The organism is Acinetobacter portensis (assembly GCF_009372215.1).
GTDB classification, from domain to species: Bacteria; Pseudomonadota; Gammaproteobacteria; order Pseudomonadales; family Moraxellaceae; genus Acinetobacter; species Acinetobacter portensis.
In genome coordinates this window covers 1-57,671 of record NZ_LWRV01000091.1, presented here as the reverse complement: position 1 = coordinate 57,671, position 57,671 = coordinate 1, and the positions used below count along the sequence as shown (strand labels likewise).

Below are 57,671 nucleotides of genomic sequence, written 5' to 3'. Positions count from 1 at the left end.
CCTTCACCTTTAATCACTGCGCTATTTTTATAGCCTAATTGAAATGCAGCTTGTTGATGTGAACTTCTATAAGCAGGATGAAAAATTGCTTGCATAGTCGCTTTTGCATTAAATGGATTAATTAAGCGTGCAAGCGTATGAATAGGTGAGCGAAGTCCCATTACATTTCTCAGGTTAATTAAATCACTTAAAATAGGCGAAATAACCTCGAGTGGTAAATAAGCAAAGTTTTTTTCTTGAAGTTGTGTTTCAACATCATCGGAATTCTGGCAAATAGGAAATTCTAAGAATTCTAAAACTTGTTCTGTATATAAACGATTTATTGTGTGCCCAGAAGCACCATGCATCACTACTTTATAGCCCTGTTTTGCAAGTGTGAGTGCTGCAAGTAAAAACCAAGGGTAGTGCTTACGTTTACCTGCATAAGATGACCAATCTAAATCGACATCCAAAGGTTTGAAGTTAAGCTGATCTTTAGTGGCTTGCACAAAGCCTGTAAGTTCATCGACAGATTCTTCTTTTACCCGAAGCAACATTAAAAATGCGCCAAGTTGAACATCTAAAACTTCATCTTTTAGAATCATTGAGAAAGCTTGATAGGCTTCATCATAAGTCAGCGAACGTGCACCATTTTTACCTTTACCAATAATACGAACAAATTGTGCAAATGGATGTTCAAAGTCTTTGTAAAGATTGCGTTTGGTATTCATGTCACTCACTATCATTCAAAAAAGCATGCTCAATATGCCATATTTTAGAAATAAAAAAAGGAAGCATGTGCTTCCTTTTTAAGAAAACTGAAAATTAGTCTAATTTTACAGATTCAGGATTTCTCATTGTTGCATCGAACGTTTCTTTATCGAGGGCATGATCCCAACGTGCAACAACAACAGCTGCACATGCATTGCCAATAAAGTTGGTTAATGCACGACATTCAGACATAAAGCGGTCGATACCTAAAATAAGTGCTAAACCAGCAACTGGAATGGTTGGAATTACAGTTAATGTTGCTGCTAATGTAATGAAGCCTGCGCCTGTTACACCTGCAGCACCTTTAGAGCTAATCATTGCAACGAGTAATAATGTAATTTGTTCACCAATTGAAAGATCAATGTTACATGCTTGGGCAATGAATAATGCAGCCATAGTCATATAAATATTTGTACCATCTAAATTAAATGAATAACCTGTAGGAATGACCATGCCTACCACCGATTTTTCACAACCTGCTTTTTCCATTTTTTGCATAAGAGACGGTAATGCTGCTTCTGATGAAGAGGTACCAAGAACTAACCATAATTCATCTTTGATATAACGAATAAGTGCAAAAATTGAAAAGCCGTTGTATTTAGCAACCAAACCTAAAACAACTACAATAAATAGAAGTGATGTGATATAGAAAGTAGAAATAAGAAGTAATAAGTTTCCAATTGTTCCAATACCATATTTACCAATGGTGAATGCCATTGCACCGAATGCACCAATCGGTGCAAATTTCATAAACATGCCAACAAGTTTAAACACAGGTACTGTAAGATTGTTTAAAAAATCAACAATAGGTTGACCTTTTTCACCTGTAGCTGCAAGTGCAAGACCAAAGCTTACGGCAACAAAGAGCACCTGTAAAATTTCGCCACTTGCAAGCGGACTGACTAATGTGGTTGGTAAGATATTCATGAGAAAATCGACGATGCCGTAACTATGTGCCTTTTCTGCAAATTCAGCGACTTTTTCGTTACCTGTGAGTGTTGTGGGATCAATATTTAAGCCAGCACCAGGTTTTACTAAATTGGCAACTATCATGCCAATAAATAGAGCGAGTGTTGAAAATGTAAGGAAATATACAAGAGATTTAATAGCAACACGACCGACTGAGACCATGTCTTTCATACCAGAAATACCAGTTACTACTGTTAGAAAAATAACAGGTGCAATGATCATTTTGACAAGCTTAATAAATGCATCACCTAAAGGTTTAAGGTCTGCTCCAACGGATGGATAAAAGTGCCCAAGTAGAATACCCAATAAAATGGCAACAATTACTTGTACGTAAAGCATTTGATAAATTTTTTGTTTTTTAGGAGGGTGTAAGCTCGATTCTGCATCAATTTGCATAAGAATTCCTTTTGATCGTTTTATTAAAGTTTTAATGATTTGATGTTTTAATTATTGTCATTTGAGTATTCATTAAATTTTTAAATGATATTCTTAAATTACAACCTATTGATTTTAAAATAAAATAATATATTTTTGTAATATGTATTTTGAATAAGTCTTAATCAAAGTAATATTCATATAATTATTTTATTCACTATTTATTCTTAATTTTTATCAATTATTTTTTTTAACTTAATGAAAAAAAAGGAATTATTTGAAAGGTGTTGTTAAGTGAAAATTATAGTCATTTTTTTAATGTGAATTAATTATCATAAATTGAATAGAATGTGATTTTATTATATTAAAAATATATTATTCAGCTTTGATCTTGATGATGATTTGTGTATCCACTATCACTTTTATACGTGGAATTAAAGTTAAGTATTTGGTCAATCATACAAGCTAAATTAGATGCGGAAACTGCAACAGTATTAAAAAGTTTTGCAACTGATATGCAAATGAAAGTTGGAGATAACTTACTTCAATTTTTTGCTGAATATAGTTATATGGCGGAATATCCGATTTCACGTTTTTTTGTAGATGCCCGTATTCAGGGTGTTTATGGTGGAACCAATGAAATTATGAAAGAAATTGTTGCGCGAAGTTTGGTTGGTCGTTAAATATTCATATTTTGTATTTCAATAAAAAGAGCTTTCGCTCTTTTTATTTTATAGACGAAGTACATTTAGGCTTTCTTTAATGAATGCATTCAAGTCGGCTTGTGAGCGAGAGGTAATATATAAATTATTGTCATTCACGACAGCTTGATCTAAATAAACTGCACCTGCCTCAATCACCTCAGATGAAATCTGTTCATGTGTGGTGAGTCTGCGACCTTTAATGACATTGGCATCTATAAGTAAAAGTGGTCCATGACAAATACAAAAAATGGGCTTATATAAATTAGCAAAATGACGAACGAAATTAATAAATCTTTCATCTAAACGAAGGTGTGATGGTGATTGCCCACCAGGAATCAGTAATGCATCAAAATCGTGTGCAGAAACATCATCAATACTTTTATCTATCGTCATACTATGTTTGTATTTTTTCCCATAAATCACATGACCTGCGTGCGTATTAATATTGGTAATAGTGTGATGTGCCGCTCTAAATGCTTCTACAGGCTCAGAATATTCATCATCTGCAAATTGATGGCTGACTAAAACAGCGATTCTTTTTGACATTATTATTCCTCGAATTGCTTAGTGCTAAACACGTTGAATCTATTTTTAGCAAAAAATGGGAATGCTTTTGTAGTAAATACGTGATTAAAGTTTTTAATGTAAAAATTATAATTATTTTTCAATAAATTAATTTTTATAAGTTGGCTTAAATCTAAGTTTTAGTCAATATGTTGAATATATTTTTTATCACATGAAATCGTCATAATTTAGATAGAGTTATCACTTAAACTTCTAATATTCATAAAACCTTTTCAATATACAAACAGCTTGATTTAATGAATGATATTGAGAGCTAAAAAGGCAATAATTGGTGAAAACTTCAACTGTGTAAATTTAAGGCTGAATAAAGCAAAGTCTTATTGCACAACAATTGAAAGCTAACTATTGTTATACTGTCGAAAACTTGTTTTTAAGGGCATCATAACAATGATCAACGACGATCAAAACACAACTACTTCTCTTGATTTAGGCAAAATTCGTGAGGATATTGATTCTGTAGACCAACAGCTTCAACAACTCATTAATCGTCGTGCAAAATTAGCTGAAGCCGTTGCTAAAGCAAAATTTGCATCTGAAGAGAAACCTTTGTTTTACCGTCCTGAACGTGAAGCGCAAGTTTTGCGTAATGTTATGGAGCGTAATGAAGGACCTTTATCTGATGCGACAATGGCGCGTTTATTCCGCGAAATTATGTCTGCATGTTTGGCTTTAGAAGCACCGCAAAGCATTGCATTTTTAGGACCTGTAGGAACTTATACGCATTCAGCGGTTCTTAAACATTTTGGTCAAGATGCTGTGGTTCGTCCATTACCAACAATTGATGAAGTATTCCGTGAAGTAGAAGCGGGAAGCGCTCATTATGGTTTAGTACCTGTAGAAAACTCATCTGAAGGTGTGGTCAACCATACTTTAGATTGTTTCAAATCTTCTCATTTAAATGTGATTGGTGAAGTTGAACTTCGTATTCATCATCAATTTTTAGTGTCTGAAAATACACGTAAAGACAGCATCAAACAAATTTATGCACATCAACAAACTTTGGCGCAATGTCGTGGTTGGTTAGATGCGCATTACCCTGGTGTTGAACGTGTTGCTTTAAGTTCGAATGCAGAGGCTGCGCGCCGTATTCGTAACGAATGGCATTCGGCTGCAATTGCATCTGAAATTGCTGCAAATATTTATAATTTAGAAACTTTGCATGGAAATATTGAAGATAACCCAGAAAATACAACACGTTTCTTGGTGATTGGTCGTGAAAAAGTGCCACAAAGTGGTAATGATAAAACATCATTATTGGTTTCGGCTCATGACCGTGCAGGTGCTTTACTTGAAATTCTTGCACCATTTGCGAAGCATAATCTTAGCTTAACCAGTATTGAAACACGTCCTGCACTCCCTGAAAAATGGGCTTATGTATTCTTTATTGACTTAGAAGGTCATATTGAACAAGACAATGTAAAAGCCGCAATTGAAGAAATTCGTCCATTGGTGAAAGAAGTGCGTGTTTTAGGTTCTTATCCAATTGCAGTTTTATAAGATTACATCTGTGGTTAATGTCTAGGGGAGATTAGCCACAACCATCACCTGAAATATTTGGAAGTGTAAAATGACGTTTGTTCCAGCCAATGAAGGCATTGCAAAGTTAAATCCGTATCAACCAGGTAAGCCAATTAGCGAGCTTGAACGTGAGTTGGGTTTAACAGATATTGTCAAATTAGCGTCAAATGAAAACCCTTTAGGTTGTTCTGATAAAGTGAAAGAAGCTGTTGCTGCTGAATTGTCGGAAATTGGACGTTATCCAGATGGTGGTGGTTTTATTTTAAAAGACCAAGTTCAAAAGCAATTTGGTGTTGCGCATAACCAAATTACTTTGGGCAATGGTTCAAACGATTTACTTGAAATTTTTGCACGTGCATTTGTATCTTCAGAAGATTCTGTTGTGTATAGCCAACATGCATTTGCTGTGTATGGTTTAGTGACTCAAGCCATTAATGCAGAAGCCATTGAAGTGCCTGCAAAAGGTTTTTCACATGACTTAGATGCAATGGCTGCAGCAATTAAAACCAATACAAAATTGATCTTTATTGCAAATCCAAACAATCCAACAGGAACTTGGTTTGAAGAAGCAGAATTTGAAGCATTCATGCAAAAAGTTCCTGCAAATGTCATTGTTGTGCTAGATGAAGCTTATGTGGAATATTTTCCTGAAAACTTCAATAGCTTAAAATTCTTAGCGAAATATCCAAACTTAATAGTTAGCCGTACCATGTCTAAATGTTTTGGTTTGGCAGCACTTCGTGTTGGTTTTGCTTTGGCTTCTGTAGAAGTGACAGATTTCTTAAACCGTATTCGTCAGCCATTTAACGTGAATCATCTTGCAATGGTTGCTGCAGTTGCTGCACTAAAAGATGAAGATTTCATTGAAAAATCACGTGTAGTGAACAAAGCAGGTATGGCGCAACTTGAAGCAGGCTTTAAAGCTTTAGGTTTAAGTTATGTGCCATCACGTGCCAACTTTATTTTAGTTGATGTTCAGGCAGATCCTGCACAAACGTTTAATGCCTTATTAAAACAAGGTGTCATTGTTCGCCCTGTTGGAATTGCAAATCATCTTCGTGTATCTATTGGTACAGAAGCTGAAAATGCAAAATTCTTAACAGCATTGGCGAAAGTACTCAGTTTAGAGGCTACAGCGTAAAATATGTCTTTGCCACTGTTTGAAAAAGTTGCGTTTATTGGACTTGGGTTAATTGGCTCAAGTCTTGCTCGTGTGATTGTTGCTGAAAAATTAGCGAATCAAATTGTTGCGTCTACACGTTCGCAAAAAACCTTAGATGATGCAAAAGCCCTTGGTTTAATTCAAGAGGGCTATACCAACCCAATTGATGCCGTTCAAGGTGCAGATTTAGTCGTTTTAGCTTTGCCTGTACGTGCAACACAAAAAGTGCTTGAAATTATTCAGCCGTATTTGTCTGCAAAAACCATTATTACCGATGTCGGTAGTACCAAGGCAAATGTGGTTGAAGCTGCAAAAGCAGTTTATGGTGATGAATTGCCTGAAGGTTTTGTTCCGGGGCATCCTATTGCAGGTTCGGAACATACAGGTGTACATGCAGGTAAAGTCGATTTATTTGCCAACCATAAAGTCATTTTAACGCCTTTACCAAGCAGCGCAAATTGGGCAATTGATAAACTTGTAACGCTGTGGCAAGCCTCAAAAGCAGAAGTGATTTGCATGGATGTTGAAAAGCACGATGAAGTGCTTGCGCATACCAGTCATCTTCCGCATTTGATGGCATTTAACTTAGTAGAACAGCTTGCTAATAGAGAAGATAACCTAGATATTTTCCGTTATGCCGCAGGTGGATTCCGTGATTTTTCTCGAATTGCGGCAAGTGATCCACAAATGTGGCATGACATATTTTTTGCCAATAAAAAAGCCATTTTAAATGCAGTAGATGGCTTTGAAAAACAATTGGCAACTATACGTAAACTTATTGAAGATGAAGACTCGCAAGCACTGATGGGCTTGTTAGGGCATGCGCAGGCCGCGCGACAGCATTTTAATCATATGCTCGCAAATAGACCATTGATGGAGAAAAAGAAAGTGACGACACAGCAATTTACAATATTACCAGGCAAGAAAAATTTCCAAGGTAAATTTAGCGTGCCAGGCGACAAATCTGTGTCACATCGTTCTATCATGTTTGGTGCTATTGCAGAAGGCACAACGCATGTCACAGGTTTTCTTGAAGGTGAAGATGCACTTGCAACACTTCAAGCATTCCGTGCGATGGGTGTGAGTATCGAAGGTCCTAAAAATGGTGAAGTGACCATTCATGGTGTGGGCATGCAAGGCTTAAAAGCTCCTGTAGGCGCACTGTATATGGGTAACTCAGGCACATCTATGCGTTTACTTTCAGGGATGTTGTCTGCACAAAAATTTGATTCTGTAATGACAGGTGATGCATCACTGACTAAACGCCCAATGGAGCGTATTGCAAAACCATTACGTGAGATGGGTGCTTTATTACAAACCACGGGTGATCGTGGGACACCGCCTGTTTCAATTACAGGTGGTCAGCAGTTAAAAGGGATTCACTACGATTTACCGATGGCTTCTGCGCAAGTGAAATCAGGTATTTTGTTGGCAGGTTTATGGGCTGAGGGTGAAACTGTTGTCACAGAGCCAGAGCCAACACGTGACCATTCAGAACGTATGCTTCGTGCATTTGGTTACGATGTCAAAACTGAAGGCAACCGTATTTCACTGCAAGGTGGTGGCAAGTTAACGGCAACTGAAATTCAAGTTCCATCAGATATTTCATCTGCTGCATTCTTTATGGTTGGCGCTGCAATTACAGAAGGTTCAGATGTAACACTTGAAGCGGTGGGCATTAACCCAACACGTACAGGTATCATCGAAATTCTGAAACAAATGGGTGCAGATATTTCAGTTGAAAATGAACGTATTGCAGGTGGTGAGCCAATTGCAGACATTCGTATTAAAGGTTCTCGTACGTTAAAAGGCATTCATATGCCTGAAGATCAAGTGCCTTTAGCGATTGATGAATTTCCTGCATTATTTGTTGCTGCTGCATGCGCAGAAGGTCAAACAGTACTGACTGGTGCTGCTGAACTTCGCGTAAAAGAATCTGACCGTATTCAAGTGATGGCAGATGGCTTGAAAATTATGGGTATTGATTGCACACCTACCGATGACGGTATCATCGTTGAAGGTAAAGGTAAGTCAGGTGAATGGGATGCTATTTTCACAGGTGGTGAAATTGAATCGCATCATGACCACCGTATTGCGATGAGCTTCTCTATGGCAGGTTTGCGTACTTCAGGTGAAATTAAAATTGTAGGTACAGAAACGGTTGCAACAAGTTTCCCTACATTTACTGAGCTTGCTACCCAAGCAGGACTTGCAATTCAAGTCACTGAATAAAACATCATCGTAAAAAACATTCAATTTGAAACAAAACAGCCAAGCTAATGCTTGGCTGTTTTGCATTTATTGCTTATGCTAAAACCATACAACAATAAAGCCTTTGGATAATGTGATGCGTAAACTAAAATTTGTGGCTAATCGTGAAATCAAAAATCAATTAAAAGATTTTAGCGAAGTTCAAACCTATGTTGCCGATTTACTTGCACATGAATTGGTGAATCATGGGTTTGAGACATTGTCACAAAGTGGGGCACAAGTGGCTGTAAGTGTAGATGATCATGCTTTACCGCTTTCAGTGAGCTGTGAATCACGTAGTGAAGATGGTCATTTGGTTTGTGAAATTTCATCTTATCCTGATGAAAATCAAGATTGGTTAGACCGTATTACAGAACAAAGTTTATTAAACCAATTGGCACAAGCAGTAGAAAGTACATTGAAAGATCACGAATCTTTGAGTGAATTTGAATGGAAAAATACGTAATTCTTTAAAGCAATATAAACGTGAGTACTAAACGGAATGTATCTGCCGAAAGTTTTTGAAGAAACAAGGACTGAAATTCTAACGAATTTAATTCAAAAACATGCTTTAGGATGTTTGGTTTTATATGCAGATGGTGAATTAGATGCAAACCATCTTCCTTTTGAATACGATGAAAAGTCACATTCATTATTTGCCCATATAGCAAAAGAAAATCCATTGTATGTCCAATTAAAACAGTCTCAGAATGTATTGGTTGTTTTTAGTATAGATCATGCTTATGTATCGCCAAATTGGTATGCTGGAAAATTAGAACATCATCGAGCTGTTCCTACATGGAATTATGTAGTGATACATGTCAAAGGGATAGCAGAAGTTATTGAGGATGAAAAAACATTAAGAGGTATTTTGGCAAGGTTAACTCGGGAACATGAAAGTAATCAGCCGAAACCTTGGAAAATGTCAGATGCACCGAAAGATTACATTCAAGATCAATTAAGCAAAATTGCTGCTATACGTGTTGAAATCTCAAGTTTAGTGGGTAAGTTTAAACTCAGCCAAAACAGAGGTGTAATTGATCGATTGAATGTCGCAGAGGCATATAAGCAAAAGAATAAAGATGATTTAGCAGGGTTTATTTTGAATAAATGAATCCATAAAAAAACCTCGCAATAAGCGAGGTTTTTTTAATTAAACTTGATTAGCCCAAAGCTAAAAAACGTGACATCGCAATACGCAATTGCTTTAAATATCCTGTAAAGAAATGATTAGCACCTGGTAACACAGTCACTAAATGACGTTGAGGCTTTGCCCATTCAACCATGTCTGCAAGCAACGTGACATCATCTGCCTCACCATGAATAAATAAGATGTCACCTTTAATTGCAGGGGTTACATAGTGGCGTACACCTGCAACTGTTGAAGTAGGTAAACCACATAAAATCATCTGTTTTGCTTGTAATTCAACAGGTAAAGTAGCATAAGCTTTTGCCATAACATGCGCGCCAAAGCTAAAACCACCCGCATAAAATGGTTTACCTACATGTTTTAAGCGCGCATATTGAATGACGTATAATGTATCTTCAGTTTCACCATGACCTTCATCATGATTACCTTCACTTAAACCAGAATCACGGAAACTAGGACGATAGACCACACAACCGCGTTCAAGATACATTTGTGCTAAAAGAGCAGGAACTTTATGGTGTGGCGTTCCACCTTGTAATGGGTGCGGGTGACAAACAACTGCGAATCCTTTCACTTCACCTTGGGGATAATCAACAAAAACTTCGATTTTACCCACAGAACCTTGAATGAAAATTTGTTCGGACATAGGATAGGGAGTGTATAGCAGAAGAAAGGCGACATTTTACCGATTATGTTTATAAAAAACACAAATTGGCATTAAAATAAACCGACTGTTATAGTCTGATTAGTTACTTTTTGACCAGGTCTTTTATGCTAGCCTTAATATCACCCGCAAAAACATTAGATTACGAAACAACCTTGCCAACAGATCAATATACAATTCCAAGGCTTTTAGATCATTCAGAATTATTAATTCAAGATTGTCAAAAATTATCTGCAACCGATATTGCAAGCTTAATGAGTGTGAGTGAAAAAATTGCAAAATTAAATGTTGATCGTTTTCAAGATTGGCAATCTGATTTTAATTTTTCAAATGCTCGCCAAGCAATTTTTGCCTTTAAAGGTGATGTATATACAGGTTTAGATGCCTATCAATTAACGGATCAGAATATTGAATTTGCACAAAATCATTTGCGAATGTTATCTGGTTTGTATGGTTTATTACGCCCGCTTGATTTAATGATGCCATATCGCTTAGAAATGGGAACGAAGCTTGCAAATGCGCGTGGTCATAACCTGTATGAATTTTGGGGACAGACCATCACCAATTTAATTAATGACGATTTAGCGAAAACTGAATCTGAAATTTTGGTGAATATCGCATCCGATGAATATTATAAATCGGTGAAAGAAAGCAAAATTAATGCAGAAATTATTAAACCTGTTTTCCTAGATCAAAAAAATGGAAAATATAAGGTAATTAGTTTCTATGCCAAAAAAGCACGTGGCTTAATGGCGCGCTATATTATTGAAAATAAAATTGAAAAAGCTGAAGATTTAAAATCATTTAATACGGATGGTTATTATTTTGATGCGGATAGTTCATTAAAAGGTGAACTTGTATTTAAACGTGATGAGCAAGTTGCCTGATTTTATATGTGTAGGAATGTTTTCATGATTGATCAGCTTCATCAATTTCAGTTGTATTGGGATGATTTTGCACATCGTTTTAACATAGAAAAAGACAGAAGCTGTACAATTTATGAATATCTTCTAAATGCGTATACGGAACCACATCGTCATTACCATACGGTACAGCATATTATTGAATGCTTAGACCATTTTCAGGAAATAAAGGCTAATTTAAATAGCCCTTTGTTGGTTGAACTTGCTATTTGGTTTCATGATGTTGTTTATGATCCTTTAGCTAAAGATAATGAATTACAAAGTGCAGAAAAAATGAAAGCATTTTTTTCTAATTTTCTTCCTGAGTGTGCAATTGATCAAATTTTTAAATGGATTCTTGCAAGCCAAAAGCATGAATCTTCTAAAGATTCAGATTTAAGTTATTTTCTAGATATTGATCTTGCTATTTTAGGATCGAATGAAAAGCGTTTTTTGGAATATGAAAAGCAGATTGGGGATGAATATATAGCTGTTAAAAAAGAAGTCTATATATTGAAAAGGGCTAAAGTTTTAGAGCATTTTTATTCCATGGAAATGATTTATAAAACACCTTTTTTTCAAGAAAAATTTGAAACCAATGCTAAATTAAATTTAGTAAGTTTACTGTGATAAGAAATGCTCAATTCATTAATCAAAGAAAACAAAAAAAGGCAAAGTGAAAACTTTGCCTTTTTTTATTCAATGACAACTTAGTGGTGGTGACCGCCAACGCCATGAACGTGACCGTGTTCTAATTCTTCAGCAGAAGCTTCACGGATTTCAACGATTTCAACTTCGAAAGTTAAATCTTGACCAGCAAGTGGGAAGTTAGCATCAACAATGATGTTGTCGCCTTCAACAGATTTAACAGTAACGATTTGAACACCGTCATCAGTTTGAGCTTGGAACTGCATGCCCGCTTGGATGTTATCAACACCTTGGAACATTTGAGCAGGAACTTCTTGAACTAGGTCTGGGTTGTATTCGCCATAACCTTCAGCAGCAGGAACGTTTACAGTGAATTTTTCACCAACAGTTTTGCCTAAAAGAGCATTTTCAAGACCAGGAATGATGTTACCTGCACCGTGCAAATAGGCAAGTGGCTCACCTTGAGATTGGTCCAGAGTTTCACCCTCTGCGTTAGTCAATGTGTAGTGGAAAGAAACCACAAGATTGTTTGCAATAGCAGTCATGTTATTGATCCAGTCAAATTTTAAGGGTACATCATAAAGCGAAAAGCTAATTATGTAGAATAGAATTGAGCAAAATTCTACATTTTTGTGATGTTTTGATATTTATATGGGCAGTTTAAACAAATTCAATGTCATTTCAATGAATAACTGACAAATTACTGTGATCTTTTACTTTAAGTGAAGAATAATCTAGCTTATTGTTTGGTTATAACACGATTAATATCAGGCACTCATCATGAAAATGTATCAAGTCGATGCTTTTACCACAGAGCTTTTTAAAGGAAATCCTGCTGCTGTTTTAGTTTTAGATTCTTGGTTAGATGAAGCTCTTATGCAAAATATTGCCTTAGAGAATAATTTGGCAGAAACAGCATTTGTAAAAGTAATTGATGATGAAAATTATGAAATTCGTTGGTTTACACCGACCACAGAAGTCGATTTTTGTGGGCATGCCACTTTAGCAAGTAGCTTTGTTTTATTTAAAGATTACACATTAAAAAAGCAAATAAAGTTCCATGTTAAACATTTAGGTATTTTTATTGTTACACAGGCGGATGACGGGAAAATCATGATGAACTTTCCTATTAGACGTGCAGAAAAGCTAGAAAAGTATCCTGAATTACTAGATCAGGCATTTTCGAAGCCATTTAAAAATGTTTATTTAAATGCGCAAGCCTACATAATTGAATATGAAAATGTACAAGACATATTAAATGAAAAGCCAAACTTAGAATTATTAAAAAATCTTGGAAAATTAAGAACAGCAATCACAGCAGATGCATCTGATTTAGATGTTGCAATCACCGCAAATTCAAGCAAATACGATTGTGTCTCACGTTATTTTGCACCTGCAAATGGCATAGATGAAGATCCTGTTACAGGCTCAATTCATACGGGAATTGCACCTATTTGGGCTGAGAAACTAGGTAAAAGTAAAATTTTGGCATATCAAGCTTCAAAAAGAGGTGGCGAGCTTTATTGCGAAATACTCGAAAATGATCGTATAGAAATTTCGGGATATGGAACATTATTTATGAAAGCGGACATTTATATTTAATTTTAGAATTCTTCAGTTAACCACCTTAAAGGTGGTTTTTTTTGCAAAACTTAACAGAGTTTATTTGACTGAAAGATATATTCTGAAGCCTGATAAAAATAAAACATCATTTTTTAAATAGGTTATTCCATGCAATTAAAACTCAAAACATTAACGGTTTCTTTATTGGCTCTAGGTTTAAGTACGGCAATATTTGCAAAACCTGTTTTACAGCAATCATATAAACAAATTGAAGAATATAAACTTGATAATGGTCTTAAAGTTATACTGTTTGAAAATAATAAAGAAAGTAAAGTCTTTATAAACATGATTTACCAAACAGGTTCTCTAAATGATCCGAATGGTAAGGGAGGCATGGCGCACTTATTAGAACATTTAGCTTTTAAAGGTACGCAGAATATTAAAGGTGACGATTTTCAAAAACGACTTGATCAATACACGTTGTCTAATAATGCTAGTACAGATTATTACGTGACTCAATATACCAACGAGGTTCGGGCAGACCAAAAAGCCATTGATGAAGTGATTTATTTAGAAGCTGAAAGAATGGATAAGCTTGTACTTCAACAAAAATTTGTGCCTTCTGAAATTGAGATTGTTAAACGTGAGCGTGAGTTGACCTCGGATCAACCATTTTCTTTGCTAATCGATAAAGTATTTAAAGCAATTTATGGCAATAAAGATTTAGGACGTGAACCTATAGGTGATTTAGGTGAATTACAATCAATTAATATGACGGAGTTAAATCAATTTTATCGGAAATGGTATGCACCAAATAATGCGGTAATGGTGATTACAGGTAATTTTGATAAAACATCTTTACTAAATGTTTTAGATCAAAAGTTTAGTACTATTCCTGCTAGAAAAATTCCAGACCAAACAGTAGTTCCAGTGGTTGATCTGACAAAGATAAAAGATCAGTATTTTAGTGTTCAAAAAGGTAGTAGCTACCAGAAAATGAATATCTATATCACACCTAGAAAACCTGAAATTGAACCTATTTTGAGCATTACACCATTATTGTTCAACATTGAGCCTAGTGGGCAATTATATAAAAATATGGTGGATACAGGGATTGTGGATGATGCTACGATGTCTGCATGGATGACACCTGATTTTAATTTGATGATTGTAAGTGCTGATTATGCACCATCACAAAATGTGAAAAAAATTGATAAATCATTAATTACAAGTGTAGAGCAATTTCAATTATTTAATGATGTAGATTTGAGCCGTGTTAAAACTGTTTTCAAAAATAGTGCAGATGCTGATTTTAAAGATGCAACAAAAATAGGTGAATTACTAAGTGATAGTGTGGCTTTGAATAAGGGAAATTGGATTCAGTATTTTCAAGATAGAGAAGTAACACAAAAATTAGATGTAAATACGATTAATCAACAATTAAGAGTTTATTTCAAGCCTGATCACCGTATTAGCTCAGAAATCACCCCAACTTCAAAATCCGAAAAAAAAGTAATGCAAGCAGATGCACATACAGTATCAGATACATTAATGAATGATGCTGATGAAAAACCTCAACCATTGAAAAATGTGACAGTTTATAAAAAAGAAAGTGCTCATTATTTACAAGACGTTATTGAACATTCCAAAGAGGCAGAATCGGAGATTGTACGAGGGAAGTTAAATAATGGTTTGCAATATGCACTTTATTCAACAAGTACATTAGATGATCAGAGCTATGCAAATTTGGTCGTAAATTTTGGTACGGCTGAAAGTTTATTCAATAAAGGTGAAGTGATTGATTTAACCGCATATTTAATGATGCGTGGTTCTGATCGTTATTCATTACAAGACATTACGGATAAATCTATTGAAGCCGATGGGGAGGTTCTAGTTGTACCCAATGGTAATTCTATCGAGTTTAGAGTTTCGGCTGATAAAGCACATTTTTCTGATTATTTAAAATTTGTTCTAGAGCTAATTAAAACTCCAACATTCGATAAATCACAATTTAATCAGATTAAAACTAAATCATTAAATCGATTAGATCGTTCTTATACAGAGCCTGAAACTGTCGCTACATTTGCTATGAGTAAATTGGTAAATCAATATCCTGAAGGCGATTTACGTGGCTTTTCTAGCCCAGAATTTAGTAAAAAATCTATTAATAAAGTCACAAATGAACAAATAAAAAGTTTCTATAAGAAATATTTTAATATGCATCATGCTCAAATTGCAGTAACAGGTGAAATTAATCCTCAACAAATTAAAGCCTTGTTAGAAACAGAGCTTTCAAGCTGGAATGGACAAGAAGACTATTATGCCCCAATTGGTGCAATATATCAGCCAGTAAAGGCACAAAAACATCATTTACTTGCAGAGCAACGAGAGTTTGGTCATTACAAAGCAAATCTAGCTATAGCGATGGGGGCTGATAGTCCTGACACACAGGCAATGTATGTATTGAGCTATATTTTGGGAGAATCACAATTATCTTCACGTTTAGGTCAAGAGTTGCGTGAAAAAAATACCTTGGTGTATGGGTTTAATGAATCTGTGACTGTTAGTGATTATGAAGACTCGGGTTATCTTGAAATTTCAGCGAATTATACTGCTGGTAAATCTGAATTGGTTTCACGTGCCGTTTATAAAGTTCTCAATGATTTGTTGAAGAATGGTGTCACCGAACAAGAAGTTGAAGCAGCAAAAGCCGATTTATTAAAACAAAGTGCTACGGGTTTAGAAAATGCATCGAATATTCATGAATTATTAGCACCTCAACTCAAGCACAATCGTAATATGTCTTATTTGCAAAGCAAGTATCAACATATTGCTAAAGTGACTAAAGCGGATGTTGATGCTGTTATTCAAAAATACATTAAGCTTGATCAGTTAGTCGAGGTTATGGCAGATCAATATGGTAAAGATGTGAAATAAAAAGAATAAATTTCATGTTTTTATTGGTTGTTAAACTGTGAAAAATAAAGATTGTTAACTGAGAATTGTTTACAATTAAAATATTGGTCAGATTGGAATTAGGTCTCTATTTTCGATTCTGACCATTTTTACAGTTTAAATTTGATTATTGATTTAAATTATTGTTTTTTTAATAAAATAAAAAAGATTGCATTTTAATTGTGTCTTGAATGACGTATTTAAAAAGAGATTAATCTTTTGGAGTGATTATGCTTTTTCGCTTTAACCAATGTGTTGTTTCATTTTTTCTTTTGGGAATAGGTTCATCTGTTTTTGCTCAACCTGTATTGTTTAAAGCAGAACAGAAAATTGAAGAATACACCTTAGATAATGGTTTTCGTGTCATCCTTGCACAAAATGATAAAGAAAATAAAGTGTATATGAACACGATTTATCGCACTGGTTCTTTGAATGATCCTAAAGGTAAAGGTGGTTTAGCACATTTATTAGAGCATTTAGCTTTTAAAGGCACGCAAAATATAAAAGGCGAAGAATTTCAACGTCGTTTAAATCAGTACACTTTATCGAATAATGCAAGTACAGATTATTATGCAACTCAATATATCAATATTATTCGTCCAGAACAAAAAGCAATAAACGAAATTATTCATCTTGAAGCTGAGCGCATGGATAAACTTGTTCTACAAGAAAAGTTTGTCCCTTCAGAAATTGCGATTGTAAAACGTGAACGTGAAGTGCGTTTAGATCAACCATTTTCTGTTTTACTAGATCAAGTGTTTAAAACTGCTTATGGAAATCAACATTTAGGGCGTTTACCTATTGGTGATTTAAATGAATTACAGTCGATTAAAATGAGCGAGTTGAATACTTTTTATAGAAATTGGTATGCGCCAAATAATGCCATTATGGTCATTTCAGGTAAATTTGATAAAGCTGAAGTTTTAAAGCAAATTGATCAAAGTTTTAGTTCAATTCAAACTCGAAAAATTCCAAAACAAGCGACCGTGCCAGCATTAGACAGCACAAAAATTCAAAATAAAGTATTTAAGGTTCAAAAAGGCAGTGACCTTGCAAAATTTAATATTTATTTAACAGGAGCAAATGAAAATGTGAAAACAGCATTGGCAATGTCTCCAACTTTATATACTTTACAACCAAGTGGGCATTTATATCAGAGTATTGTAGAAACTGGCATTGCGACAGCTGCGCAATCTACAACATGGTTAGATAAAGATTTTAATATGGTGTTTATGGGGGCAGTTTATGCACCTAACCATAATGAAAAAACAGTTCAAAACTCATTAAATACAGGTGTTGAACAGAATAAGCCATTTACAGAGGCTGAGTTAAATCGTATTAAAAAAATGACGATTAACCAAGCAGAGAGCGTTAAAAATAACGCATCTGCATTAGGTTCACGTTTAGGTGATTATGCCATTGCTTATGATGGTGATTGGACTCGATATTTTAAAGATTTGACAGATGTTCAAAACTTAAAAGTAAATGATGTTAATCAGGTGTATAAAGGATTCTTGTCACCTAAAAATCGAATTATTGGTGATATTCAACCGACACCAGAAGATCAGAAAAAAGCACTCACTTTAGATGTAAATGAAACAGATACAAAAACTTTAGATGCTTCTAACGAAAAGCCAGAACCATTAAAAGATATATCAACCTATAAAAAAGAAGTAAGTGCTTTTGTTGATTCATCTAAAAAACATATTGAAAGTACAGAAAAGAAAATTGAGCGTGGTGAGTTTAAAAATGGTGTGAAATATGCACTTTATTCTACATCTACTCGTGACGATAAAACTTATGCCAGCATTAATGTAGATTTTGGTACGGCAGAATCTTTATTTAATAAAGGTCAAGTTATCGATTTAATGGCATATCTCATGCTACGAGGATCGGATAAATATAGCTTACAAGATATTGCTGATAAATCGATTGAAGCAGGTGGTGGTGTTTCAGCATCGGGGAGTGGTAATGGTGTAAACATTCAAATTGTTGCGAAGAAAGAGAAATTTGAAGAGTTCTTTAAATTTGCAATTGAATTGATGAAAGCTCCTAAGTTTGAACAAACCCAATTCGATTTAATTAAATCGCAATCGCTTTCAAGTTTAGACCGTCCATATACAGAACCTGATATGGTTTCTGCTTTAACAATCACAAGAATTGTAGAGAAGAACCAACCCGGTGATTTACGTTATCATTTCGAACCTGAGTTTGCTAAAAAGCAATTACAAGAAGCGAGCAATGAGCAAGTAAAAGCATTGTATCAACAGTTTTTTGCGATGAATCATTCACAAATTGCAATTACTGGTGATTTTGATGCGAAGAAAATCAAGAAATTATTAAAGTCTGAATTTTCTAAGTGGAATGGTAAAGAAGCTTATGAAAAATTGCAGAGTCCGTATTCCACCTATCCTGCACAAAAACATCATATGCTTGCAGAGCAACGTAAATTTGGCAGTTATGTCAGCGTAATGCCATTTCCAGTAGGCGCTGATAATCCTGATCGACCTGCGCTTGTTGTGTTTGGAAATATTTTAGGTGTATCGCAATTATCTTCTCGTTTAGCTCAAGAATTACGTGAAAAAAATGCACTTGTTTATGGTTTTGGCAGCACTTTGAACTTCAGTGACCAAATTGAAAGTGGTGCATTAGGCATCAGTGCAAATTACACAGCAGGAAAGGCGACACAAGTTTCACAAGCTGTTCATAAAGTTCTCAATGATTTATTGAAAAATGGTGTAACGGAACAAGAGGTTGAAGCAGCAAAAGCAGATATCTTTAAAAAACGTGTTACAGCGTTGGAAGATGAACGTCGTATTCATGGCATGCTTACTTCACAATTAGAGCGTGGACGCGATTTATATGCGCGTGAAAAGCAAGATCAAGGTTTTGCTCAAGTGACTAAAGCAGATGTAGATGCTGTTATTAAAAAATATATTAAGCTCGATCAATTTGTTGAAGTGATGTCCGACCAATATGGTAAAGCAGCAAAATAAATTGTTCATCGATCATTATAGAAACAAATAAAAAAAGCCCGAAAGGGCTTTTTTTATGACATAGCATTTAAATATTAATGCTTGTGATCATGTTCGTGATTGTGCTTATTGGCATGAAATTCTTCGTTATGACGGAAACGTAAGTAGTTTTCAAACTGTTCACAATATTCATCGTAGTTATCTTCCAACATCATTTGAAATTGCTGAAGAATATAAGACATCACTTGGTCTCTGGCATCGCGCATTTCGTTGCCATCTTTGAAATTGTTGGCAGCAACCCAAGTGTTAAAACGAGCTGTACCAAAAAGCATTGCAGCACTCACTTGACCGCGCTTTTCAGTTGGCTTTTCTTGAGTTCCTTTTTCTACACGGCAAAACTCATTTGCTTGTTTGATAAATTCATCAGCACGTTCAAAGAAAATAGCATTCAAAGCTTCTTCTTCAGTAACATCCGTCGCTTCGATCTTTTGAACCATGAGCTTTTCCTAGTATAAAAATCTAATGCTGCATTATAGGCAAAGGCTTGCAGAAACGGAACCTTTCGCTTAATCTAAAAATAGCCTAAGCATTATTATGGAATATTCAATGCAAGATGCCATTGCGGTTCAACGTTTAAAAAGTGATATCGCTTTATTGCGCCAAAATACTTGGCCACCTACAAATTTAGCCAATGTAGAAGGGCTGCCTATTTATTATGGAACAAAGGCAGAAGTTGATGAATATTACAATCAATGGACAGGTTTAATAGAAAGGGCACAAGACTTATTTCAGCCATTTATGGAAGATGAAGTTCTCGATGAAATTCATTTGCCTAGTCACTTAAATTTACCACTGTTTTATTTTCATGTAGATCGAATTCGCATTAATAAAACACGTGCAAAAGAGTCAAAAACTTTTCGTGGTATTGCAAGCCTTATTGAAAAGTGTGGGCAATTTGAACCAGAACAAATACAAGCAATGTCGCAATGGTTGGACAGTGATGATACTACTGCTTTGGTTGCGCATCGTGAGTTTATTGATTTAAGAACTTATGTGTTTCAGCATGGGCAAAGTGATTACACACGCACACGGTTTTATGTGAATGGAATTGTATTAAGTACGGAAGATGACTTTAAATTGGTCGATGCTCGAGAGAAACCACGTAAGCAACGTAGCGATAGTTATAACGACCCATTGGCAGATAACAATACGTGGAAAGTTTTTGGGAAATATCGTTAAGTAAAATGACATAAACTTGTGGAATATTGGTTAAATAGTAAACGTGGAGCACTAAAAATTATTTTTAAAGCCCAACTTGGTTGAGTTGGGCTCTTATAGTTGGGATAAGCTTATGATTTATATTGAATGAAAATTTAATTTAGAATTTAGCTAAACCACTTAATTCCAAATTTATTTTTCTTAGAAAATAAAAAGCCGAGTTAATAAATTAATTCAGTTTTAAATTGAATATTAGATCTCTTGCTTTGGTTGAAATTTAAACAGCGTTAAGCTATATTTTATAAAGTTTTGGCTAATGCAAAATTAGATAAAGCCATACTTTTCGCAAGAGATCTAATCTCTTTTAATTTGACCGCTAACAATTGATCTAATAACTAACCTTAGAATCATCCACCATGCATAAATACTGCCTAATGATATTGAGTCATTGTCATTTAATAAACCATGTGCAACATTATTGCGCAGGTTATAACCTAATGCTTCAGTAAAAATACTTTTTAATTCAAAACTAAGGCTTTTACCGAAAATTTGTTCTGTTTCTGGAAGATCCATTAACGTGCTCAATCCATTTTCATTTTCTATACCTTCTTTATCAATATTAGTTGTTATGCAGCCTGCTTCTTTTAATTTTGATCTCACTATGTGTTCAACTTGTGGACATAGAAGATGGATTGCAAGGCCAAAATCCTCCTCAAAACCTAACCATAGAGCATTCCCTAATAAAAAAACTCTATCTGTTGGAACAAGAGGAGATTGATTACACAAAGAAATTATTAATTCTTTAGTTACTCTATGCTCTTTAAGTAATTGTCTCAATGCAGGAAGAATTTGACTTTGTACAGTAAGATCAAGGTGAATAGAGAATTGACTTTGCATTTGTTTATATAAAACTGCTTGATTAGCTAGATCGTCTTCACCAGCATTGAGATTCATACTTGGTGTTTTTGCAATAATACGTCCATCTCCACTTAAATGACGTCCACCGAATAAACTCCCCAAAATACTATGCTTTAAAGTTTCCTTTGAATTCTTTAATAGTTGCTCATATTTAGTAGGATGAGTGACACCAGTAAAATATAACAAAGCATCTTGAGGAGTGGACTTTCCTTTTACGTGTTCTATAGATACTTCAACTAACTCAGAAACATCAACAGTTGGTGATTTCAAAGATATCATTTCATCTAAAGAAGCTTGCCCTGAAGATATTATCTTCATACGAACGGCTATTATTTTATTTTCAATATTATATCTATCTCTTTCTTTGGTAGGAATTCGACGATATGCTTGAATAGCATTCTCATAGAATCCATTTGCAACTAGATTACTATGAGTACTTCGAATATCAGCTTCATTTTCATAACACTCGGCTATGCCAATAAGCGACTCTAAATAGTTTTCTTTCTCGTTACATTGCTTATTTTTTTTTGCGGATAACTCAAAATATGAAATAGCCGAATGAAAGTCTCTATTGTTTTTTAATTTTTGTGCTTTTTCATAGAGATTCTGGGCTATTTGAGGTCTTAAATCTTCATCTATTCTTAATTTATCTAATAAATCTGCAAGCCATAATTGCATATACTTACTGTCTGAATATTCCTTAAGAAAAGCTGCAAAAAGTAAGCTTTTGATTTTTTCTAAACGTTTCCAATCCTTAATTTGTATAGCTAAACGTGCAGCACGTTCAAAGCACTTCTTAATATCTCTATGCCAAGATTGATCATCAATGTCATGCATAAGATACGTATCAATTGCTATTTTTGCATGATGGATTTTTTTAGGTCTAAGCAATAACCATAATAAATCTGCAATTCTTGCCTTTAAATATGGTTCACTTATATCATTTAAGATTTGCTCGAAAAAAAATAATTCATCTTTAGTAAAGTCTTCTGGAATTGCGGATCTTCTTGCCATTTGGAAATCTTCAAAAATAGGCTTAAATGGCTCATTTAGGCTATCTGATATAAGCATCATTGAAGAAGCTTTAGACAATAGTTCAAGAATCTTCTGACTATCAGTTTTTTCTGCATCCAACATTTTCTTTGCTGATGCTTGTAAACTCATTGTTATAACCGAATAACCCTGATGATCACCTTCAGGAATATCAAGTTCCCAATTATATTCTAAAAAATTCTCACGATTCAGATATAAATTTCCTTGCACGTTATCCATAACACTTCTCTATTTCTCAAAAAAAACCATTTTCTATTTAACCTAAAACCTCTTATGCGAAATCTAAATTTAAAAGAAAGCGAGGAATTCATCCTCGCTTTTTTATTCTAAATCAATTATTTCAAGAATTTACGGCTCACCATAAATTGTTCTGTTGCTTCTAGTAAACGCTCTGCATAAACTTCTTGCTTGGCTGTAAGCCAACCTAAAACAAACCAATCGCTTGCTTCTAATTCTGTTTGTTGAATGTATAAAGCCGAAGAAGATAAAACCAAATATTCATGTGCTGCCAGTTGAGCATCATTTAAAGCTTTGCTGTATTTTTGCAAATTTTTAACATCATAAATATTGGTTAAAATTGGAAAGCTAAATTTCAATTCACTAATATGCGTTGCAAGTAAATCTAAGCTTTCAAAATTACTAATCTCCGCCTGACTCAAACTTTCTTGCAAAATTTTATACTGATGTTGCAACGTATTTTGTGCAAAAGCTTTTAAATCTTGCTTTTGAGATACTTCACTTGTTTCTAAACTAAAGGTTAACAGCTCAAGAAAGTGATGAACATTTTGTGTCGATTTAACTAAATTATTCAGCTTTTCTTTGGCATAAAGAATATCTTTTTCCAAATTTGAAGAAGTATTTGGATTTTGTAGAAATGTGCCCAAAGTATCTTGCATATGTTGTAAATGCTGTAAATTTTCAAATTGCTGTTTAAAAGCATTCAGCTGATTTGTCCATTTATTTGAAAGAGAAGGGCTCCAATCTTTAAAAATATGCAAACTTAAATACAAATGATTTAACGCAGTTTGCGCTTGCTCAATATGTGACTTTTCCGCAAGTAATGCAGAAATAGCGGCAATGTTTGGTAGTAAATGTTGAAGTTGTTGAGAAATTAACAAGCGTAGATTTATATCAGCACTGTCTTTTTTACTGAGTTGAAATTCTTTAGCGTATTGTGCGGGGCTAACAATTTGTTGTTGTGCAAGTAAATTGCCAATTTCGGCTTTGCTTCGTACATCTAACCAAAGTTGATATTTCTTAACCCACTCAAAACTAAAAGCAAGTAAGCTTTTAATAGAACCATCTTTCAGTTCAAATTCAACTTCATGAACGGGAGATTCCCCATGTTCAGCACGAATTGTACCAATGTCCAGACTGACTTCAATATGCGTATCTTCAAATGGAATTACACGTGAAGTTCGTTCAATATCCGTTTCAAATTGCAGTTTAAGCGCATCAAAATTTTGTCCTAAAGCATTGGTTAAAATTTTTGTTGCTTCAGCATCATCTTTATAAATGTCTAAATTCAATTCAGGTGGAATCTCAGATTCGCCTAAATCATAATTATGTTCAAAGCGTTGAATATGACTTTTTCCCGCAGCTTTAAGGGTTTGAATCCAACGTGTTCCTTCTAGGCGAAGACGTAATGCTGCATGATTTTGTGCAAGTAAACGATCTTCCGTATCAAAATATTTTGCTTTTAATTGAATGATTTCTGACTTTTTAGGATCTAAAGCTTTAAGTAAAGCATTTCGTCTTGATTCATGAATTTGAAATTTTAATTCAACTTCGGTCATAAGTTTTGTCCTAGTTTTAATCTCAATGTGTGAGATGAGTCAGTTCACGTGAATATGCGTTATTAAAGTTATGTATAGCGCAAAAATAATGTTGTATATGTTCAGCCTTGATTGTATCGAAAATCTATTTTGATGTAAGACTTGACGAATCTAGATTACAAAGAAGTGGCTTTAATTTAAGCGAAAAATGGTTTAACGTGATTAAAACGTATCAGGAAGATATTAGTGAATATAAAGATGGATCAAAATTTTAATATCAATATTCAGCCAGAATTGAAATTACCCATTCGTAATTATCATGAATTTTATCGCTTCTACTTAACCGAGCATCGAAATATCATGAGTCGACGTTTACACGTTGCAGGTAGTTGCATTGGGTTGTATTTTTTTAGCAAAGCCATTCGACAGCGTCAGGCTAAATATTTTGTTTATGGTTTAGTTTCAGGTTATGCCTGCGCTTGGATTGGGCATTTTGTTTTTGAAAAAAATAAACCTGCAAGTTTTAAACAACCTATTTATAGCTTTATTTCAGACTGGAAAATGTTCTCGGATGTATTAAGAGGTAACTTAAGTTTAAGAGATAGAGCATTTGATAAAATTAAGAGTTAATGTAAATATTCGAAAAATATAGCAATAATTATATTTATTTTTATGATTAATATGAAAAAATTGAAATAAAAGCTCTAATATTTTAAAAAAATAGGGTAGAGTGGTGAAACACTAATTTATTTTTAATGTTAAATATCCAGTTTCCAAACCTAGAGCGACCTCTCTAGGTTTTTTTTATGCCAAAAGTTTATAAAGCATCAATAATTCAATAGAAAAATAATGAATTGCTACATGTTTAAATGATTTATCTCATAGGGTTGTGAGATAATTCGGCATAAGACAAATTTCGGCAGATGTGATGCGCGGTTTATATTTAATTACTAACGATGATCCAATTGAGCTTTTGTTAGCAAAGCTTGAAGGTGCAATGGCAACTTATGAAGTGGCTGTCTTACAGTATCGTCGTAAGAATGTTCAAAAAGAAGCACAAGCCTATGAAATTGGCTATATGAAGCATTTATGTGCCCAATACAAAGTACCTTTTGTCATCAATGATGATTTAGATACTGCAGTTGAATATGGCGTAGGGGTACATTTAGGGCAAGATGATGGCTCAATTGCAGAAGCAGTAGCACGTTTACCAAAAAATGTTCTGATTGGTCGTAGCTGTAATAATTCTATTGAATTGGCAGAACAAGCCATTGCCGATGGAGCAAACTATGTTGCTTTTGGTGCAATTTATGCCACTGATACAAAACCTGAAGCGGGTAATATCGGTCTTGAAACTTTAAAACAAGCAAAAGCGAAGTTGAATGTGCCTATTTGTGCAATTGGTGGTTTGACCGTTGAAAACGGTGCTGAAGTGATTGCTGCGGGTGCAGATTTATGTGCGGTGATTAGTGATGTTTTAGGTCGTTCAATGTCTACGGTTGGTCAACGTGTATATGATTGGTCAGAACTATTTGCTGAACAAGCTTAATTTTTTTATTTTTTGAGTTGAGTGATTTTCATGAGTTTATCTCCAAAGCAAGAACAATTGTTCAAACAAGCAAGCAAACATATTCCAGGTGGTGTGAATTCACCTGTACGTGCATTTAATGGTGTAGGTGGTACGCCAGTATTTATTGAAAAAGCGCAAGGCGCTTATTTGTACGATGTAGATGGCAAACGCTATGTAGATTATGTCGGTTCATGGGGTCCAATGATTTTGGGTCATGCACATCCTGAAATTATTAAAGCCGTTCAAACTGCTGCTGTAGATGGTTTAAGTTTTGGTGCGCCAACGGTACACGAAACAACTTTAGCGGACATTATTTGTGAAATTATGCCGTCTATTGAATTGGTTCGTATGACCAACTCAGGCACAGAAGCAACAATGACAGCAATTCGTCTTGCACGTGGTTATACGGGGCGTGACAAAATTGTTAAGTTTGAAGGATGCTATCACGGTCATTCAGACTCGTTACTTGTGAAAGCAGGTTCTGGTCTATTGACAAGTGGTGAGGGCGAAGCGACTTCAGCAGGTGTTCCTGCCGATTTTGCAAAACATACGCTTACGCTTCCGTACAACGATATTGCAACTTTAAAAGAATGTTTTGCTAAATTTGGTTCTGAAATTGCAGGGGTCATTGTTGAACCTGTTGCAGGCAACATGAATCTTGTAAAACCAATTGATGGTTTCTTACAAGCTATTCGCGATGTATGTGATGAACATGGTTCAGTCTTCATTATTGATGAAGTAATGACAGGTTTCCGTGTGGGGCTAGGTGGTGCGCAGGCTCATTACGGCGTAACACCTGATTTAACGACTTTAGGTAAAATCATTGGTGCAGGCTTACCTGTGGGTGCATTTGGTGGTAAACGTGAAGTGATGGAATGTATCGCGCCGCTTGGTAAAGTGTATCAAGCAGGGACATTGTCGGGTAATCCACTTGCAATGCGTGCGGGTATTGAGATGTTTAAACATCTACGTGCTGAAGGTTTCTATGAAAACTTAACCGCTAAACTTGCAACATTACTTGCAGGCTTAGAAGCAGCAGCAAAAGATGCAGGTGTACCATTTAAGACTCAACAAGTGGGTGGTATGTTTGGTATGTACTTCACCGACCAAGAAGACATCACAAGCTTTGATTCAATGTTGAAATGTGATGTTGAAGCATTCCGTCAATTCTTCCACGGGATGTTGTCACGTGGTGTAAACCTTGCCCCATCTGCCTTTGAAGCAGGCTTCTTCTCAGCAGCACATTCAGATGAAGATATTGAATATACTATTCAAATGGCGAAAGAAGTTTTTGCAGAAATAAACAACAAATAGGCTAGAAATTAGCTAAACTAAAGCCCGTAGTTGATATGCTACGGGCTTTTTTATTGAGCAAATTTTAGAATAAATTAAGGACATTTTATGAAAACTACACATTATTTAACTTTAGCAGATGCAGAATTCTTATTAGATCAAGCACAAAAATATGCTATTGAGCATTCATTTAATGTCAGTATTGCTGTTGTTGATGCGACGGGTAGTTTATTGACATTCAAACGTATGGATGGCGCAGCACCCATTAGTGCGACAGTAAGTTTAGAGAAAGCAAAGTGTTCTGCTATTAGTCATAAACCTTCAAAAGCATTTGAAGATATGATTAAAAATGGTCGTGGTGGTTTCCTTTCAATTTCAAACTTTGTGGGTTTGTTAGAAGGTGGTTTGCCAATTGTTTATGAGGGACAAGTGGTTGGCGCTGTGGGTGTTTCAGGTGTTCAAGCATTCCAAGATGCAGAAATTGCTCAACATGCCATTGAGAAATTTTTAGCTCAAGTGAATTAATTCAAAAAAGCGATAGATAGAAAAGTAGAAATTTATTATAAATTACATCTATCTATCGCTTAAATTTTATATAAAATAATAACTTAGATAATTTTTTTTGTTTTTTAATTTCTGGGGGAAATATGGGGGCGAATAATAAAAATTCATTCTTTAGTCAATTTGGTGGAATGATCATTGCTGTTGGTGTCATGGTGCTTTTATTCTATAAAGATGATTTAAAAAGAATTAAAGAAAATCATCAGCAAATTCCCAATCAACAAAGTATTGAAAATACAAATGTTAATGGTTTGAAAGAAATCGAAGATTTTAGTCAGCAACAAAAAATATTAGAAAGCCAATATGCACGACCGTTTGTACAAAACACCATGAACAACTTTCCTTTAGATGGTTCTGTAAAAGGTTCTCTCACTTTCACAACTAAAGACAAAGATGCTGTTTTTCTAGTAAGAGATAAGATGACAAATACATTACATGTTGTGGTTCAACTACCCAAATATAGTAAAGCGGAAACACTTGCTCCTTTAGGTGAGTATACAATTGAATATGCAACGGGTGATGGGGAGTGGCAGGGTTTAGATAGATTTTGGGGGTATTCAACGCAATTTTATAAAAGTAATCATCAACATGTTATTTATAGAACGGATCATGGAAATGGCTATACCACTTATAGTACGGGAATCACTTTAAATACTATGACAGGTTAGACACCTGAAAAGATTAATAAAGATCAATTTATACAGCCTTAATAAAATCATGTGATTAAATTGAGCGAAATAAATATTTTTTTGTTTGATCATATTTTTATGGTTGAAAACTACCTCAAAAAATCTTTCATTTGTATAATTCTTTAAATCACATGAAATTGCTCTTCAATGTTCTATCCACTCCCAAAGAAAATTCAACTCGACGCGAGCCAAGCCAAATGGGCATTATCATCTACAGAAAGTGTTTTACTTCTTTTGGGTTTAAATGAATTACAGCAAGAAAATGATTTTCAAAATTCAGAATTAAATCAGCATTTCAATGTGTTGATGAAAAAAGCCAAAGCTTTAGATATTCCAGTCGTATCTTTAAGCGCAAATGAAATGATGCAAGGCATGATGTTGTTGGGCGAACAACTTAGTCTAAGAAAACAGCTTATCGTGACAGGTAAAATTTCAGCGCAAGCCAAACAATTACTCGAATATCTAAATTCAGTCACTGAAAATATTTGTGTAATAGATGATGCAATTTTGCTTACGAATATTGAACAACATATTCAATGGATTGAAAGCATTTCAAAGCAAAAAATCCATCATATAAACACGTATAATTTATTGCGTTTGTGGTCATTAAGTGCGCCTAAAGAATTTATTCTGTCGAGCAAAGGTATTTTATTGGCAATTGCCGAAGCCTTAGATATAGAGCCTTTAGAAATAGATCCGAATCAATATTTAAGCAGTTATGGGTTAAACTCTGTTTCTATAGTCAGTTTGGTTGAATTGTGGCGCGTAAATGGTTCAAATATTCGTTACGAAGATTTTAAACCTGACTTAACGCTTGCAAGCCTAATGAATTATTTAGTGAATCCGCATTAAAAAAACACAAATTGAAAATTTAATTTGGCTAAATCGGAAATTTCGTCGGTTATTAACGCTTTGAACATTGTATTTTATAGTTAAGATTCTTATCATTGCTCGCTTGTTTTCGTGATCAGCTTGGAATTGAAACTTGAGTAATTTTCTAACCGAACACCTGATTCATCGTGATGAAGATTTCATGGTGATTCATAAGCCAGAAGGGATACTCACTGTTCCTGGGAAAACACCAGATTTACAAGATTGTGTGATCAATCGTTTACTTGCAGTAGAACCGAATACTTTGCTTATTCATCGTTTAGATCGAGATACTTCAGGTATTTTAGTCTTTGGTTTATCGAAATTCGGACAAAACCGCATTTCACGCCAATTTCAAGAACGTCAAACTTCAAAAATTTATCAAGCCATTGTTGCAGGTCATTTAGAAGATGAGGGAACGGTAGATGTTCCAGTCATTTATGATCCATCTAGACCGCCATTGCATATTGCAGAACCATCTCATAATAAACCTGCTTTAACACATTGGCAGGCAACTGAACATTTTCAAATTCAAGGACAAGATGTAACGCGCGTTCAACTTACGCCAATTACAGGTCGTTCTCATCAACTCCGTGTACATATGCAATATTTAGGTCATCCAATTATTGGAGATACCTTATATGCAACGCCAGAGCAACAACAGCTTTCGCCACGTTTATGTTTACATGCGGAAAAATTAAGCTTTCATCATCCTAAAACAGAACAATCTGTTGAGTTTTATTGTGCAGTCCCTTTTTAGGGTGAAAGTGTTTCAAGAGATTTAATTTAGCTCACTTTTTGGTGGGCTTTATGTCAAAATATATTGCTTAAAGGTGTTGTTTTTTGGTCAAATGCTAATCAATGGTATTGAATGAAAAACACATCCTAACTTCTTAGATAAAGGTGGAAAAAATTGCAGCAGTTTGCTATTGGTCAACGTTGGCTTTCAGACACAGAAACAGAACTTGGTTTAGGAGTTCTTATTGATGTAGATGAGCGATCGGTCAGCATTTTATTCCCCAAAAGTGATGAAACTCGTGTGTATGCACGGAGCAATGCGCCTTTATCTCGTATTATCTTTAAAGCTAAAGATGAAGTGATGGATCAAGAAGGCACAACGTGGATTGTGGATTCTCTTGAAGATCGTAATGGTGTCATTCGTTATAATGTGAATCGTACGCTTGAAGATGGAACGGAAGAACGTAAGTCTTTAAATGAAACACGTATTGGTGCAAGCATTCAGTTATCTAAGCCTTTAGAGCGCTTACTTGCAAGCCAAATCGATTATAAAGAATGGTACGACTTACGAATTGAATCTTTATTGATGCAAGCGAACATGAAATCTAGCCCATTACGCGGCATGATTGGTTCACGTGTTGGTCTTATTCCGCATCAACTTTATATTGCACATGAAGTGGGTCAGCGTTTTGCACCACGTGTTTTACTTGCAGATGAAGTAGGCTTGGGTAAAACCATTGAAGCAGGTCTAATCATTCATCAACAACTTAAAACAGGTCGTTCTGAACGTATCCTGATTTTAGTGCCAGATTCACTGCAATATCAGTGGATGATTGAAATGCGTCGTCGTTTCAATCTTCAATTTTCATTGTTCGATTTAACACGTACTGCGTCTATTAAAGAACATGACCCAGATTTAAACCCATTCTTGACAGAACAATGCATTATCGCAAGTGTCGATTTAATGATTGACCATGACGATTTGCGTGAGCAAGCAATGGAAGCAGGTTTTGACCTTCTTGTTGTCGATGAAGCACATCATTTGATGTGGAGCGAAGAAGATGGTGGTAACGATCGTTACGACTTAGTTGAAGAACTTGCTCAACAAACTGCGGGTGTATTACTTCTTACTGCAACACCTGAACAACTTGGTGTGGAATCACACTTTGCTCGTTTACGTTTACTCGATCCGCAACGTTTTAATTCTCTAGATCGCTTCTTAGATGAAGAAGAGCAATATCAACAAACAGCGAAAATTGCTGAAGTGTTGATGTCTGATCTTGCTTTAGAAGAAGCACATTTGGTTGCACTTGAAGCATTGTTGGGTCGTCGCATTGAAGATAACCCTGAACAACGTTTCCGTGCGATTCATGAATTATTAGATCGTCATGGCACAGGTCGTGTTTTATTCCGTAATACACGTGAAGCAATTCAAGGCTTCCCTGGTCGTGATTGTCAGCCAGCACCTTTACCTGCACCAGAAAAATGGTCTAAAGATGGTAAATTACGTGAACAAATGTGGCCTGAAGAAGCACAATTAGACGGTGCTTGGATGGAAACTGATCCACGTGTTTCGTGGATTATGGAAATGCTTCGTACGCAGTTAAAGCACAAAAAAGTGTTGCTTATTGCACGTAGTGGCCCAGTCGTTGAAGCTTTAGAAAATGCACTTCGTATTCATGCGGGTATTCGTACTGCAATGTTCCATGAAGGCATGAGTCTTTTAGAGCGTGACCAAGCTGCTGCATATTTCGCAGAAGACTCGTATGGCGCTCAAATTCTATTATGTTCGGAAATTGGTTCAGAAGGTCGTAACTTCCAATTTGCATCTGACTTAATTTTATTCGACTTACCTGCAAACCCAGATGTACTTGAACAACGTATTGGTCGTTTAGACCGTATTGGTCAAGAAAACCGTATTCAAATTCATGTGCCTTATTTGTTAGGTACAGCACAAGAACGTATGTTCCGTTGGTACAACGAAGCTTTAAATATCTTTGGTAATATTTCACCAACGGCGCAAACACTACAAGAAAACTTTATTGTAGATTTAAAAGATTGTTTGCTTGCAGATATGGGGCAAAAGTTTGAAGAGTTACTTGAAGCGGTTGTGGTTCAGCGTGAAGCTTTAGAAGCTGAACTTCAAAATGGTCGTGACCGTTTGCTTGAATATAACTCTTGCCGTCCAATTGTTGCACAAGAAATTGTGACTGCACTTGAAGATTATGATGACAATACAACTTTGCCGATGTTTATGAAGCGCTTTATGGCATCTACAAACATCGATTTTGATGAGCAAAGCAACGGTACGGTTATCATCAAACCAACAGACCAAATGCAAGTTCAAGGAATTACACTTGATGAAGAGGGTATGACGGCTACGTTCTACCGTGATCAAGCGCAAATTCGTGAAGATGCACAATACTTAACGCTAGAACATCCATTTACTGAAAGCGTAATGGAAATGATCAGCACACAAGGTTTTGGTAGTACAAACGTTGCTGTACTTAAATCTGCGGCTTTACCGCAAGGTTCGGTACTTATTGAAGTATGGTTCAAGGTAGATGTTGTTGCGCCAAAAGCATTGAATTTGCCATCAAGCTTACCGCAACAATTGGTACGTGTATTATTAAGTGAAAAAGGTCAGGATTTATCGCAAAAAATTGCACCTGAAATTTTAAAACCTTATTTACATCATTTAGATGGTAATAGCTGCCGTCAAGTTGTGAAAGCGCGTCATGAAATTATTGAAACACGCTATGCTCAAGCATTAGAAATTGCAAAATCAGCTTTGCCGAACTTCAAGCAACAAGCGAAAGAAGTGTATGGTAATAAATGGCAATATGAAATTGACCGTTTAACTTACTTAAAACAATTTAATCCAAGCATTCGTGAAGATGAAATTGCACGTCTACAAAAATTCCAAAAAGAAGGAATTAGCTTGTTAGATGGTTTAGCGGTAACACCAGAAGCTATTCAAGTGATGGTTGTTGTAAAACCATAAGTAAAATAAAGAGTTTAAAAAAAGCACCTTCGGGTGCTTTTTTATTGAAAAGTATAAATTATGTCCAATAACCACGAATCGGTTTTGCAGCCAAAGCTAATACAAAAACGAGGCAGATCTCAATCGATACAGCCCAGTAAATATGTCCAATAATTTCGCTCCATAATTCAGCTGAGTTTAAATTCCATAGCCAACCTTTTTCACCATTTGCATAAATAGGATTTCGAAAACCTAGAGCAGGAATAAGAAAGCCATGCATGACAACAGTAATAATAAGACCGTATAGCGCACCATAAGCCATACGAATTTTAGGCCAATAAGCTGAAATTAAAATATATATAAACACAAAGGCAAAGCTAAATAACCAATGATATAAAGTGACTGCACCAGAAATAGTATGTCCTTGATAGATATAATCTAAGCTATTTGAATGGAAACCTAAGGGACCAAGCCAAGCATCTATATGTGCAGCAGGAGGGGAAATATCACCTTGCATACGAGGGGGCATATTAACTTCGCTACCCCATTTCACCAATGAACTTATAATTCCGCCAATTAATGTGCCAAGTATTAAAATTTTAAGATTATTTTTATTTAAGATCATTGTTATATCCTTCTTATTTAATGTTATTTATTAAGGTTTTTTCATTTTATGATTGATAAAAGAGGTTTACTGTTCTTAGAATTATAGAATATGAGTGATGACACTGAGTTGTGAAAATGTAATTCAGCACATGTTTATCTGATTCATATATGTAATAAAAAACCCGCGAAGAACGCGGGTTTTTTTAAATCTGTTGTTAATCCAGATTATTTTTCAGCAGCAATTGAAGCAATCGCAGCGTCTACGCCTTCAATTGAATCAGCAGCTTTTTTGATACGAGCAAGTGCATCAACAAGAACTTCGTCAGCAGTTGCATAAGAAATACGCATGAAACCGCCTAAACCAAATGCATCGCCAGGAACTACAGCAACACCAGTTTCTTCCAATAACCATTCAGAGAATTCTGTGCAAGATTTTAAACCTTTCGCACGAATTAACGGACGGATATTTGCGTATGCATAGAATGCACCATCAGCAGGTAAGCAAGAAATACCGTTGATTGCATTTAAGCCATTTACAACTAAGTCATGACGACGTTTGAATGCTTCAATCATTGGCTCAAGAACATCTTGAGGACCATTCAATGCAGCTTCAGCAGCAACTTGCGAAATTGAAGTTGGGTTTGAAGTAGATTGAGATTGGATTTTTTTCATTGCACCAATAAGTTTTGCAGGACCCGCTGCATAGCCAATACGCCAGCCAGTCATTGCATAGGCTTTTGATACACCGTTAAGAACGATTGTACGGTCGTAAAGGTCTGGTGCAACAGTTGCGATGTTGTAGAATTCATCATCCCAACGGATTGGTTCGTACATATCATCAGAAGCGATATAAACTTCTGGGTATTTACGAAGAACTTCAGCCAAAGCTTCTAATTCAGCTTTCGTGTAGATCATACCAGTCGGGTTAGAAGGGCTGTTTAAAACAACCAAACGTGTTTTGTCAGTAATTGCAGCTTCTAATTGAGCTGGTGTGATTTTGAAGCGTTGTTCTTCACCACATTTTACAATAACAGGCACGCCTTCAGCGATGATTACCATATCTGGATAGCTTACCCAGAATGGAGCAGGAATAATAACTTCATCACCTTTGTTTAACAAAGCTAAAGCTAAGTTAAAGAATGATTGTTTACCACCACAAGAAACCAAAATTTGGTTTGCAGCATAGTCAAGGTTATTGTCACGTTTAAATTTAGCAATAATTGCTTTTTTAAGACCTGGCGTACCGTCAACAGCCGTGTATTTTGTGAAACCATTATTGATTGCTGCAATTGCTGCATCTTTGATGTGTTGCGGTGTATCGAAATCCGGTTCACCCGCACCTAAGCCAATAACATTTTTACCCGCAGCTTTTAATTCAGCAGCTTTATTGGTAACAGCTAGTGTAGGGGACGGTTTGATGGCATTTACACGATCAGAGAGACGTACGTCCACGGCAGTATTCCTTCTTATGGGGTTTAAAAAATATAAAGCATATTATCTTATCCTAAAATGAAGCCATTAGGCGTACATAATTTTTACAAAATCATAAAAAAATTAAAAATATGATGAACTTCGTTGAAGTCTAAGGAAATGATTGTGGCTTTTAGGGGGAAGGGGTCGCACAGTTTTTAAAAATTCCGTACAATATGTACAGTTATAATTGAGTGAATCTAATGAGCACCCAAAATACTCCCAAGAAAAAGCCCATGGTAAAGCTACCTTTTCCTATCAAAGAAGCGAATGACGCTAAAAATGCAGATGAAGAAGTAGAGGATTTACGTCCAAAACCGCAACCTTATGCAGATCGTACGTGGATGCCTCCGCGTGGGACACGTCGTTCAATGGGTAAACGCTAATTAAAAATAGGTGCTATAAGCACCTATTTTTATATTCAATTTTCAAACACTTTCTTTTTCATGTTTCAGAGAGAGGTAAAATGCTCTTTTCTGTAAGTACATCGCTTTGTCTGCACGTTTTAGCATATCTTCTATGCGTTCATTGTTCTGAGATGACGCTGAACCAATTGCAAAATTAATCTTTTGGGTTGAGTAAAATTGATTATCTATATGAATGAGTTCATGTAACGCATCTAGACTACTTTGTAATGCCGCTTCATCAGCACCGGGTAGAAGTACAACAAACTCATCACCACCAATACGTGATGCGCTATAAAGTGTATTGTGAATGAGTTGAGTTAAGATTGCGCCTGTACGTCTTAATAAGTCATCACCAACATCGTGTCCTTGAGTATCATTTATTTCTTTTAACCCATTCATATCAATATAAATACAAGAAACAGGTCGAAGCGTACTGCGTTCAATTCGGTTTATTTCAGAACTATAAAATGAGCGATTATAAAGTTTGGTGAGCACATCATGTTTGCCTAAATATTCTAAATAATTTTCAGCTTTTTTACGTGCAGTAATATCAGTAAGCGCAAGTTGCGCCATACTCCAATTATCTTCAAAACCTGGGAAAATGGTAAATTGCAGTAGAACGTGTCTAATACTTCCATCTAGCGCATAATTTACAGCTTCACATTGGTGGTGAATATTACCTTTCCATAATTCAATGAGTTGCCCGCGGAAGGTGTTTAATGTTTCATGACCAAATACGGTATAAATATTTTGTAGTAAATGATCTTTAGATGAAGCACCAAATAAATTAAGTGTCGCTTGGTTTACATCAATAATTGAAATATCACGTAGACATTCAATAATAAAATCATTGTGTACATCTAAAAACGTTACAAAGTCTTCTATACCAATTGCTTTTAAATGATCAAGACGGGTTTTGATACGGCTAAAATCTTCTACCCATAAAGATGTTGGCGAATAGGTGAAACGTGCTTCTGCAATCGAACGACTGTGAGCTTCTAAACGACAAGCATCCTGATAAGAGGTAATGTTTTCTGTACTCAGTAAAATCAGAGATAAATTATCTTCATGACCTGGTAAAACAGTTCCTCTTAAATGAATATCAAGGCGCTTTCCTGTTAATGAATAATTGACCGCTGTATTGGAAAAATGTGCTTGATTATTCCACAAAGCTAGTAAGTCGTGTATGTGGCTTTCTGCCATATCATTGCTAAAAATTTGACTTAAATTTTCACGAAGATGATCTACATTTTTTGCTTCAAAAAGCTCTAAAGTTTTATGATTTACTTTAAGGACTTTGATTAAATTTGCACAGTGTAAAACTCTAGACATATCTTCTCTTAAGAAGTCCTCTAAGTTTTCTACCCCATCATTTTTCCAAATATCAAATTGATTTTTGACTTCGCTAAAATCTTCAAGCCAAAAAGGAATTGGTGATAAATCAAAAATTGAAGAATCGAGAATCTCCATTTATAAATACCTAATATTTTTATACGTTTTAATAACGTGAAATATATCACTAAAAAATTAAAAAGAACAAATGAATAATGATATGGACTCTATAAAATATCTATGATTTTTATTGTCTTAATCGATTTTTAAACTGCATACCTATTATAAGGTGGTATGCAGTTTGTCTTGGTATTTTATTTTTATGTAAATTAAAAATTATTTTTTTGCTTTATGAGCTGGGCGTGGAGGTGCAATTTCGTGAATACCCGTCCAAGCATCAATAAAATCAGATTCATTGATATTATAAAGTTCAAGCGTTGCCAATACAGCGCCACCAATAATAAAACGTGCTTCTAGAGCGTCAGGGAATTGAATCGCTTTTGCCTTTAGATTATGCAAAATATCTTCAATTTCAAAGCTACGATCACGACCATTACTGTCATTTGGGTACATTTGCGTATTCACGATAATTTTCGCTAGGCTGATTTCATTGTCAGATAAATCTAACTGATCAAGCATCGAGTTATCTTCTTGTGCTGAAAAAATACGTTCTTCATTAAAAAGCGTATGTAAGAATTTTTGATTAAGCTTTGGGAGTGTTTTTTCTACAAATGGTCGAAAAGATGCAGGGAAAATTACGTTGTGGCTAATGCCTTTAAACATAGGTGCAATTTCTTCAACGGTATAGCCTGCAATACCGCATCCAATAGAAGTTAAGAAGTATTTATTTTTAGGATGATTTTTACAGTAGATTTTAAAATCATCAATATAGTGTTGAATTTGTGACAGTGGCATTTGCTGTAAATGCTCATTCATGGTTGGAATAGCAAAACTTTGTCCAGACCATCCACGACCAACGCCTTTTAGTGCGCCAAAATTTTCCAAAGCTATTTTTGCAGCGCCAGAGCTATGTTCACCTGCCATATTGCTACCGAATACAAACGTCGTATGTTCCGCTAAGTTTTTGACAATGCTTTCATCGTGATATTGGTAAGTCATGGCATGCTACTGTATCTAGATTCTTCACTTCATGTTGCCTTTGAATAGCGGAGTGGTCAAGAAAAAATTGGTGGAATGATTAGAATAAAAAACTTTAAATTTTGTGAAATGTGAATGTTATTTATCGATGTGAAAATGATGAAAAAATAAGGATTATTCAATGTTCTTGGTTTGAATCTGCTAAAATCTTTTCTTTAAAAATATATGGGTAATAGATCAAGTGAGTGACCATCAACCTTTCGAATTAGTAACCAACTATGCGCCTGCAGGTGATCAGCCGCAAGCGATTGAAAAGCTAGTCCGTGGTGTTGAGCAAGGTCTTCATGATCAATTGCTACTAGGTGTTACAGGCTCGGGTAAAACCTATACCATGGCAAATGTGATTGCTCAAACGCAACGACCGACTATTGTCATGGCGCATAACAAAACGTTAGCTGCACAACTTTATGGTGAATTTAAAGCATTTTTCCCCAATAATGCGGTTGAATATTTCGTGAGTTATTACGATTATTATCAACCTGAAGCGTATGTGCCATCTTCAGATACGTTCATTGAAAAAGATTCATCTATTAATGATCATATTGATCAAATGCGTCTTTCTGCGACACGTTCATTATTAGAACGTCGTGATGCCATTATTATTGCATCGGTTTCTGCAATTTACGGTTTGGGTGATCCGAATGCTTATATGAGTATGTTATTGCATGTAGTGCAGGGCGATTTTTTGAATCGAGATGACATTATTCGTCGTTTGGTTGAAATGCAATATTCAAGAAATGAACTTGAATTTTTACGTGGTACTTACCGTATTCGTGGGGAAATTATAGATATTTTCCCTGCGGAATCTGAACAACACGCCATTCGTATTGAACTGTTTGATGATGAGGTCGATTCAATTCGTTGGTTTGATCCAATTACAGGAAAAATGGTACGGAAAGTGCCACGCGTAACCATTTATCCAAAAAGTCATTATGTAACACCAAAAGATAACTTAGAACGTGCCATTGGAACGATTAAGACGGAACTCAAAGAGCGCTTAGTTTTTTTCCGTGAAAATGACAAGTTGCTTGAAGCACAGCGTATTGAGCAACGTACCCGTTATGATCTAGAAATGATGCAGCAATTGGGTTATACCAACGGCATTGAAAACTATTCACGTCATCTTTCAGGTCGACCATCGGGCGAAGCACCACCTACATTATTTGATTATATTCCCGATGATGCATTACTCATCATTGATGAATCTCACGTGACTGTTCCACAAATTGGTGCCATGTATAAAGGCGACCGTTCACGTAAAGAGAACTTGGTAAATTATGGCTTTCGTTTGCCAAGTGCTTTGGATAACCGTCCAATGCAATTTGAGGAATGGGAACGCATTATTCCAACGACTATTTATGTGAGTGCAACGCCTGCACGTTATGAGCTAGAAAAGTCTGAGCAAATTGTTGAACAGGTTGTGCGTCCAACAGGTTTGTTAGACCCCATAATTGAAATTAGACCTGTTTTAACCCAAGTTGATGATGTACTTTCTGAAATTAATATTCGTGCAGCTTTAAATGAACGTGTTCTTGTCACGACATTGACAAAAAGAATGGCAGAAGATTTAACATCTTATTTAAAAGAATATGGTGTAAAAGTGGCATATCTTCATTCAGATATTGATACGGTTGAACGGGTAAAAATTATTCATGATCTACGCATGGGCGTTCATGATGTACTGATTGGTATTAATCTTTTGCGTGAAGGTCTAGATATGCCTGAAGTTTCTTTAGTGGCTATTTTAGATGCAGATAAAGAAGGTTTCTTACGCTCAGAAAGATCTTTAATTCAAACCATTGGTCGTGCCGCGCGTAATTTGAAAGGTAAAGCAATTTTATATGCAGACCGTATTACCGATTCAATGCAAAAAGCCATTGATGAAACGGATCGACGTCGTGCGAAGCAAGAAGAATTTAACAAAGAACATGGAATCACACCACGGAGCGCTGTTCGCCAAGTCATTAAAGAAATTGATACAGGTGAAGTGCTTGATGATGATCAAATAGAACGTCAAATTTCAGATCAAGATAAAGCAATTTCAGCAGATGAAAGACATTTAATGTCAGATCCGAAACTTTTTGCAAAACATCTAACCAAACTTGAAAAAGAAATGATTAAAGCATCGAAAGAGTTACAGTTTGAGCAAGCTGCTCGTTTGCGTGATGAGATATTGAGGTTAAAAGCAAATATGTTGCAGGTCATGTAAATGATTGAATTTTCTATTACATTTCGCAACATTTATTGTTTAAAAAACAAGCTATCTTAATAATGATCTCATTTTGAATTTAACCAAAGGTGTATTTATGACAAAAGGAAGCGTTACAAACGCAAGTTATAAACTTGCGAAAATTGCACTTGGTGGTGCTGTTTTAATAGGTTTGGGTATGGCAACAATGGCATATGCGCAACCAAAGCCATTAAGCACTGTAGAAAAGGTTGAGTTAGATAAGTATTTAGGTGTTTGGTATGAGGTTGCTCGAAAACCTTTATCTTTCCAGAAAAAATGTGCACGTGATATTTCAGCGCGTTATACCTTAAATGAAAATGGTAATGTTGTTGTAGATAACCGTTGTTACGACAAAGAAGGTCAATTAAGTAAATCTTTAGGTGAGGCTTATGTGCAAAATGCACCTTTTAATTCGAAATTAAAAGTAAGTTTCTTACCAGAAGCAATCCGTTGGTTACCTGTAGGCCGTGGTGATTATTGGATTCTAAAATTAGATGAAGACTACAAAACTGTACTTGTTGGTGAGCCAAACCGTAAATATATGTGGGTACTTTCACGTGATACGGAAGTTAAGCCAGAAGTATTAAATGAATATTTAGATTATGCAAAATCTGTAGGTTATGATTTATCAGACTTGATTCAAACACCACATACTAAAAAAGATTAAGTCTTTATATGAAAAAGCCATGTTTTTACATGGCTTTTTTTATTGGATGTTTAAATTATTTATAGTGATGATAAAGATTTAGTCCATTGAAATGGATATACTGACTAAGAAAGGAATTTAGATCATAATATTAAGTGAATAGGGGTGTGATATGTACAAAGGTGTAGCATTGTCTGTTTTGGCATCTATTACTTTTGGCATATTGTATTTTTATACAGAATTTTTAAAACCTCTGAATAGCGAAGAAACATTCGCATGGCGCATGCTCGCAACGATCCCATTTTTAACTTTGTTAATGTGGTCGATGGGTGATTTAAAACTTATTGCAGACATTCTAAAACGTGCTTTAAAACAACCTGCATTTATTCTTTGGCTTATTTTAAGTTCCATATTATGTACCACCCAGTTATGGCTCTTTTTATGGGGACCAATTAATGGGCGAGGCTTACAGGTTTCTTTAGGTTATTTTCTTTTGCCTTTGGTGATGGTGCTTATAGGCTGTGTTTTATATAAAGAAAAACTATCAAAATGGCAGATTGCAGCAATTGTACTTGCTGTTTTAGGTGTTGGACATGAAATATGGCGTATAGGATCTATAGCTTGGGAAACAGCTTATGTTGCTCTTGCTTATCCATTATATTTCTTTTTACGCCGTGTATTTAAAACCGATAATTTAGGCGGTTTTTGGTGGGATTTAGCATTAATAATCCCAGTTTCAATTTATCTTGCATTTATTTATAGTGATACAGTTTCACTTATTGCAGTGTTTCCACATCTTATTTTGGCAGTAATTGGGTTGGGTTTTTTAAGTGCATTAGGTTTGGGGAGTTATATCCTTGCAAGTCGTTATTTACCTTTTGTTATTTTTGGATTATTGAGTTATTTGGAACCAGTTCTTCTCGCTTTTGCATCTATACTGCTAGGTGAGCGTGTGAGTGCTACGGAGTGGTTCACATATATTCCAATTTGGTGCGCTGTATTGTTACTTGTTATCGAGGGTACATTGCATTTAATGAAACAAAAGAATAAGCAAGACGAACTGAAAATAAATGCAAATAACTTAGAAAAAAGAATAGGTCGAGATGAATAGTTAAAAATGTAAGTAAATATTTTATTGCAAATAACTTAGCCTGAAAATTGCTTTAAATTAAACCGAATTAATTCTATTTAATCAGATATTTTTTATGTGAAATATAAAAAACATATCAAAAATAAGTTATTATTCATTAAAATAATATATTTAAATCAGTTGTCTACAAAATCAGGGGACTTGGTATGCAAGCGAATGCTATTCCATATCAAATACGTGCAAAACTTTTGCAATTAGAACCAAGTCTAGATGTAGATTGGCATCTTGCATTACTTGAAGTGCTTCAAGATGCAGATTTACAACTTTGTGATGATATTGATAATCAAATATTAAAACCGAAAGAAATTTATTGGAATAGGGTTGCGAATACTTTTGAGTATAAAGCCAATACGAGTTTAGCAATTTTACGTCATCGTTTAACTCATCCTAAAATGGGCGAGTTTGCTAAAACATTAAGTGAGTCTTTAGAGAGTTTAAAAGAGCTTAGCGATAGTCTGCAAATTGCGGATTATTTAGAAAATGCAATTGAGCAGATTAATCAAATACAAGTTGAAGAAGATTTTGTGCTTCAGCGTGAAAAAATACTGATTCATCGTACATTTTTACTCAATGCTGCCAAAATTATTAGAAGAATAAAAATAGATGAACCACGCGGTTTAAGAAAGCTGACAGAAGATGAAATTAAAGGTTTTATTGTTGAAGTTTATATCAAACAACAATTGCTCGATTATTGGCATAAGCCCTTATTAAAAAAAGATTCTAAGCTGAATAAACTTCCTGTTTTTAGGTATTTAATTTTACGTGAACAGAAAGTTCGACATTTTCATATTGTAAAAACATCTGAGTTGATTTACTTGGTTGCACCCGTTATGCATGCAGAGCATAACCCATACTCAATTCGACGCTTTTTAATAGAAGAGCAGGGTGCACTTCCAGATCAAATATTCTTAAATGCTATTGTGTTGGATTTATCTCAAACAGATGAAATTGAATATATAGAACATCTAAAAGATTTAATTAAGCGAATGGTGACCATTCAAAGCCAAATTAACTTAGATGTGATTGATGTAGTTCATCAATTAGAAGAAATTTACGAAGACAAACTGATTCCTTTATTAATTGAACCTGTTCAGTTTGTTGCGAAAAATGCCGATGTCGTTGCGCAAATGCACTTAAAGAAATTTGAAAATGTGCTCACAGGTGAGTTTTTTGCATTAATGCATGTGGCATCTAAAAAGCATTTATCACATATAGAAGAGTTTGATTACTTATATTTAAATGGGCATAGATTGTTGTCAGAATTGCTGGCTTATTATCGTGAATTTAAAGCGCAGCCTTCTTTGGTTTTTAACCACTATGTGCAAATGTTTGAATATAAATTATTTGCCTATGTGAAATTGCTCGAAAAACGCAAACAAGAATGTTTTGTTCCACTGAATGAAAATGATTGGAACTTTATGCATGAACGTTCTATGCAACCAATTAAAGCATTACAAGCAACTATTAGTCAGAATTTAGTCGATTATCGTGAACTTACAATGTTTATGAATAAGTTAAAACGAGAACAAGCGACAAAACAGACTTCTTTGTTAAAACGAATATTGAAGTCAGATCAGGCAGAAAATGATTTATTAGATGCACAAAAATCTGCAATAGAATTAAAACGTAAAATTTTCATGAATATTCTAGAAATCCCTCGATCATATCCAAATGCGAGTGTATTTATAGAATTTGAAAGTATGCATAATTTTACCGATAAACAACGTCATTATGCATTTCCGTGTGGCGATAATGGTTTAACGCGTTTACCTGTTTTATTGGGTGTGCCAGATACCTATACAGAATTTGATGTTGAAGAATTTAATGCCATTATTCAATACGATTTGAACTTTTCGGCATCTTCAAGAGCAGAAAAAATTAATTTAGACGATCATTCACCTATTTCATACAGCACTTGATGTTCAAAATTGAGTGTAAAATCAACATTTGAAAAATAACCTTTTTAAACCGCTAACTATCAGATTTTGCGGTTTTATTTTTGAAATCATAAAAATAATTACAACTATTTCATAATTTTATAGTGAATATACAAGAAAATAGTACAGTCTTATTCAGCTTTTGATACAAAGTTGCCTCTAATTCCATTACAATTATGGGGTTTTGAAATTTATGATTTACCATTAATTAGAGGACGTATCTGTGAGCAAAGACAGTATCATTGCCCTACATGCAGAGCACCAAGGTCGCTGGAAAAACCGTGAAGAACTTGCGGAACGTATGATTGCCCTCGTAGGTCAGTTATATCGTGAAAAAAATATCGTAGTTACAGTTTACGGTCGTTCTTTAATTAACCGTTCTGTAATCCAGATTTTAAAAGCGCATCGTCGTACTCGTGTATTAGATGTAGAGCTTTCTGCGGTTCATACTTATCCAATTCTTGAAGCTTTGGCTAAAATTGAAAATATTGGTTCAGCAGAAGTTGACTTAGGTAAACTTGCAGTTGAATTTAATGCGAAAGGTGGCGACATCAATGCATTTGTTGCAGATGCTGTTAAACCTTTAGAAGGTAATGATTCAGCTGTAGAACATAGAGATGTTGTTCTTTATGGTTTCGGTCGTATTGGTCGTATCTTAGCACGTTTAATCATCAGCCAATCTGGTTTGGGTCGTGGTTTAAACCTTAAAGCAATTGTTGTTCGTAAATCATCTGATGGTGATTTAGAAAAACGTGCTTCACTTCTTCGTCGTGACTCAATTCATGGCCCATTTGCAGGTACAATTTCTGTAGATGAAGAAAACGAAGCAATTATTGCGAACGGTAACTTCATTAAAGTGATCTATGCATCTAACCCATCTGAAGTTGATTACACGACTTATGGTATTAACAATGCATTAGTAATTGATAATACGGGTAAATGGCGTGATTCAGAAGGTCTTGCTCAACACCTTAAATGCCCAGGCGCTGCACGTGTTATTTTAACTGCACCTGGTAAAGGTGAAATGAAGAACGTTGTGTACGGTGTGAACCAAACTGACATCTTAGATGAAGATACAATCATCTCTGCTGCGAGCTGTACTACAAACGCAATTACACCAACACTTAAAGTGTTAAACGACAAATACACAGTGATTAATGGTCACGTTGAAACAGTTCACTCGTTTACAAACGATCAAAACTTAATCGACAACTACCATAAAGCTGACCGTCGTGGTCGTGCTGCAACGTTGAACATGGTTATTACTGAAACTGGTGCTGCTAAAGCTGTTGCTAAAGCGCTTCCTGTTCTTCAAGGTAAATTAACAGGTAACTCTGTACGTGTTCCTACACCAAACGTATCTTTGGCTATTCTTAACCTTACTTTAGGTCAAGATGTAGATCGTGATGAAGTGAACGAATATATTCGTCAAATTTCAATCAATTCTAAGCTACAAGGTCAAATTGGTTATACAAACTCTACAGAGGTTGTATCTTCTGACTTTATCGGTTCACGTACTGCAGGTGTATTTGATGCGCAAGCAACAATCACTTCAGGTAACCGTTTAACTGCTTATGTTTGGTACGATAACGAAGTAGGTTATAGCTGCCAAGTATTACGTATTGCTGAACAAATGGGCGGCGTAAGCTACCTTAAAGTTCCTGCTGAAACAAATGCATAATTTGTTTTAAGTTAAAAAAAGAGCCTCATTTGAGGCTCTTTTTTTTATGAAGAGTAAATAATTAAAGCAAAAATTTAATCGTATTTTCAAGTGATGTGGTTGGACGATTTAATAAAGTTTCTAAATCTTTACGGTCGCTTAGTAGTGCACCATTTACTGCTTCTACATCTGCTTCCACTACAACATTGACTAAACCTTCAGGTAAACCTGCTTGTAAAAGACCTTGTGTATAATCTTCCGCAGATAAATTGGTATAAACCACAGTTTTATTACTTAGGTCAGAAATGGTTTTTGCTAAAGTTTCTAAAGTGAACGAGGTGGAACTTGCTAATTCATAAGTTTTATTTTTATGCCCATCACTCAGTAAAACATTTACCGCTGCTTCTGCGTAATCTGTGCGTGGAGCTGCGCTAATCAAGGCATCTTGTGCTGCACCATATAAAATGCCAGTTTCAATGTTGTGAGCTAAACCTGCTAAATAGTTTTCGCTATACCAGTTGTTTCTTAAGAAGGTATAACTTAATCCACTTTCTTTAATCAATTGTTCAGTTTCACGGTGTTCTTGAGCTAGCCCTAATGGGGAGCTATCGGCACGCAGCAGGCTTGTATAAGCAATATATGGAATTTTAGCTTCAACTGCCGCATCTATAACAGCTTTGTGCTGTGGTGTACGACGACCAATTTCATTCGCTGAAATAAGTAAAATTTTATCAATACCTTGTAGAGCGGGAACAAGCGTAGTGGGTGTGTCGTAATCGAAATGACGAACTTCGATTCCTTTTGCTTTTAGATTTTCTGCCTTGTCTACATTACGGACTAGAGCAACAATATTTTCTGCTTGGGTTTTATTTAATAAATGTTGAATAACGAATTGACCGAGTTGACCCGTTGCGCCTGTAATTGCAATTTTCATTTTAATCTCGCTTTTTTCTGATGAATAAATAAACTTGATGGTTAAATCATAATCTGTTAACTTACTAAAAGAAAGTACGTACTAAAAAGTAAGTCTATTACTAAATGGAAGGATTTTTATGTCAAGTTATGAAACAAGTAAAGTTTTAGGACAAGTTTTATCTACAGATTGTCCTGCTAGAGAAATATTAGAACATCTTACTAATAAGTGGTCTGTTTTAGTTTTGCGTTGTTTAAGTGGTGGTGTGCATCGTTTTAGTGAATTAAACCAGCGTATAGAAGGTATTAGTGAAAAGATGCTTTCTCAAACTTTAAAAATGTTAGAACAAGATGGTTTTATTTTACGTACGGTTTATCCTGTTGTGCCACCAAAAGTAGAATATCAGCTAACAATTTTAGGTTCAGATGCTGCAAGTAAAGTGAATTATGTGATTGATTGGATTGAGAAAAGTTTACCTGAAATTATTGAAAATAAAGCGCGTGTGAATGGCAAAAACTAAACTGACGTAAAGAGGTAATTTAAATGAAAATGTACCAAGTCGATGCGTTTAGTCATGAGCTTTTTAAGGGTAATCCTGCTGCCGTTTTATTATTAGATGAGTGGTTAGAAGATGCTTTAATGCAAAATATTGCTTTAGAGAATAATCTTTCAGAAACAAGTTTTGCTAAAAAAATAGATAATGAAAATTATGAAATTCGTTGGTTTTCACCTGTAAAAGAAGTTCAGTTTTGTGGCTATGGAACATTAGCAACAAGTTTTGTGATTTTTAATGATCACCAACAGATTAATTCAATTACATTTCACGTAAAAGACATGGGTGAGTTTTTTGTAGAGAGGTTGGTGGGTGGTCAAATTTCACTCAACCTTCCTGCTCAAATTCCCCAAAAATTAGAACAAGCACCTGATTTATTAATAAAGGCACTAAATTCAGAGATTCTAGAAGTTTATGAAAACCCGCAAGCATATATTGCCGTATATAAAGATGCAGCATCAATTTTAGCCGAAAATCCAGATTTTAATTTAATTAAAAACCTAGGCGGTAAGCGAGTAGCAATTACAGCGATCAATGATTTGGCATTAGCAGAGTTTAAAAATTACGACATTATTTCTAGGTATTTCACACCATCAATGGGAATTGATGAAGATCCTGTAACGGGTTCATTGCATACATCTTTAATGCCGTTATGGAAAGAAAAAACGGGTAAATCAGAAATTACAGCTTATCAGGCTTCTAGTCGTGGTGGGGTGTTGTATTGCCGATTATTAGGCAATGATCGAGTTGAGATCACAGGTACTTGCCGACTTTATATGGAGGCAATATTAAATCTTAATCACTTAAAATATAAATGAACCATTCAAAATGAATAATATTTAATGAATAGGTGAAAATTACTATTCGAGAAATTCTTTAAAATGTGGCAGAATATGGGGTTTTAAAGTTTTTAGAGGATTGGCAATATGCGCTTTGTTGATGAAGCAGTCATTACCGTAGAGGCTGGCGACGGTGGCAATGGCGTAGCCAGTTTTCGCCGTGAAAAGTTCGTACCATTTGGTGGTCCAGATGGTGGTGATGGTGGTCGTGGTGGCAGCATTCATATTCAAGCTGGCGACGACACAACTACCCTTGTAGATTATCGTTATACCCGTAGATACCGCGCAGAACGTGGTAAAAATGGTCGTGGCGCAAACTGTGCAGGCCGTGGTGGTGAATCAGTATTTCTAAAAGTTCCAATTGGAACAACTATTGTTGATGTAGAGTCTGGTGATATTATTGGCGATTTGGTCGAAAACGGTCAAAGCGTAATGGTTGCATTGGGCGGAGATGGTGGTTTAGGTAATACACACTTCAAATCATCAACAAACCGTTCACCACGTAAGTGTACACACGGAACAAAAGGTGAATTCCGTGAAGTGCGTTTAGAACTTAAAGTATTGGCGGATGTTGGCTTGTTGGGTATGCCTAATGCAGGTAAATCTACCTTTATTCGTGCAGTTTCTGCTGCAAAACCAAAAGTTGCAGATTATCCATTTACCACAATGGTTCCAAACCTTGGTGTGGTAGATGCTGACCGTTATCGCTCATTTGTAATGGCGGATATTCCAGGTCTAATTGAAGGTGCATCTGAAGGTGCAGGTTTAGGTATTCGTTTCCTTAAACATTTGGCACGTACTCGTATCTTGTTGCACATTGTTGATGTTCAACCAATTGATGGTTCAGACCCAGCTTATAACGCAAAAGCAATTTTGAAAGAGTTAACAAACTTCTCACCAACACTTGCAAAACTACAAGTGGTATTGGTCTTGAATAAAGTCGATCAATTGGCTGAAGAAACGCGTGAAGAGTGGTGTAATCACATTCTTGAAGAATTACAGTGGGACGGCCCTGTCTTTAAGACTTCTGGCTTAACGGCTGAAGGCACGAAAGACGTGGTTTACTACTTAATGGATCAGATTGAAGAACAACGTGAACGCGAAGTTGAAGATCCAGAATATGCAGCAGAAATGAAAGCATTCCGTGATCAGCTTGAAGCTGAAACACGTGAACAAACGCTTGCTGCTAAAGAAGCGTATCGCGAAATGCGTCGTCAACAACGTCTTGCTGGTATTTTGGGTGATGACGATGAAGATGATGAAGACGACGATAACGATGTAGAAGTGCATTACGTACGTTAAGCTCTAAAGAGTTAATGAGGACACGATGATAGAAGTGGTAGATGGGCAGCGTCAGCTTAAGGGTTGTAAAAGAATCGTTGTTAAAATCGGATCATCTTTACTCACAGCAAACGGGCAAGGTCTAGATATAAATGCAATTTCGCATTGGGCGAAACAAATTGCAGATCTACACAATGCAGGACACGAGATCATTCTTGTGTCATCGGGTGCTGTGGCTGAAGGTATGGTTCGAATGAAACTTGAGAATCGACCCACCGATCTACCCAGTCTTCAGGCGTGTGCTGCCATTGGTCAAATGGGTTTAATCCAAACTTGGTCTAGCATCCTTGCGCAATTGAATATTCAAACTGCACAAGTGCTTTTAACCCATGATGACTTGGCAGATCGTCGACGCTATTTAAATTCTTGTGATGCATTGCAACACTTAATTGATTGGCGTGTGATTCCTGTGATCAATGAAAATGACACAGTATCTACAGATGAAATTCGCTTTGGTGATAACGATACTTTGGCTGCAATGGTGGCAGGTCAGGTGCATGGTGATTTACTCATCATTTTAACTGACCAACAAGGTATGTTTGATTCAGATCCACGCTCGAATCCTAATGCTAAACTTTTTGACACAGTTCGCGCCTTAGATGAAAGTCTGTTCGATATGGCAGGTGGTGGCGGTAAGTTTGGTCGTGGTGGTATGTTGACCAAAGTTCGTGCTGCACGTTTAGCTGCAAAATCGGGTTGTCCAACACTCATTGCAAGTGGCGAAAGTGAGCGTGTGCTTTCACGGTTAATGTCTGGTGAGCTATTAGGAACATTATTTATTGCAGATAATGATCGTATGACAGCACATCAACAATGGCTTGCTGCGCACTTACAAACGGCAGGTCGTTTGGTGATTGATCATGGCGCTGTAAAAGCCATTAAAGAAAACCACCGTAGTTTGTTGCCTGTGGGTGTAAAAGCGGTGGAAGGGCACTTTGAGCGTGGTGATGTGGTTGAATGTGTAGATGTCGATGGTGGGCGCGTTGCGGTTGGTCGTGTGAATTTTAGTTCACGTTCAGCTGAAATCGTAAAAGGCTTATCTTCAGATAAAGTTCATCAGGTTTTAGGTGAAGCACGTTCTCTTGAGATGATTCATCGAAATCATATGGCAATTTATTAATTAGTTTTTTGATAGATACTGAAAGGCTTAATTCTGTAAAGAGTTAAGCCTTTTTTGTTATTGGTTAATTTTATTAAAACTACATCTCAAATTAAATCTTATAAAAATTAAATGAATATATTCTAAATAATTTCTTATGAAATGACTGTGCCACTTGGTTGTGGGATTTTAAATTCGAATCTGTATTTCGATGTTGATAATAAAACAACGAGATGTGTTTGTAATTTCTGCTTTAGCTTCCTCTTTAATTTTATATTGTTCATCATGAATTAAATTTTTTATTAAATATTATGTTTTAAATTAAATATTTATGCTCTTAAAATCGTCTGGTTTTTAATTTATTTACGGAGATTAAAATAGAATAAGCTTATACATTCTTCACTAAATTATAGCATAAAAATATCAAATTTTTTTACTAATAATCGTGTCATATGGCATCCTTTTTAGTGAATTATTCATGTAAAAAGAACTTATATTAAAGCCAGATAGTTAATTAAAACTTAAGAGTGTGGATAAGGGAAATTAGATGAATCAACATCAATTAGGACCATTTGAAGTCATTGAAAGTCAAGATAATAAGCATTTACCTATTTTTGAAAATACGGTTTTAGCCTACAAGGGGAAGCAAGAGTCTGAGGATGGTTCAAGAAATGATTTACCAGAAAATTACCCATATAAAACAAGAATGACGCGGCAAACGTATGAAGCTCAAAAAAAATTATTACAAATAGAGTTATTGAAAGTTCAAAGTTGGGTTAAAGAAACTGGACAAAAAATTGTGTGTTTATTCGAGGGGCGTGATGCTGCAGGTAAGGGTGGCACAATTAAGCGTTACATGGAACATTTAAATCCGCGTGGAGCTCGCGTTGTTGCTTTAGATAAGCCCAATAATTTAGAAAAAGGTCAGTGGTATTTCCAACGCTATCTGAAAGAGTTACCAACAGCGGGTGAAATGGTTTTCTTTGACCGCTCTTGGTATAACCGAGCAGGCGTTGAACGTGTTATGGGTTTTTGTGAGCCACATGAATATCTTCAATTCATGAGACAAACTCCTGAAGTTGAACGTATGTTGGTAAATTCAGGTATTCATTTGTTTAAATTTTGGTTTTCGGTGAGTCGTGAAGAGCAATTAAGACGATTTATTGCACGTCGTGATGATCCGTTGAAGCATTGGAAATTGTCACCCATTGATATTCAGTCTCTTGATCGTTGGGATGAATATACTGAAGCCAAAAATCAAATGTTCTTTCATACGCATACAGCCGATGCGCCTTGGACAATTATTAAATCTGATGATAAAAAACGTGCACGTTTGAATTGTATTCGTTATTTTTTACAGCAATTAGATTATCCAAATAAAGATTTGAATATGCATACCAAAGTGGATTCATTGATTGTAAAGGTGCCGAACCACTTATTTAAAAATGGCTTTGAAACCAAAGATGACTAATAAATAAAAAGCTCCTTAGGGAGCTTTTTTTAGGAATAGGGGTGATCAATCACTGTAATTAGGTGATTAACCATAATTTAAATATATGCTGATTGATTACTTTCTCTTATTGGATTAAACCTTTATTAATTAAAAAGGCGAATACTTTGCGGTGAACTATCATCACCCATGCCATAAGGCGATCTTTATATATATTCCAAAGCTTCAAACCTGAAATATTAACAATAAAAGCAAAGAAGAAGGCACCAAACATATCTATCGGGAAATGAACACCTACATAAACACGCGCCCATGCCACAAGCCAAGCAACCGCAATCAGTAATTTACCGAATTGTCGTTGCGATGAAAAATAGTATGAGAAAGCGAGTCCGCTCAAAATACTCATGTGATTACTAGGAAATGAGCCTGTAGGAGCGTGTACTAGAATGGTTTCACCAACATCCATGACAAATGGTCTTGGCGTATTTAAAACATAAGATAAAAGTTCACTAATAAATAATGTAATTGTTGTGAAAATAAAAGCCTTTAAAATATTCTTTTTAATTTTATTATTGCCAATAAACCAAGCAAGAATAAACATGATAAATAGAATATATATCAAGTCATGTGCAATAAAAGTTGCATATGACATCATGAAATTAGATGCATTTTCAGGAACATTAAAAATATGAAATAAATAGAGATTTAGATTTTGTATAAGCATTGGTTATAAAGAGTAAGGTCAAACTCGAAGTGTTACTTTAGTTGTTTTAAAATTAAAATTAAATAGAGTTATTGTTGGAGTTGTTTTAATAATATTCATATAAAATTAGATCAAAACTGCAAGTGACTCATGCAGTTTTGATACAATATTGATTACTTTAATTGAATAGATCCGTTCGCATTGACAGTAATTTGAGATTCACCACTCGCCACCTCCTGTTCAGGAATAACATCTGCGCTTGCAGCTTTCATTATTGCCATAAGAGGCACAGGTCTATTGCTATAACTATTTGTATTTAAATTAATATTGATAAGTTGATAGCTTGATTTATTCCATGCTTGAGCTAAAGATTGTGCACGTTGTTGGAAGTTCTTCGATGCCTCAACCATCAGTTCATTTTCTACTTTTTTACGCTGACTATCTGAAACATTAAAATTGATCGATTGCGTTTGGAAGTTTTGTTGTAGTTCACTAATGAGTTGGCTTGCAGCTTTAAAGTCTTTACTTTCCAAACGAATTTCAGCACGTCCGCGCCATTCTTTTACTTTGCGATTATCATTATCATAAACTGGATAGGTGCTTTGTGAACCTGTTTCAAACTTTATTTGAGAATACTTTTTAGCAGTATTTATTGCTTGCGTCATCAGCTGATTAATTTCAGATGCAAGTTGAGCAGGTTGTTTATTTGATTTTTCTATATATAAAACAGCGGTCATTTCATCGTTTGAAATTTCACGAGATGCTTCTGCTTGAATATTGAGTACATTGTAGTTTAAAGCATTATTATCTTGTGCAAATGCAGGTGCAGAAATGGCAGTAGTTAATGCAAGTGCTAAAGTGGTGTAAAAATAACGCATATTTATTCCTAATTTTTAGCTGTAGTTATATGGTTTATAGCATAAAATTTTTTTATGTTTGATTTATGCATAAACTGTAGTTTGTATGTAAAAAGTATTTTTATTGCTCGTAAATTCCATTTAATAAAAGCATTAAATTTTAGTATCTTAGGGAGTTATTTAAAATTGATTGTTCGTATTGGAAATATATAACAAAAAATAGGCTTTTCTTTCATTTGTCATAGGCTAAGATGATAATTCACTCTATCGGTTAGACTAAGATAACTTTCCGATAAAATTAGGATAACTTTATTTCTTAAAAGTGTTTATTTTTTAGAAAAATTAGGTATTATCCGCCCTCTAGTTACGATGCACAAAAAAACGTACGAACTAGAACCATAAAGCACCGAGTCAAAAGACCGCAAGTCACCCGACTTATTTCTTTTAACCCATATCAGAGATGGTAATTCGATATGAGCGTTTCTTCAGTAAATCCTGCCCCTAAGTCTACTAACGAATACTATTTAACTCGCCAAAGTCAAATGGAATCTAATGTTCGTAGCTATCCACGTAAACTTCCACTTGCGATAGCAAAAGCCTTAGGCTGCTGGGTTACCGATGTTGAAGGTACAGAGTACCTCGATTGTTTAGCTGGGGCAGGGACATTGGCATTAGGCCATAATCACCCTGCGGTCATTCAAAGTATCCAAGACACACTTGCAAGCGGTTTACCGTTGCATACTTTGGATTTAACAACACCTTTAAAAGATGCTTTCACTGAAGCACTACTTGAGCAATTACCTGGTGGTAAGGCTGAGTATTGCCTACAGTTCTGTGGCCCGTCTGGTGCAGATGGTACAGAAGCAGCAATTAAATTAGCAAAAACTTACACTGGTCGTAGTTCTGTAATCAGCTTCTCAGGTGGTTACCATGGTATGACTCACGGCTCTTTAGCAATGACAGGTAACTTGTCTGCTAAAAATGCTGTGAATGGCTTAATGCCGGGTGTTCAATTTATGCCGTATCCGCATGAATACCGTTGCCCATTGGGTATTGGTGGTGAAGCGGGTGTTGATGCATTAACTTATTTCTTCGAAAACTTCATTGAAGACGTTGAAAGCGGTGTAACTAAACCAGCAGCTGTAATTCTTGAAGCAATTCAAGGTGAAGGCGGTGTGGTAACAGCACCGGTTAAATGGTTGAAGAAAATCCGTGAAGTGACTGAAAAGCACAACATCGTGTTGATTCTTGATGAAGTTCAAGCGGGCTTTGCACGTTCAGGTAAAATGTTTGCCTTTGAACATGCAGGTATTGAACCTGATGTTGTGGTGATGTCTAAAGCGGTAGGTGGCAGCTTACCTCTAGCAGTGCTTGGTATTAAACGTAAGTTTGATGCTTGGCAGCCAGCGGGTCACACGGGTACATTCCGTGGTAACCAATTGGCTATGGGTACTGGTCTTGCAACAATCAAAACCATTAAAGAACAAAACTTGGCTCAAAATGCGCAAGAGCGTGGTGATTTCTTACAAGCTGAATTTAAAAAATTAGCAGTAGAATTCCCATGTATCGGCAACGTACGTGGTCGTGGTTTGATGCTTGGTGTTGAAATTGTTGATGAACGTCAACCGGCGGATCACATGGGCTCATTGCCAGGTGATGGTCAATTGGCAGCAGCAATTCAAGCGGCATGCTTCGACAACAAATTGTTGCTCGAAAAAGGCGGTCGTAACGGTACAGTGATTCGTCTACTTTGCCCACTGATTATCACGCATGACGAATGTGTTGAAGCTGTTGCTCGCTTTAAGAAAGCAATCGCTGAAGCGCTTGTTGCAACTCGAGGCGCGTAAGACATGGTTGATTTTGCAGAACATCGTAAAGCGTTATTCTGCAATGATGCACAATCCATTGCTGACTATCAGTCAGTAATGGGCGAGGCGGTAAAAGCCGTTTCTGCATGGTTGCAAAATGACAAAATGTACACGGGCGGTAGCATCAAAGAGCTTCGCTCTGCAATCGCGTTCAATCCTTCTAAAGAAGGTATGGGGGTACAGAAGTCTCTTGATCGTATGGTTGAGCTTTTCTTAAATAAAAGCTTAAAAGTACATCATCCACACTCGTTAGCGCATTTGCATTGCCCAACAATGGTCACTAGCCAAATCGCAGAAGTGTTGATTAACGCGACCAACCAATCAATGGACTCATGGGATCAAAGCCCGGCTGGTTCTTTGATGGAAGTTCAGTTAATCGACTGGCTTCGCCAAAAAGTGGGCTACGGTGCAGGTCAAGCAGGTGTGTTCACCTCTGGCGGTACGCAGTCTAACTTGATGGGCGTTTTGCTTGCGCGTGATGCGTGCATCGCGAAAAACTGGAAAGACGAAAACGGCAATCCGTGGTCTGTTCAGCGTGATGGCGTACCTAATGAGGCTATGCGTAACGTTAAAGTCATCTGTTCTGAAAATGCGCATTTCTCTGTGCAAAAGAACATGGCAATGATGGGCATGGGCTTCCAATCTGTAGTGACTGTTCCAGTGAACGACAACGCACAGATGGATGTGGTTGCTTTAGAGCAAACCATGGCGCACCTTCAAGCTGAAGGCAAAATCGTGGCATGTGTGGTTGCAACTGCGGGCACAACTGACGCGGGCGCGATTGATCCACTGAAAGAAATTCGTGAAATCACCAACAAGTATGGCGCGTGGATGCACATCGACGCAGCATGGGGTGGTGCTTTAATTTTATCGAATGATTTCCGTGACATGTTAGATGGTATCGAACTTTCTGACTCAATCACGCTTGATTTCCACAAGCATTATTTCCAAACGATTTCTTGTGGCGCATTCTTGCTGAAAGATGAAGCGAACTATCGTTTCATGCATTATGAAGCGGAGTACTTAAACTCAGCTTATGATGAAGAGCATGGTGTACCAAACCTTGTGTCTAAGTCTCTACAAACAACTCGTCGTTTCGATGCGTTGAAATTGTGGATGACAGTTGAAGCATTGGGTGAAGAACTTTACGGTTCGATGATCGATCACGGTGTTGGTTTAACACGTGATGTTGCAGCGTATATCGAAGCAACAGATGGTCTAGAAATGTTGGTTGATCCACAATTCGCATCTGTGTTGTTCCGTGTAATTCCTGAGGGTTACCCTACAGAATTACTCGATACACTGAACCAAAACGTAGCAGACGAATTGTTTGCCCGTGGTGAAGCAAATATTGGTGTAACCAAAGTTGGTCAAAATCAATCATTGAAAATGACCACTTTAAGCCCAGTTGCAACTTTAGATAACGTGAAGAATTTGCTTGCACTAGTGCTTGCAGAAGCGGATCGTATTAAAGATGCAATCGCAGACGGTACATATACACCTGCAATTGATTAATCATTTGCTTGTGTAAAAAAGGCGCTCTATAGAGCGCCTTTTTTAATTGATAGCTTAAATAGAAAAAAGAATAAGAGGTGTCAATGTAAATGGATTAAATGTGATGTAGTATGTAATTTATATATTTTTGTTGTATTATTCATCAATAATTAATGAGTTAATAAATCATTTATTAAAACTAAAACTATGAAGTTGTAAACAATCTATAAGATTGGAGATAAAAATGAAATTGAATAAAATAATCACAAAAACCCTTTTACTTTCTGCAATGGTTTGCGGGCATGTCAATGCAGCGGATCTTATTATTAAAAATGCAACGATATTCGATGGTACGGGTTCAGACCTAATTAAAAATGCAAATGTCATTATTGAAAATGGCAAAGTTAAGGCCATTGAAACAGGAAAAATAAAGGAAAAAGCAAAGCAAATTATCGATGCTAAAGGCAAAACAGTTATGCCGGGTTTAATTAACGCGCATTTACATTTGTTTTGGGATTTTTATGATATGCCTCCGCAAATGCCAGCGAGAAGTGAAGTAACCGCACAAGCTTTTATTAATGGAGATTTGACCACGTAGATTACGTGGACATTTAGAAAATGGTTTTACATCTACGTTTTCACCTATCGATTTTCAACCTTATATTTATCAAGTAAGAGATAAAATAAAGAAAGGTGAGATTATTGGTCCACGTATATTTGTGGCGGGTGCTGTTCTTTTAAATGCAGGTAGCTATTATGCTTGTGGTGATCTAAAAGATGAGGAGCTAAAATGGTGTAATGACCATGTACGCTTACCTATGGATACACCGGCACAAGCTCGTGCTTCTGTACAAGAATTGGTAAAAAATAAATCAGATGTGGTTGTATTTGATGGTGTCACCAATCAAACAGTCATCAATAAAGAAGTTATCAAAACAATTGTAGATGAAGCGCATAAAAATAATCTTAAAGTTCTTGTGCATAATACAAATGCAAAAGATGTAAATACAATGTTAGATGCAGGTGTTGATGGGACTTTACTGAAACGACTTGGTGAGCAACGTACGCCAATTGCAGTTACGCTAGGTTTCTTGGAGCGATATAGCCAAATCCTAAAAAC

The 57,671-nt window shown here is 35.7% G+C and carries 49 protein-coding genes and 1 pseudogene (1 of these 50 running past the window's edge); 35 read left to right on the top strand and 15 right to left on the bottom strand.

Features of this window, described 5'->3' with window-relative positions; translation table 11 throughout:
• Both A6M14_RS11340 and A6M14_RS11335 read right to left on the bottom strand, forming a co-directional pair.
• Positions 1–710, bottom strand: partial view of a glycosyl transferase family protein gene (locus A6M14_RS11340; protein ID WP_152875124.1) — the 5' portion only. 292 nt of this gene lie to the left of the window's left edge; 710 of the gene's 1,002 nt are visible here — the first part of the coding sequence; the start codon lies at positions 708–710; its stop codon lies beyond the left edge, outside the window.
• 94 nt (positions 711–804) lie between these two features.
• Positions 805–2,115, bottom strand: a complete 1,311-nt coding sequence (locus A6M14_RS11335; protein ID WP_152875123.1) for a dicarboxylate/amino acid:cation symporter — start codon at positions 2,113–2,115, stop codon at positions 805–807.
• A gap of 440 nt (positions 2,116–2,555) precedes the next feature.
• Between A6M14_RS11335 and A6M14_RS11330 the strand changes: the two are divergent.
• Positions 2,556–2,777, top strand: a pseudogene (locus A6M14_RS11330) (acyl-CoA dehydrogenase family protein); the annotation flags it as partial.
• A 48-nt stretch (positions 2,778–2,825) separates the two neighbouring features.
• Here the strand turns inward: A6M14_RS11330 and A6M14_RS11325 are convergent.
• Positions 2,826–3,344, bottom strand: a complete 519-nt coding sequence (locus A6M14_RS11325; protein WP_152875122.1) for a type 1 glutamine amidotransferase domain-containing protein — start codon at positions 3,342–3,344, stop codon at positions 2,826–2,828.
• A gap of 426 nt (positions 3,345–3,770) precedes the next feature.
• On the opposite strand from A6M14_RS11325, the gene pheA reads away from it, so the two are divergent.
• The 5 genes from pheA (at position 3,771) to A6M14_RS11300 (ending at position 9,427) form a co-directional block, all read left to right on the top strand.
• A complete protein-coding gene (gene pheA, locus A6M14_RS11320; protein WP_152875121.1) occupies positions 3,771–4,880 on the top strand; it encodes a prephenate dehydratase in 1,110 nt (369 codons plus the stop codon).
• Positions 4,881–4,950: 70 nt separating this feature from the next.
• A complete protein-coding gene (gene hisC / locus A6M14_RS11315; RefSeq protein ID WP_152875120.1) occupies positions 4,951–6,042 on the top strand; it encodes a histidinol-phosphate transaminase in 1,092 nt (363 codons plus the stop codon).
• Positions 6,043–6,045: 3 nt separating this feature from the next.
• Positions 6,046–8,295: a bifunctional prephenate dehydrogenase/3-phosphoshikimate 1-carboxyvinyltransferase gene (locus tag A6M14_RS11310; RefSeq protein WP_152875119.1), complete on the top strand. Its 2,250-nt coding sequence runs from the start codon at positions 6,046–6,048 to the stop codon at positions 8,293–8,295.
• Between the two features lie 115 nt (positions 8,296–8,410).
• Positions 8,411–8,779, top strand: coding sequence for a hypothetical protein (locus A6M14_RS11305; protein ID WP_152875118.1), 369 nt, complete (start codon positions 8,411–8,413; stop codon positions 8,777–8,779).
• Between the two features lie 36 nt (positions 8,780–8,815).
• Complete coding sequence (locus tag A6M14_RS11300) at positions 8,816–9,427, top strand: FMN-binding negative transcriptional regulator (RefSeq protein WP_152875116.1); 612 nt, start codon at positions 8,816–8,818, stop codon at positions 9,425–9,427.
• A gap of 49 nt (positions 9,428–9,476) precedes the next feature.
• On the opposite strand, the gene A6M14_RS11295 is transcribed toward A6M14_RS11300, so the two are convergent.
• On the bottom strand, positions 9,477–10,109 hold the full coding sequence (locus tag A6M14_RS11295) for an alpha/beta hydrolase (protein ID WP_152875114.1): 633 nt from the start codon (positions 10,107–10,109) through the stop codon (positions 9,477–9,479).
• A 125-nt stretch (positions 10,110–10,234) separates the two neighbouring features.
• Between A6M14_RS11295 and yaaA the strand changes: the two genes are divergently transcribed.
• Both yaaA and A6M14_RS11285 read left to right on the top strand, forming a co-directional pair.
• The gene (gene yaaA / locus A6M14_RS11290; RefSeq protein WP_152875113.1) at positions 10,235–11,014 is read left to right on the top strand and encodes a peroxide stress protein YaaA; all 780 of its coding nucleotides are present in this window, start codon (positions 10,235–10,237) and stop codon (positions 11,012–11,014) included.
• A gap of 24 nt (positions 11,015–11,038) precedes the next feature.
• On the top strand, positions 11,039–11,659 hold the full coding sequence (locus A6M14_RS11285) for an HD domain-containing protein (protein WP_152875111.1): 621 nt from the start codon (positions 11,039–11,041) through the stop codon (positions 11,657–11,659).
• A gap of 80 nt (positions 11,660–11,739) precedes the next feature.
• Here the strand turns inward: A6M14_RS11285 and A6M14_RS11280 are convergent, their stop codons facing one another.
• Positions 11,740–12,222: an FKBP-type peptidyl-prolyl cis-trans isomerase gene (locus A6M14_RS11280; protein WP_152875109.1), complete on the bottom strand. Its 483-nt coding sequence runs from the start codon at positions 12,220–12,222 to the stop codon at positions 11,740–11,742.
• A gap of 235 nt (positions 12,223–12,457) precedes the next feature.
• On the opposite strand from A6M14_RS11280, the gene A6M14_RS11275 reads away from it, so the two are divergent.
• The 3 genes from A6M14_RS11275 (at position 12,458) to A6M14_RS11265 (ending at position 19,191) form a co-directional block, all read left to right on the top strand.
• Positions 12,458–13,279 (top strand): PhzF family phenazine biosynthesis protein, encoded by an 822-nt coding sequence (locus A6M14_RS11275; RefSeq protein ID WP_152875107.1) that lies wholly within the window; start codon positions 12,458–12,460, stop codon positions 13,277–13,279.
• A gap of 129 nt (positions 13,280–13,408) precedes the next feature.
• Positions 13,409–16,177: a M16 family metallopeptidase gene (locus A6M14_RS11270; RefSeq protein WP_152875106.1), complete on the top strand. Its 2,769-nt coding sequence runs from the start codon at positions 13,409–13,411 to the stop codon at positions 16,175–16,177.
• Positions 16,178–16,425: 248 nt separating this feature from the next.
• Positions 16,426–19,191: a M16 family metallopeptidase gene (locus A6M14_RS11265; protein WP_152875104.1), complete on the top strand. Its 2,766-nt coding sequence runs from the start codon at positions 16,426–16,428 to the stop codon at positions 19,189–19,191.
• Positions 19,192–19,265: 74 nt separating this feature from the next.
• Here the strand turns inward: A6M14_RS11265 and A6M14_RS11260 are convergent, their stop codons facing one another.
• Positions 19,266–19,667, bottom strand: coding sequence for a DUF3144 domain-containing protein (locus A6M14_RS11260; protein ID WP_152875103.1), 402 nt, complete (start codon positions 19,665–19,667; stop codon positions 19,266–19,268).
• Positions 19,668–19,776: 109 nt separating this feature from the next.
• On the opposite strand from A6M14_RS11260, the gene A6M14_RS11255 reads away from it, so the two are divergent.
• Positions 19,777–20,409: a hypothetical protein gene (locus A6M14_RS11255; RefSeq protein WP_152875101.1), complete on the top strand. Its 633-nt coding sequence runs from the start codon at positions 19,777–19,779 to the stop codon at positions 20,407–20,409.
• 333 nt (positions 20,410–20,742) lie between these two features.
• Here the strand turns inward: A6M14_RS11255 and A6M14_RS11250 are convergent, their stop codons facing one another.
• Both A6M14_RS11250 and A6M14_RS11245 read right to left on the bottom strand, forming a co-directional pair.
• Positions 20,743–22,578 carry a DUF4209 domain-containing protein gene (locus A6M14_RS11250; protein WP_206669623.1) on the bottom strand — a complete coding sequence of 612 codons (1,836 nt, stop codon included), beginning with the start codon at positions 22,576–22,578 and terminating at the stop codon, positions 20,743–20,745.
• A gap of 116 nt (positions 22,579–22,694) precedes the next feature.
• Positions 22,695–24,155: a CYTH domain-containing protein gene (locus tag A6M14_RS11245; protein ID WP_152875100.1), complete on the bottom strand. Its 1,461-nt coding sequence runs from the start codon at positions 24,153–24,155 to the stop codon at positions 22,695–22,697.
• Between the two features lie 237 nt (positions 24,156–24,392).
• Between A6M14_RS11245 and A6M14_RS11240 the strand changes: the two genes are divergently transcribed.
• The 8 genes from A6M14_RS11240 to rapA all read left to right on the top strand — a co-directional run bounded on the left by A6M14_RS11240 (position 24,393) and on the right by rapA (position 32,859).
• A complete protein-coding gene (locus tag A6M14_RS11240) occupies positions 24,393–24,764 on the top strand; it encodes an Mpo1-like protein (RefSeq protein WP_152875099.1) in 372 nt (123 codons plus the stop codon).
• 298 nt (positions 24,765–25,062) lie between these two features.
• Positions 25,063–25,683: a thiamine phosphate synthase gene (thiE, locus tag A6M14_RS11235; RefSeq protein WP_152875098.1), complete on the top strand. Its 621-nt coding sequence runs from the start codon at positions 25,063–25,065 to the stop codon at positions 25,681–25,683.
• Positions 25,684–25,713: 30 nt separating this feature from the next.
• Positions 25,714–27,018: a glutamate-1-semialdehyde 2,1-aminomutase gene (gene hemL / locus A6M14_RS11230; RefSeq protein ID WP_152875097.1), complete on the top strand. Its 1,305-nt coding sequence runs from the start codon at positions 25,714–25,716 to the stop codon at positions 27,016–27,018.
• Between the two features lie 87 nt (positions 27,019–27,105).
• Entirely contained in the window at positions 27,106–27,522 is a 417-nt protein-coding gene (locus tag A6M14_RS11225) for a GlcG/HbpS family heme-binding protein (RefSeq protein ID WP_152875095.1), read from the top strand.
• Between the two features lie 122 nt (positions 27,523–27,644).
• Positions 27,645–28,226, top strand: a complete 582-nt coding sequence (locus A6M14_RS11220; RefSeq protein ID WP_152875093.1) for a hypothetical protein — start codon at positions 27,645–27,647, stop codon at positions 28,224–28,226.
• Positions 28,227–28,394: 168 nt separating this feature from the next.
• Positions 28,395–29,099, top strand: a complete 705-nt coding sequence (locus A6M14_RS11215; RefSeq protein WP_152875092.1) for a phosphopantetheine-binding protein — start codon at positions 28,395–28,397, stop codon at positions 29,097–29,099.
• A 133-nt stretch (positions 29,100–29,232) separates the two neighbouring features.
• On the top strand, positions 29,233–29,877 hold the full coding sequence (locus A6M14_RS11210) for an RluA family pseudouridine synthase (RefSeq protein WP_152875091.1): 645 nt from the start codon (positions 29,233–29,235) through the stop codon (positions 29,875–29,877).
• Between the two features lie 153 nt (positions 29,878–30,030).
• Positions 30,031–32,859: an RNA polymerase-associated protein RapA gene (rapA, locus tag A6M14_RS11205; protein WP_152875090.1), complete on the top strand. Its 2,829-nt coding sequence runs from the start codon at positions 30,031–30,033 to the stop codon at positions 32,857–32,859.
• Between the two features lie 58 nt (positions 32,860–32,917).
• Here the strand turns inward: rapA and A6M14_RS11200 are convergent, their stop codons facing one another.
• Positions 32,918–33,463 carry a DUF1440 domain-containing protein gene (locus tag A6M14_RS11200; RefSeq protein ID WP_152875089.1) on the bottom strand — a complete coding sequence of 182 codons (546 nt, stop codon included), beginning with the start codon at positions 33,461–33,463 and terminating at the stop codon, positions 32,918–32,920.
• Between the two features lie 206 nt (positions 33,464–33,669).
• Positions 33,670–34,896: an aminotransferase class I/II-fold pyridoxal phosphate-dependent enzyme gene (locus A6M14_RS11195; protein ID WP_188110901.1), complete on the bottom strand. Its 1,227-nt coding sequence runs from the start codon at positions 34,894–34,896 to the stop codon at positions 33,670–33,672.
• A gap of 221 nt (positions 34,897–35,117) precedes the next feature.
• Here A6M14_RS11195 and A6M14_RS11190 point away from each other — a divergent pair, with 221 nt between their 5' ends.
• A complete protein-coding gene (locus tag A6M14_RS11190) occupies positions 35,118–35,300 on the top strand; it encodes a hypothetical protein (protein WP_152875087.1) in 183 nt (60 codons plus the stop codon).
• Positions 35,301–35,342: 42 nt separating this feature from the next.
• Here A6M14_RS11190 and A6M14_RS11185 read toward each other — a convergent pair whose 3' ends face one another.
• Both A6M14_RS11185 and A6M14_RS11180 read right to left on the bottom strand, forming a co-directional pair.
• On the bottom strand, positions 35,343–36,791 hold the full coding sequence (locus A6M14_RS11185) for a sensor domain-containing diguanylate cyclase (RefSeq protein ID WP_152875086.1): 1,449 nt from the start codon (positions 36,789–36,791) through the stop codon (positions 35,343–35,345).
• 198 nt (positions 36,792–36,989) lie between these two features.
• Positions 36,990–37,772: an A1S_2505 family phage non-structural protein gene (locus tag A6M14_RS11180; protein ID WP_152875084.1), complete on the bottom strand. Its 783-nt coding sequence runs from the start codon at positions 37,770–37,772 to the stop codon at positions 36,990–36,992.
• Positions 37,773–37,992: 220 nt separating this feature from the next.
• On the opposite strand from A6M14_RS11180, the gene uvrB reads away from it, so the two are divergent.
• The 5 genes from uvrB (at position 37,993) to A6M14_RS11155 (ending at position 45,455) form a co-directional block, all read left to right on the top strand.
• Positions 37,993–40,020: an excinuclease ABC subunit UvrB gene (gene uvrB / locus A6M14_RS11175; protein ID WP_188110900.1), complete on the top strand. Its 2,028-nt coding sequence runs from the start codon at positions 37,993–37,995 to the stop codon at positions 40,018–40,020.
• Positions 40,021–40,117: 97 nt separating this feature from the next.
• On the top strand, positions 40,118–40,708 hold the full coding sequence (locus A6M14_RS11170; protein ID WP_152875083.1) for a lipocalin family protein: 591 nt from the start codon (positions 40,118–40,120) through the stop codon (positions 40,706–40,708).
• 151 nt (positions 40,709–40,859) lie between these two features.
• Complete coding sequence (gene rarD / locus A6M14_RS11165; RefSeq protein WP_152875081.1) at positions 40,860–41,798, top strand: EamA family transporter RarD; 939 nt, start codon at positions 40,860–40,862, stop codon at positions 41,796–41,798.
• Positions 41,799–41,983: 185 nt separating this feature from the next.
• Entirely contained in the window at positions 41,984–43,756 is a 1,773-nt protein-coding gene (locus A6M14_RS11160; protein WP_152875080.1) for a hypothetical protein, read from the top strand.
• Positions 43,757–43,997: 241 nt separating this feature from the next.
• Entirely contained in the window at positions 43,998–45,455 is a 1,458-nt protein-coding gene (locus A6M14_RS11155) for a glyceraldehyde-3-phosphate dehydrogenase (protein WP_188110899.1), read from the top strand.
• 61 nt (positions 45,456–45,516) lie between these two features.
• Here A6M14_RS11155 and A6M14_RS11150 read toward each other — a convergent pair whose 3' ends face one another.
• Positions 45,517–46,368, bottom strand: coding sequence for an SDR family oxidoreductase (locus tag A6M14_RS11150; RefSeq protein ID WP_152875079.1), 852 nt, complete (start codon positions 46,366–46,368; stop codon positions 45,517–45,519).
• A gap of 118 nt (positions 46,369–46,486) precedes the next feature.
• Between A6M14_RS11150 and A6M14_RS11145 the strand changes: the two genes are divergently transcribed.
• The 5 genes from A6M14_RS11145 to ppk2 all read left to right on the top strand — a co-directional run bounded on the left by A6M14_RS11145 (position 46,487) and on the right by ppk2 (position 51,650).
• Positions 46,487–46,867 (top strand): winged helix-turn-helix transcriptional regulator, encoded by a 381-nt coding sequence (locus tag A6M14_RS11145; RefSeq protein WP_152875078.1) that lies wholly within the window; start codon positions 46,487–46,489, stop codon positions 46,865–46,867.
• A gap of 23 nt (positions 46,868–46,890) precedes the next feature.
• On the top strand, positions 46,891–47,718 hold the full coding sequence (locus tag A6M14_RS11140) for a PhzF family phenazine biosynthesis protein (RefSeq protein ID WP_152875077.1): 828 nt from the start codon (positions 46,891–46,893) through the stop codon (positions 47,716–47,718).
• A 108-nt stretch (positions 47,719–47,826) separates the two neighbouring features.
• Positions 47,827–49,041, top strand: coding sequence for an Obg family GTPase CgtA (gene cgtA / locus A6M14_RS11135; protein ID WP_152875076.1), 1,215 nt, complete (start codon positions 47,827–47,829; stop codon positions 49,039–49,041).
• Between the two features lie 25 nt (positions 49,042–49,066).
• Positions 49,067–50,200, top strand: coding sequence for a glutamate 5-kinase (gene proB / locus A6M14_RS11130; protein WP_152875075.1), 1,134 nt, complete (start codon positions 49,067–49,069; stop codon positions 50,198–50,200).
• Between the two features lie 526 nt (positions 50,201–50,726).
• Positions 50,727–51,650: a polyphosphate kinase 2 gene (gene ppk2 / locus A6M14_RS11125; protein ID WP_152875074.1), complete on the top strand. Its 924-nt coding sequence runs from the start codon at positions 50,727–50,729 to the stop codon at positions 51,648–51,650.
• 106 nt (positions 51,651–51,756) lie between these two features.
• On the opposite strand, the gene A6M14_RS11120 is transcribed toward ppk2, so the two are convergent.
• Complete coding sequence (locus A6M14_RS11120; RefSeq protein ID WP_152875073.1) at positions 51,757–52,353, bottom strand: phosphatase PAP2 family protein; 597 nt, start codon at positions 52,351–52,353, stop codon at positions 51,757–51,759.
• Positions 52,354–52,505: 152 nt separating this feature from the next.
• A complete protein-coding gene (locus A6M14_RS11115) occupies positions 52,506–53,210 on the bottom strand; it encodes an SIMPL domain-containing protein (RefSeq protein ID WP_152875072.1) in 705 nt (234 codons plus the stop codon).
• Positions 53,211–53,662: 452 nt separating this feature from the next.
• Between A6M14_RS11115 and A6M14_RS11110 the strand changes: the two genes are divergently transcribed.
• The 4 genes from A6M14_RS11110 to A6M14_RS11095 all read left to right on the top strand — a co-directional run.
• Complete coding sequence (locus tag A6M14_RS11110; protein ID WP_152875071.1) at positions 53,663–55,036, top strand: diaminobutyrate--2-oxoglutarate transaminase; 1,374 nt, start codon at positions 53,663–53,665, stop codon at positions 55,034–55,036.
• Positions 55,037–55,039: 3 nt separating this feature from the next.
• Positions 55,040–56,572, top strand: a complete 1,533-nt coding sequence (locus tag A6M14_RS11105; protein ID WP_152875070.1) for a pyridoxal phosphate-dependent decarboxylase family protein — start codon at positions 55,040–55,042, stop codon at positions 56,570–56,572.
• 223 nt (positions 56,573–56,795) lie between these two features.
• Positions 56,796–57,149, top strand: a complete 354-nt coding sequence (locus tag A6M14_RS11100) for an amidohydrolase family protein (RefSeq protein ID WP_152875069.1) — start codon at positions 56,796–56,798, stop codon at positions 57,147–57,149.
• A 46-nt stretch (positions 57,150–57,195) separates the two neighbouring features.
• Positions 57,196–57,671 (top strand): amidohydrolase family protein (locus A6M14_RS11095; protein WP_188110903.1); only part of this gene is annotated, 476 nt, incomplete at its 3' end.

Bases quoted from the DNA above. Each gene is read 5' to 3' on its own strand.
- A6M14_RS11285 (WP_152875111.1), top strand. From the start codon at position 11,039: ATGATTGATCAGCTTCATCAATTTCAGTTGTATTGGGATGATTTTGCA.
- A6M14_RS11180 (WP_152875084.1), bottom strand. From the start codon at position 37,772: ATGACTTACCAATATCACGATGAAAGCATTGTCAAAAACTTAGCGGAA.
- A6M14_RS11140 (WP_152875077.1), top strand. From the start codon at position 46,891: ATGAAAATGTACCAAGTCGATGCGTTTAGTCATGAGCTTTTTAAGGGT.
- A6M14_RS11185 (WP_152875086.1), bottom strand. From the start codon at position 36,791: ATGGAGATTCTCGATTCTTCAATTTTTGATTTATCACCAATTCCTTTT.
- A6M14_RS11105 (WP_152875070.1), top strand. From the start codon at position 55,040: ATGGTTGATTTTGCAGAACATCGTAAAGCGTTATTCTGCAATGATGCA.
- A6M14_RS11300 (WP_152875116.1), top strand. From the start codon at position 8,816: ATGTATCTGCCGAAAGTTTTTGAAGAAACAAGGACTGAAATTCTAACG.
- proB (WP_152875075.1), top strand. From the start codon at position 49,067: ATGATAGAAGTGGTAGATGGGCAGCGTCAGCTTAAGGGTTGTAAAAGA.
- thiE (WP_152875098.1), top strand. From the start codon at position 25,063: ATGCGCGGTTTATATTTAATTACTAACGATGATCCAATTGAGCTTTTG.
- A6M14_RS11305 (WP_152875118.1), top strand. From the start codon at position 8,411: ATGCGTAAACTAAAATTTGTGGCTAATCGTGAAATCAAAAATCAATTA.
- A6M14_RS11325 (WP_152875122.1), bottom strand. From the start codon at position 3,344: ATGTCAAAAAGAATCGCTGTTTTAGTCAGCCATCAATTTGCAGATGAT.
- A6M14_RS11170 (WP_152875083.1), top strand. From the start codon at position 40,118: ATGACAAAAGGAAGCGTTACAAACGCAAGTTATAAACTTGCGAAAATT.
- A6M14_RS11270 (WP_152875106.1), top strand. From the start codon at position 13,409: ATGCAATTAAAACTCAAAACATTAACGGTTTCTTTATTGGCTCTAGGT.
- A6M14_RS11275 (WP_152875107.1), top strand. From the start codon at position 12,458: ATGAAAATGTATCAAGTCGATGCTTTTACCACAGAGCTTTTTAAAGGA.
- A6M14_RS11100 (WP_152875069.1), top strand. From the start codon at position 56,796: ATGAAATTGAATAAAATAATCACAAAAACCCTTTTACTTTCTGCAATG.
- A6M14_RS11150 (WP_152875079.1), bottom strand. From the start codon at position 46,368: ATGAAAATTGCAATTACAGGCGCAACGGGTCAACTCGGTCAATTCGTT.
- A6M14_RS11260 (WP_152875103.1), bottom strand. From the start codon at position 19,667: ATGGTTCAAAAGATCGAAGCGACGGATGTTACTGAAGAAGAAGCTTTG.
- hemL (WP_152875097.1), top strand. From the start codon at position 25,714: ATGAGTTTATCTCCAAAGCAAGAACAATTGTTCAAACAAGCAAGCAAA.
- A6M14_RS11110 (WP_152875071.1), top strand. From the start codon at position 53,663: ATGAGCGTTTCTTCAGTAAATCCTGCCCCTAAGTCTACTAACGAATAC.
- ppk2 (WP_152875074.1), top strand. From the start codon at position 50,727: ATGAATCAACATCAATTAGGACCATTTGAAGTCATTGAAAGTCAAGAT.
- A6M14_RS11295 (WP_152875114.1), bottom strand. From the start codon at position 10,109: ATGTCCGAACAAATTTTCATTCAAGGTTCTGTGGGTAAAATCGAAGTT.
- pheA (WP_152875121.1), top strand. From the start codon at position 3,771: ATGATCAACGACGATCAAAACACAACTACTTCTCTTGATTTAGGCAAA.
- A6M14_RS11120 (WP_152875073.1), bottom strand. From the start codon at position 52,353: ATGCTTATACAAAATCTAAATCTCTATTTATTTCATATTTTTAATGTT.
- A6M14_RS11145 (WP_152875078.1), top strand. From the start codon at position 46,487: ATGTCAAGTTATGAAACAAGTAAAGTTTTAGGACAAGTTTTATCTACA.
- A6M14_RS11160 (WP_152875080.1), top strand. From the start codon at position 41,984: ATGCAAGCGAATGCTATTCCATATCAAATACGTGCAAAACTTTTGCAA.
- A6M14_RS11335 (WP_152875123.1), bottom strand. From the start codon at position 2,115: ATGCAAATTGATGCAGAATCGAGCTTACACCCTCCTAAAAAACAAAAA.
- A6M14_RS11225 (WP_152875095.1), top strand. From the start codon at position 27,106: ATGAAAACTACACATTATTTAACTTTAGCAGATGCAGAATTCTTATTA.
- hisC (WP_152875120.1), top strand. From the start codon at position 4,951: ATGACGTTTGTTCCAGCCAATGAAGGCATTGCAAAGTTAAATCCGTAT.
- A6M14_RS11265 (WP_152875104.1), top strand. From the start codon at position 16,426: ATGCTTTTTCGCTTTAACCAATGTGTTGTTTCATTTTTTCTTTTGGGA.
- A6M14_RS11310 (WP_152875119.1), top strand. From the start codon at position 6,046: ATGTCTTTGCCACTGTTTGAAAAAGTTGCGTTTATTGGACTTGGGTTA.
- A6M14_RS11200 (WP_152875089.1), bottom strand. From the start codon at position 33,463: ATGATCTTAAATAAAAATAATCTTAAAATTTTAATACTTGGCACATTA.
- A6M14_RS11240 (WP_152875099.1), top strand. From the start codon at position 24,393: ATGGATCAAAATTTTAATATCAATATTCAGCCAGAATTGAAATTACCC.
- A6M14_RS11245 (WP_152875100.1), bottom strand. From the start codon at position 24,155: ATGACCGAAGTTGAATTAAAATTTCAAATTCATGAATCAAGACGAAAT.
- A6M14_RS11280 (WP_152875109.1), bottom strand. From the start codon at position 12,222: ATGACTGCTATTGCAAACAATCTTGTGGTTTCTTTCCACTACACATTG.
- yaaA (WP_152875113.1), top strand. From the start codon at position 10,235: ATGCTAGCCTTAATATCACCCGCAAAAACATTAGATTACGAAACAACC.
- A6M14_RS11115 (WP_152875072.1), bottom strand. From the start codon at position 53,210: ATGCGTTATTTTTACACCACTTTAGCACTTGCATTAACTACTGCCATT.
- cgtA (WP_152875076.1), top strand. From the start codon at position 47,827: ATGCGCTTTGTTGATGAAGCAGTCATTACCGTAGAGGCTGGCGACGGT.
- A6M14_RS11215 (WP_152875092.1), top strand. From the start codon at position 28,395: ATGTTCTATCCACTCCCAAAGAAAATTCAACTCGACGCGAGCCAAGCC.
- A6M14_RS11220 (WP_152875093.1), top strand. From the start codon at position 27,645: ATGGGGGCGAATAATAAAAATTCATTCTTTAGTCAATTTGGTGGAATG.
- A6M14_RS11190 (WP_152875087.1), top strand. From the start codon at position 35,118: ATGAGCACCCAAAATACTCCCAAGAAAAAGCCCATGGTAAAGCTACCT.
- A6M14_RS11255 (WP_152875101.1), top strand. From the start codon at position 19,777: ATGCAAGATGCCATTGCGGTTCAACGTTTAAAAAGTGATATCGCTTTA.
- rarD (WP_152875081.1), top strand. From the start codon at position 40,860: ATGTACAAAGGTGTAGCATTGTCTGTTTTGGCATCTATTACTTTTGGC.
- A6M14_RS11250 (WP_206669623.1), bottom strand. From the start codon at position 22,578: ATGGATAACGTGCAAGGAAATTTATATCTGAATCGTGAGAATTTTTTA.